This is a genomic window from Streptomyces sp. NPDC050121 (genome assembly GCF_044460385.1).
Classification (GTDB): domain Bacteria; phylum Actinomycetota; class Actinomycetes; order Streptomycetales; family Streptomycetaceae; genus Streptomyces; species Streptomyces soliscabiei.
The window spans coordinates 1-56,150 of sequence record NZ_JBITJV010000018.1; the positions used below are offsets into that span (position 1 = coordinate 1).

54 protein-coding genes and 1 pseudogene (1 of these 55 running past the window's edge) are annotated in these 56,150 nt (G+C 70.6%); 26 read left to right on the top strand and 29 right to left on the bottom strand.

What is annotated here, in order from left to right; all coding sequences use genetic code 11:
• Nucleotides 1-41 precede the first annotated feature (41 nt).
• Together ACIBTS_RS25850 and ACIBTS_RS25855 are read right to left on the bottom strand one after the other, a co-directional pair.
• Complete coding sequence (locus tag ACIBTS_RS25850) at nt 42-3,533, bottom strand: LamG domain-containing protein (RefSeq protein WP_399322484.1); 3,492 nt, start codon at nt 3,531-3,533, stop codon at nt 42-44.
• A 297-nt stretch (nt 3,534-3,830) separates the two neighbouring features.
• Complete coding sequence (locus ACIBTS_RS25855; protein ID WP_399322486.1) at nt 3,831-4,238, bottom strand: hypothetical protein; 408 nt, start codon at nt 4,236-4,238, stop codon at nt 3,831-3,833.
• A gap of 126 nt (nt 4,239-4,364) precedes the next feature.
• Here ACIBTS_RS25855 and ACIBTS_RS25860 point away from each other — a divergent pair, with 126 nt between their 5' ends.
• On the top strand, nt 4,365-5,003 hold the full coding sequence (locus ACIBTS_RS25860) for a uridine kinase (protein ID WP_399322487.1): 639 nt from the start codon (nt 4,365-4,367) through the stop codon (nt 5,001-5,003).
• Between the two features lie 279 nt (nt 5,004-5,282).
• Here the strand turns inward: ACIBTS_RS25860 and ACIBTS_RS25865 are convergent, their stop codons facing one another.
• A complete protein-coding gene (locus tag ACIBTS_RS25865; RefSeq protein ID WP_319677186.1) occupies nt 5,283-6,026 on the bottom strand; it encodes a SigE family RNA polymerase sigma factor in 744 nt (247 codons plus the stop codon).
• 529 nt (nt 6,027-6,555) lie between these two features.
• On the opposite strand from ACIBTS_RS25865, the gene ACIBTS_RS25870 reads away from it, so the two are divergent.
• The 6 genes from ACIBTS_RS25870 to ACIBTS_RS25895 all read left to right on the top strand — a co-directional run bounded on the left by ACIBTS_RS25870 (nt 6,556) and on the right by ACIBTS_RS25895 (nt 11,722).
• Nucleotides 6,556-7,647 (top strand): methyltransferase, encoded by a 1,092-nt coding sequence (locus ACIBTS_RS25870; protein ID WP_399322488.1) that lies wholly within the window; start codon nt 6,556-6,558, stop codon nt 7,645-7,647.
• Nucleotides 7,648-7,684: 37 nt separating this feature from the next.
• Nucleotides 7,685-8,362 carry a two-component system response regulator AfsQ1 gene (afsQ1, locus tag ACIBTS_RS25875; protein ID WP_028807033.1) on the top strand — a complete coding sequence of 226 codons (678 nt, stop codon included), beginning with the start codon at nt 7,685-7,687 and terminating at the stop codon, nt 8,360-8,362.
• A complete protein-coding gene (locus ACIBTS_RS25880; protein ID WP_399322490.1) occupies nt 8,359-9,945 on the top strand; it encodes an ATP-binding protein in 1,587 nt (528 codons plus the stop codon). The genes afsQ1 and ACIBTS_RS25880 overlap by 4 nt, the downstream gene beginning before the upstream one ends.
• A gap of 2 nt (nt 9,946-9,947) precedes the next feature.
• Nucleotides 9,948-10,580 carry a hypothetical protein gene (locus tag ACIBTS_RS25885; protein WP_319677189.1) on the top strand — a complete coding sequence of 211 codons (633 nt, stop codon included), beginning with the start codon at nt 9,948-9,950 and terminating at the stop codon, nt 10,578-10,580.
• A 293-nt stretch (nt 10,581-10,873) separates the two neighbouring features.
• The gene (locus ACIBTS_RS25890) at nt 10,874-11,425 is read left to right on the top strand and encodes a VanZ family protein (RefSeq protein ID WP_399322491.1); all 552 of its coding nucleotides are present in this window, start codon (nt 10,874-10,876) and stop codon (nt 11,423-11,425) included.
• A 96-nt stretch (nt 11,426-11,521) separates the two neighbouring features.
• Nucleotides 11,522-11,722 (top strand): PspC domain-containing protein, encoded by a 201-nt coding sequence (locus tag ACIBTS_RS25895; RefSeq protein WP_319677374.1) that lies wholly within the window; start codon nt 11,522-11,524, stop codon nt 11,720-11,722.
• Nucleotides 11,723-11,832: 110 nt separating this feature from the next.
• On the opposite strand, the gene ACIBTS_RS25900 is transcribed toward ACIBTS_RS25895, so the two are convergent.
• Together ACIBTS_RS25900 and ACIBTS_RS25905 are read right to left on the bottom strand one after the other, a co-directional pair.
• The gene (locus tag ACIBTS_RS25900; protein ID WP_399322492.1) at nt 11,833-12,186 is read right to left on the bottom strand and encodes an ATP-binding protein; all 354 of its coding nucleotides are present in this window, start codon (nt 12,184-12,186) and stop codon (nt 11,833-11,835) included.
• Nucleotides 12,187-12,325: 139 nt separating this feature from the next.
• The gene (locus ACIBTS_RS25905; RefSeq protein WP_399322494.1) at nt 12,326-13,489 is read right to left on the bottom strand and encodes an adenosine deaminase; all 1,164 of its coding nucleotides are present in this window, start codon (nt 13,487-13,489) and stop codon (nt 12,326-12,328) included.
• 127 nt (nt 13,490-13,616) lie between these two features.
• On the opposite strand from ACIBTS_RS25905, the gene ACIBTS_RS25910 reads away from it, so the two are divergent.
• Entirely contained in the window at nt 13,617-14,381 is a 765-nt protein-coding gene (locus ACIBTS_RS25910) for an alpha/beta hydrolase (protein WP_399322496.1), read from the top strand.
• A 28-nt stretch (nt 14,382-14,409) separates the two neighbouring features.
• Here ACIBTS_RS25910 and ACIBTS_RS25915 read toward each other — a convergent pair whose 3' ends face one another.
• Entirely contained in the window at nt 14,410-15,363 is a 954-nt protein-coding gene (locus ACIBTS_RS25915) for a LysR family transcriptional regulator (protein WP_079660192.1), read from the bottom strand.
• 63 nt (nt 15,364-15,426) lie between these two features.
• On the opposite strand from ACIBTS_RS25915, the gene ACIBTS_RS25920 reads away from it, so the two are divergent.
• The 3 genes from ACIBTS_RS25920 to ACIBTS_RS25930 all read left to right on the top strand — a co-directional run bounded on the left by ACIBTS_RS25920 (nt 15,427) and on the right by ACIBTS_RS25930 (nt 19,108).
• Nucleotides 15,427-16,737 carry an MFS transporter gene (locus ACIBTS_RS25920; protein WP_399322499.1) on the top strand — a complete coding sequence of 437 codons (1,311 nt, stop codon included), beginning with the start codon at nt 15,427-15,429 and terminating at the stop codon, nt 16,735-16,737.
• A gap of 100 nt (nt 16,738-16,837) precedes the next feature.
• Entirely contained in the window at nt 16,838-17,962 is a 1,125-nt protein-coding gene (gene dnaN / locus ACIBTS_RS25925) for a DNA polymerase III subunit beta (RefSeq protein WP_399322500.1), read from the top strand.
• Nucleotides 17,963-18,091: 129 nt separating this feature from the next.
• Nucleotides 18,092-19,108 (top strand): sigma-70 family RNA polymerase sigma factor, encoded by a 1,017-nt coding sequence (locus ACIBTS_RS25930; protein ID WP_334577620.1) that lies wholly within the window; start codon nt 18,092-18,094, stop codon nt 19,106-19,108.
• Here the strand turns inward: ACIBTS_RS25930 and ACIBTS_RS25935 are convergent.
• The 10 genes and pseudogenes from ACIBTS_RS25935 to ACIBTS_RS25980 form a co-directional block, all read right to left on the bottom strand.
• Nucleotides 18,992-19,378 (bottom strand): STAS domain-containing protein, encoded by a 387-nt coding sequence (locus ACIBTS_RS25935; RefSeq protein WP_399322501.1) that lies wholly within the window; start codon nt 19,376-19,378, stop codon nt 18,992-18,994. The genes ACIBTS_RS25930 and ACIBTS_RS25935 overlap by 117 nt on opposite strands.
• 20 nt (nt 19,379-19,398) lie before the next feature.
• Nucleotides 19,399-19,712 (bottom strand): annotated as a pseudogene (locus ACIBTS_RS25940) (Uma2 family endonuclease); the annotation flags it as partial.
• 84 nt (nt 19,713-19,796) lie between these two features.
• Nucleotides 19,797-21,080, bottom strand: coding sequence for a thymidine phosphorylase (locus tag ACIBTS_RS25945; RefSeq protein ID WP_319674313.1), 1,284 nt, complete (start codon nt 21,078-21,080; stop codon nt 19,797-19,799).
• Nucleotides 21,081-21,146: 66 nt separating this feature from the next.
• Nucleotides 21,147-21,560, bottom strand: a complete 414-nt coding sequence (locus tag ACIBTS_RS25950) for a cytidine deaminase (RefSeq protein WP_079660201.1) — start codon at nt 21,558-21,560, stop codon at nt 21,147-21,149.
• Nucleotides 21,557-22,819, bottom strand: a complete 1,263-nt coding sequence (locus ACIBTS_RS25955) for an ABC transporter permease (RefSeq protein ID WP_399322503.1) — start codon at nt 22,817-22,819, stop codon at nt 21,557-21,559. Before ACIBTS_RS25955 ends, ACIBTS_RS25950 begins: the two co-directional genes overlap by 4 nt.
• Nucleotides 22,819-23,937 (bottom strand): ABC transporter permease, encoded by a 1,119-nt coding sequence (locus ACIBTS_RS25960; protein WP_319674311.1) that lies wholly within the window; start codon nt 23,935-23,937, stop codon nt 22,819-22,821. Before ACIBTS_RS25960 ends, ACIBTS_RS25955 begins: the two co-directional genes overlap by 1 nt.
• Complete coding sequence (locus ACIBTS_RS25965) at nt 23,934-25,562, bottom strand: ABC transporter ATP-binding protein (protein WP_399322662.1); 1,629 nt, start codon at nt 25,560-25,562, stop codon at nt 23,934-23,936. Before ACIBTS_RS25965 ends, ACIBTS_RS25960 begins: the two co-directional genes overlap by 4 nt.
• A 300-nt stretch (nt 25,563-25,862) precedes the next feature.
• The gene (locus tag ACIBTS_RS25970; protein WP_399322505.1) at nt 25,863-26,915 is read right to left on the bottom strand and encodes a BMP family protein; all 1,053 of its coding nucleotides are present in this window, start codon (nt 26,913-26,915) and stop codon (nt 25,863-25,865) included.
• Nucleotides 26,916-27,158: 243 nt separating this feature from the next.
• A complete protein-coding gene (locus tag ACIBTS_RS25975) occupies nt 27,159-28,190 on the bottom strand; it encodes a BMP family protein (RefSeq protein WP_399322507.1) in 1,032 nt (343 codons plus the stop codon).
• A gap of 384 nt (nt 28,191-28,574) precedes the next feature.
• Nucleotides 28,575-29,837, bottom strand: a complete 1,263-nt coding sequence (locus ACIBTS_RS25980; RefSeq protein ID WP_319674308.1) for an amidohydrolase — start codon at nt 29,835-29,837, stop codon at nt 28,575-28,577.
• Nucleotides 29,838-30,182: 345 nt separating this feature from the next.
• Here ACIBTS_RS25980 and ACIBTS_RS25985 point away from each other — a divergent pair, with 345 nt between their 5' ends.
• Complete coding sequence (locus tag ACIBTS_RS25985) at nt 30,183-30,410, top strand: hypothetical protein (RefSeq protein ID WP_399322509.1); 228 nt, start codon at nt 30,183-30,185, stop codon at nt 30,408-30,410.
• Between the two features lie 164 nt (nt 30,411-30,574).
• Here ACIBTS_RS25985 and ACIBTS_RS25990 read toward each other — a convergent pair whose 3' ends face one another.
• Entirely contained in the window at nt 30,575-31,156 is a 582-nt protein-coding gene (locus ACIBTS_RS25990; RefSeq protein ID WP_399322510.1) for a Uma2 family endonuclease, read from the bottom strand.
• A 92-nt stretch (nt 31,157-31,248) separates the two neighbouring features.
• Nucleotides 31,249-32,829, bottom strand: a complete 1,581-nt coding sequence (locus tag ACIBTS_RS25995; protein WP_319674305.1) for a methylmalonyl-CoA mutase family protein — start codon at nt 32,827-32,829, stop codon at nt 31,249-31,251.
• A 185-nt stretch (nt 32,830-33,014) separates the two neighbouring features.
• On the opposite strand from ACIBTS_RS25995, the gene ACIBTS_RS26000 reads away from it, so the two are divergent.
• Complete coding sequence (locus tag ACIBTS_RS26000; RefSeq protein ID WP_399322512.1) at nt 33,015-33,902, top strand: L,D-transpeptidase family protein; 888 nt, start codon at nt 33,015-33,017, stop codon at nt 33,900-33,902.
• Between the two features lie 210 nt (nt 33,903-34,112).
• Here the strand turns inward: ACIBTS_RS26000 and ACIBTS_RS26005 are convergent, their stop codons facing one another.
• From ACIBTS_RS26005 to ACIBTS_RS26035, 7 genes are all read right to left on the bottom strand, one after another.
• Nucleotides 34,113-34,412, bottom strand: coding sequence for a hypothetical protein (locus tag ACIBTS_RS26005; protein ID WP_399322513.1), 300 nt, complete (start codon nt 34,410-34,412; stop codon nt 34,113-34,115).
• Nucleotides 34,413-34,566: 154 nt separating this feature from the next.
• Nucleotides 34,567-35,628, bottom strand: a complete 1,062-nt coding sequence (locus ACIBTS_RS26010; protein WP_399322515.1) for a hypothetical protein — start codon at nt 35,626-35,628, stop codon at nt 34,567-34,569.
• Nucleotides 35,628-36,287 (bottom strand): RNA polymerase sigma factor, encoded by a 660-nt coding sequence (locus ACIBTS_RS26015; RefSeq protein WP_399322517.1) that lies wholly within the window; start codon nt 36,285-36,287, stop codon nt 35,628-35,630. The genes ACIBTS_RS26010 and ACIBTS_RS26015 overlap by 1 nt, the downstream gene beginning before the upstream one ends.
• 291 nt (nt 36,288-36,578) lie before the next feature.
• Nucleotides 36,579-37,394, bottom strand: coding sequence for a hypothetical protein (locus tag ACIBTS_RS26020; RefSeq protein ID WP_399322519.1), 816 nt, complete (start codon nt 37,392-37,394; stop codon nt 36,579-36,581).
• A gap of 94 nt (nt 37,395-37,488) precedes the next feature.
• A complete protein-coding gene (locus ACIBTS_RS26025) occupies nt 37,489-38,133 on the bottom strand; it encodes an RNA polymerase sigma factor (RefSeq protein WP_399322520.1) in 645 nt (214 codons plus the stop codon).
• A 155-nt stretch (nt 38,134-38,288) separates the two neighbouring features.
• Entirely contained in the window at nt 38,289-38,723 is a 435-nt protein-coding gene (locus ACIBTS_RS26030; RefSeq protein WP_399322522.1) for a hypothetical protein, read from the bottom strand.
• A gap of 181 nt (nt 38,724-38,904) precedes the next feature.
• The gene (locus ACIBTS_RS26035) at nt 38,905-39,309 is read right to left on the bottom strand and encodes a hypothetical protein (RefSeq protein ID WP_319674298.1); all 405 of its coding nucleotides are present in this window, start codon (nt 39,307-39,309) and stop codon (nt 38,905-38,907) included.
• Between the two features lie 173 nt (nt 39,310-39,482).
• On the opposite strand from ACIBTS_RS26035, the gene ACIBTS_RS26040 reads away from it, so the two are divergent.
• Nucleotides 39,483-39,956, top strand: coding sequence for a DUF1877 family protein (locus ACIBTS_RS26040; RefSeq protein WP_399322524.1), 474 nt, complete (start codon nt 39,483-39,485; stop codon nt 39,954-39,956).
• On the opposite strand, the gene ACIBTS_RS26045 is transcribed toward ACIBTS_RS26040, so the two are convergent.
• Complete coding sequence (locus ACIBTS_RS26045) at nt 39,930-40,514, bottom strand: hypothetical protein (RefSeq protein ID WP_399322526.1); 585 nt, start codon at nt 40,512-40,514, stop codon at nt 39,930-39,932. The genes ACIBTS_RS26040 and ACIBTS_RS26045 overlap by 27 nt on opposite strands.
• Nucleotides 40,515-40,714: 200 nt before the next feature.
• Nucleotides 40,715-42,349, bottom strand: coding sequence for a glycoside hydrolase family 20 protein (locus ACIBTS_RS26050; RefSeq protein ID WP_399322664.1), 1,635 nt, complete (start codon nt 42,347-42,349; stop codon nt 40,715-40,717).
• 255 nt (nt 42,350-42,604) lie between these two features.
• On the opposite strand from ACIBTS_RS26050, the gene ACIBTS_RS26055 reads away from it, so the two are divergent.
• The 6 genes from ACIBTS_RS26055 (at nt 42,605) to ACIBTS_RS26080 (ending at nt 47,664) form a co-directional block, all read left to right on the top strand.
• Nucleotides 42,605-43,144: a 2-oxo-4-hydroxy-4-carboxy-5-ureidoimidazoline decarboxylase gene (locus ACIBTS_RS26055; RefSeq protein WP_399322528.1), complete on the top strand. Its 540-nt coding sequence runs from the start codon at nt 42,605-42,607 to the stop codon at nt 43,142-43,144.
• Between the two features lie 298 nt (nt 43,145-43,442).
• Nucleotides 43,443-43,823, top strand: coding sequence for a succinate dehydrogenase, cytochrome b556 subunit (sdhC, locus tag ACIBTS_RS26060; RefSeq protein WP_079660228.1), 381 nt, complete (start codon nt 43,443-43,445; stop codon nt 43,821-43,823).
• 5 nt (nt 43,824-43,828) lie between these two features.
• Nucleotides 43,829-44,311, top strand: a complete 483-nt coding sequence (locus tag ACIBTS_RS26065; protein ID WP_079660229.1) for a succinate dehydrogenase hydrophobic membrane anchor subunit — start codon at nt 43,829-43,831, stop codon at nt 44,309-44,311.
• A 33-nt stretch (nt 44,312-44,344) separates the two neighbouring features.
• On the top strand, nt 44,345-46,099 hold the full coding sequence (gene sdhA / locus ACIBTS_RS26070) for a succinate dehydrogenase flavoprotein subunit (protein WP_079660231.1): 1,755 nt from the start codon (nt 44,345-44,347) through the stop codon (nt 46,097-46,099).
• Nucleotides 46,099-46,878: a succinate dehydrogenase iron-sulfur subunit gene (locus tag ACIBTS_RS26075; RefSeq protein ID WP_079660232.1), complete on the top strand. Its 780-nt coding sequence runs from the start codon at nt 46,099-46,101 to the stop codon at nt 46,876-46,878. Before sdhA ends, ACIBTS_RS26075 begins: the two co-directional genes overlap by 1 nt.
• A gap of 168 nt (nt 46,879-47,046) precedes the next feature.
• Nucleotides 47,047-47,664 carry a Uma2 family endonuclease gene (locus ACIBTS_RS26080; RefSeq protein ID WP_399322531.1) on the top strand — a complete coding sequence of 206 codons (618 nt, stop codon included), beginning with the start codon at nt 47,047-47,049 and terminating at the stop codon, nt 47,662-47,664.
• Between the two features lie 7 nt (nt 47,665-47,671).
• Here ACIBTS_RS26080 and ACIBTS_RS26085 read toward each other — a convergent pair whose 3' ends face one another.
• Nucleotides 47,672-48,112 (bottom strand): SMI1/KNR4 family protein, encoded by a 441-nt coding sequence (locus ACIBTS_RS26085; RefSeq protein WP_399322532.1) that lies wholly within the window; start codon nt 48,110-48,112, stop codon nt 47,672-47,674.
• A 271-nt stretch (nt 48,113-48,383) separates the two neighbouring features.
• Here ACIBTS_RS26085 and ACIBTS_RS26090 point away from each other — a divergent pair, with 271 nt between their 5' ends.
• The 4 genes from ACIBTS_RS26090 (at nt 48,384) to ACIBTS_RS26105 (ending at nt 51,770) form a co-directional block, all read left to right on the top strand.
• Complete coding sequence (locus ACIBTS_RS26090) at nt 48,384-48,800, top strand: hypothetical protein (RefSeq protein WP_399322534.1); 417 nt, start codon at nt 48,384-48,386, stop codon at nt 48,798-48,800.
• 5 nt (nt 48,801-48,805) lie between these two features.
• Nucleotides 48,806-49,360 carry a thiol-disulfide oxidoreductase DCC family protein gene (locus ACIBTS_RS26095; RefSeq protein ID WP_399322536.1) on the top strand — a complete coding sequence of 185 codons (555 nt, stop codon included), beginning with the start codon at nt 48,806-48,808 and terminating at the stop codon, nt 49,358-49,360.
• Nucleotides 49,361-49,580: 220 nt separating this feature from the next.
• On the top strand, nt 49,581-50,885 hold the full coding sequence (locus ACIBTS_RS26100) for an RNA-guided endonuclease InsQ/TnpB family protein (RefSeq protein ID WP_399322537.1): 1,305 nt from the start codon (nt 49,581-49,583) through the stop codon (nt 50,883-50,885).
• A gap of 33 nt (nt 50,886-50,918) precedes the next feature.
• Nucleotides 50,919-51,770 (top strand): TetR family transcriptional regulator, encoded by an 852-nt coding sequence (locus ACIBTS_RS26105; protein ID WP_399322538.1) that lies wholly within the window; start codon nt 50,919-50,921, stop codon nt 51,768-51,770.
• A gap of 27 nt (nt 51,771-51,797) precedes the next feature.
• Here ACIBTS_RS26105 and ACIBTS_RS26110 read toward each other — a convergent pair whose 3' ends face one another.
• Complete coding sequence (locus ACIBTS_RS26110) at nt 51,798-54,224, bottom strand: MMPL family transporter (RefSeq protein ID WP_399322539.1); 2,427 nt, start codon at nt 54,222-54,224, stop codon at nt 51,798-51,800.
• Between the two features lie 157 nt (nt 54,225-54,381).
• Between ACIBTS_RS26110 and ACIBTS_RS26115 the strand changes: the two genes are divergently transcribed.
• Nucleotides 54,382-55,071: a response regulator transcription factor gene (locus tag ACIBTS_RS26115; RefSeq protein ID WP_319673557.1), complete on the top strand. Its 690-nt coding sequence runs from the start codon at nt 54,382-54,384 to the stop codon at nt 55,069-55,071.
• A protein-coding gene (locus tag ACIBTS_RS26120) for a sensor histidine kinase (protein WP_399322540.1) crosses the window boundary here: on the top strand, nt 55,068-56,150 show its 5' portion. Its footprint extends 360 nt past the window's final position; 1,083 of the gene's 1,443 nt are visible here — the first part of the coding sequence; its start codon is at nt 55,068-55,070; the stop codon falls past the right edge of the window. The genes ACIBTS_RS26115 and ACIBTS_RS26120 overlap by 4 nt, the downstream gene beginning before the upstream one ends.

Sequence of the window (56,150 nt, forward strand, 5' to 3'; positions counted from 1 at the left end):
CAGCCCCAACGAATACGAACACCGACACCACACCGCTAAACTCACGCTCGCCGCGTGATCAATAACCGCGTGCCCACCTTCACGGGGGAAGGCCCCAGCACGCCGTAGGTCTCGTTGAGCTGCGGATCCGTCTCCTGGGAATCGAACACACCGGTCACATCGACCGGCTGGCCAGAGGTGTCAGCGATGTCGTCGAGCTGGGCGACCTGCGAACTCTGCACCACCTGTCCCGCGCCGTCCACGGCGGTGCGGGTGAACTTCCACTGGTAGACGCCATCGGCAGGCTTGACCACCCACAAGGCCCACGAGGATTCTCCGCCGGTGCGCTGTCCGGCGACCTGCGCCTGGTAACCGACCGGCTTCGTACCGAGATTTATCTCGTCCAGGCTGACCCGGGCTGACACGGTGAAGGAACCAGTCTCATCGACCACAGGGCCCGTGGTGGCAGCATAAGCGGTGGTGCCGTTCAGCACGATGCCCTGCTCGCCCTGAAGGGTCGCGCCGCCGGCCGGGGTCAGGGACGCCTTGCCGTAGAGCGAGGTGTCCGCGATTGCGGTGCCGGTGGCAGCAGTCGCATCCCACGAGGCGGTGAGTGTTGTGGCCTGCTCGCTGTTCTCCGTCAGCTTGGCCTCGTCCGAGATCAGCGGGCGGGACTGGGCCCGCTGCCACACCGCCAGTTCGTCGACGCGGCCCATGAAGTACTCGCCGGCCTTCGATGCCCCGACCCGCATGTCCTGCGTCGAGGTCCATGGCGCGTATGCAGCATTCACGCTCGACAGAACCACGCCGGTCGCGGGTCCTTGGGGGCGGCCGTTGACGAACAGCTGAATCGTGTCGTTCGTCTTGTCCTGGTCGCCCTTGGTGTCGAACACGCCGGCAAGGTGCGTCCACACTCCGCTCGGCGGGTTCGCCGCATCGGCGACAGCACTGACATAGGCAGGAGTGGAGGAGTCTGAAACCGCCTTGTTGAACGCCCACTTCTTGGCAGAGGCCGAGTAGAAGAGGTTGAACGCGGCCGCTGAGTAGGTGCCTGGAGCCGAAGCAACCACCCTGGTCTTGGTGACGTCGGTCAGCATCACCCATGCCGAAATGGTGAACGACTTGGCGGTGTCGACAGGCGCGCCGCCCTGGGTGGAGGCGTAACCGATCTGCTGGGCGGGGTCGGTGACGTCGTCGTTGAGCCGCAGGGAATGATCGTCGGGTCCGCGGCGTCCCTGGCCCAGCCAGGTTGCGGCCTTGCCTGCCTGCTGATGCAGCTCCGTCGCGTGGCGGGTGGTTCCTTCGGTCGCACTGTCCGTGCCGTCGTTGAAGTGCCAGCGCCCGACCGGCCCGTCCGGCTGGTTCACCTTGAACGTGAAGGTCGACGCGGGGCCGTACCGTTCGCGCACGTCCTTGGCCTCCACGCTGAGCACTGTGGTGCCCGCCACGGGCGGTATCAGGTTGTTGATGGTGACGACATCGCCGTTGGCGTCGGAAGAACCGACCACAGTGGCGCCTGCCTGGGTGGACAGGCTCCAGCGGTAGCCAGTGATGTCCGGGTCGGTGGTGTCACTGGCGTCTTCGGGGTTGGGCTTGAAGGTGAACGTGCCTGCCGTGCCGGGCTCCCCGCAGCCCGTATCCGCACAGGATGCGTTGTAAGGGGCGCCCGGCTCGATCACGGGAGCCTTGGGCGCGTCAAGGTCGATCTTGAAATAGCACCAGTGGGAGTAGCCGGAGGAGATCGCAGTGGTGACGCCCTCGTACGTCCAAAAGGACTGTGTGAGCACCTTGAAGCGATACACCATGCCGTCGGCTCCCCCGGACAGGCTCACTTTCTCTAGGTCGCCGTTGATGTCGTATCCAGCAGTTGGTTCGTTGACCTGCCAGTGTTCAACGAAGCCTGTGGATGTCTTCTTTTCCACATAGAAGTGGGACCGCAGTGACCCCTTCTCCGCGTCTGTCTCCGGCGTGTTCAGGGTTCGGACCCTGCCCTGCAGCGTGGGGTTGACACGGGTGGCGACATCAGGGTTGTTGCCGTCCACCGAGCAGTGTGCCTCGGTACCGTCTCCCGGTATCGCACCGACGTTGATCGGATATCCGGGCTTGAGGACGTAGACGACCTGAAGGTCGGCGTTCTCCTTGAACCGCTTCCAGGCGTCCGGGGCGTTCTCATCCTTGGCCCGCAGCATTAGAGTCAGGCGGGAGAAGTTGCCGTCGGCGAACGAGCGGACCGTCTTGGTCAGATTCTCGTCCGTCTCGTCGGGGTTGTCGTTGAACTCCACCCACGAGTCCGGCTGGGAAGGCGAGCAGAGATCACTCCGTCCCGCGGAGACCTGCCGGTCACCCATCAGATCCAGCTGCGCTGGCCCCGGCCAATCGGTGGCGCTGGAGATGTTGTTGGTGCGCCACAGGTCCACCCACTGCGGGGAGCAGGAGAACGACCAGGTCTCATAGGCGCGGAAAGTTGCGTCGATGACGTACTTGCCCGCCAGCTTGGTCGGCGAGAACTCGAAGTACATGCGGTTGGTGTAGTCCGAGCCGCAGTACCAGGGGCCCAGATGGCTGCAGTTGCCGACACCGTAGTCGCCACTGAAGTTCCAGAACGTGTCCCCGTCCGAGGACAGCACCGTACGCTCAGAGACGGTCAGCCCCATGGAAGGGTCGATGTAGACGGGGTAGACCGTGTCCGCGCCCCTCAGCACCTCCACATCCGGCTTCACGGTTATCTCGCCGTCGGCGACCTGCACGGGCAGAACCGCGGTGGCGTCCCCCTTGTCCGGCGACTGCGACTCCGACGCTTCGCCTTCGGCAGGCTCACCGGCGGCGCTCGCGGCAGAACCAGTGAGCAGCTGCGTCTGGGCACCAGCGTCGCCGGCAGAATCCCACATCAGGCCGGCCGGGCCGGTGAAGACGGTGTTACCGTCCCCGTCGAACGCGCGCAGCCCTCCGCCAGCGCTCGGGGCGAGCGTCAGACCTGCACTGGATGCGGTCAGGTCCACCTCGTTCAACTCCGGATTCGCCGCCGCCTCTGCGGTCTTGACGACCAGCACCTCACGGTAGCCCTCGGATGTGGCCGTGAGCTGCAGGTCCACACCCTTGAAAACCTCCGGGTAGGTGGCCGTCGGCCCCTCCAGCATGGGCACCGGCAACTGACCGGGCCACCCCAACGTCACCGAACCCTCAGGCGCGGTCATGCGAATCATGCCCGTGCCGCTGCCACCCTCGGAGAACGACAGAGCCACCACGGAGGCCTTCGGCCCAACCGTCCCGTCCGCCCGGCGTTCCAGCGTCAGATCCACATCGCGCCAGGAGCCGTCCTTGGCCTTGACCCGCTGAGGCGTCGTCGACTGCGTCAGCGTGAACGTTCCGTCAGGGTTGGCCTCAGTCCTGGAGTATGCGGTGCGCTCCGAGACGACCTCGACCGGCTCTCCTGTCTCAGCCGCCAACGCCGACGCGTCCTGGGCCGAAACCGGCGGAGTGGCCTGCGGCCGTGCCGAGGCCTGGCCCGCCATTGGAGGAAGTAACGACGCCACTATCGCCGCGGCCGCCGACATGATCGTTCTCCGGCGCCTACGACGCCAGGCTAAGCCCTCCACGACAGCCCCCCAGACTTACATGATCTTTACACAGATTCCCCACATCATGATCGGCCGACATGACCCGGTCAAGAGATTTGCATGATCGCGATTGAACTGTTGGTAGTGCTCCAGTAGCTCGCGGTGTCCGCCGCCGCTGCCATCCTCGAAGGTCCTCCGACCGGAGGCCCCTCAGTCGCCCGACTGCCCGTCAGTCACGCACGAGGGCCGCGACTCCTCTCCGCCCGGAGGAGTCGCGGCCCTCCTTTCGTGCCTTCAGCCGCCCAGCACCTTCGTCGCGTCCCCCGCCACGGGGATGGACCCGATCGACTGCGCCTGGGCCACCGGCCGGGTCAGCATCTGCGAGGTCAGCGGCTGGAAGTCGGCGAACTGGGTGCCGACGCCGTTGTCGAGGGGGTCGGCGCCGGTGCCGGCGAGCGGGTTGGGCTTGAGACCGGAGACGGTGCCGGTGACGTACGACAGGGAGCCGAGCGCCCCCTGCAGGCCCGCCTGCGGGTCGACCTGCCCGACCGAGGTGGGGTGCGCGCGCATCACGTCGAGGACGGGCTCGCCGGTGGCCGCGGCGGCGGTGCCGGCGCCCGCGCCCAGCGCCACTCCGGCGGTCGCGAGGGCGGCGAGGGCACGCCGTCCGGTGGAGGTGTGGGATGTGTCGTGTCGGGCCATCGCGTTGCCGCCTTCTGGTGCGCAAGGTAATCGGTTCGACACGAAGGGTAGTTGAGGTGTGACGCGCGCTTCAAAGCCGACCCGCGGGGCCGCCACGGGCCCGGGAATGCCTCACACTGGTGTCCCGTGACCTCCCCTTTGCCCATACCGACGCGAGTCGTGCTGCTCTGCGGCCCTTCCGGCTCCGGCAAGTCCCTGCTCGCCGCCCGCTCCGGCCTCCCGGTCCTGCGGCTCGACGACTTCTACAAGGAGGGCGACGACCCGACGCTGCCGCTCGTCGCCGGGAGTTCCGACATCGACTGGGACCACCCCGACTCGTGGGACGCGGACACGGCGGTCGCCTCGATCGTGGAACTGTGCGGCACGGGCCGTACGAACGTTCCCGTGTACGACATCTCGCTGAGCGCCCGCACCGGCGAGGACGCGATCGAGATCGGGCGGACCCCGCTGTTCATCGCGGAGGGCATCTTCGCCGCCGAGATCGTCAACCGCTGCCGGGAGCTGGGCGTCCTGGCCGACGCGCTGTGCCTGAGCCGCGGCCCGGTGAAGACGTTCCGCCGCCGGTTCCTGCGGGACCTGAGGGAGGGCCGCAAGTCGGTGCCGTTCCTGCTGCGCCGCGGCTGGCGTCTGATGCGCGCCGAACGTTCCATCGTGGCCCGCCAGACCGGGCTCGGCGCGTACGCCTGCGACCGCGACGAGGCGATGGGCCGCCTGGCCGCCGCGGCAGCGGGTCGCCTCGCGCCGACGGCCCGCACAGCCGCCTAGGCCGTCGGGGTCGTCGGGGTCGGGACGTCCGGGCCGCCCCGGCGCGCGAGCGCCGCTTCGACGCGCACACGCGAAAGCGGGACTGGACGGACCCCCCGGCCCTCCAGTCCCGCTCCCTTGCGCTCCCCCGTGTTTCCCCGATCCCCCGATTCCCCCCAGGTGGTGCTTCCCCCGTGGCGGCGCGGTACCGCTCCCCCGGACGTCCCCCGTCGGTTCCCCCGGTACCGCTCCCCCGTCACCGGCTTCCCTGAGCGAAGCCGGGCCCTTCCCCCGTCACCTTCAGGCGACCAGCTCCCCGAAGGCGTCCTCCTCGTCACGGCCGAAGCTGAGGACCTCGTCCTCGCGCAGCCGACGGAGCGACCGCCAGATGCTGGACTTCACCGTGCCGACACTGATGTCGAGGATCTCCGCGATCTCCGGGTCGGTGCGGCCCTCGTAGTAGCGCAGGACCAGCATCGTCCGCTGGAGTTCGGGCAGCCGGGCCAGCGCCTGCCACAGGACCGCGCGCAGTTCGGTGCCGCGCATCGCGTCCGTGTCGCCGGGCGTCTCCGGCAGTTCCTCGGTCGGGTACTCGTTCAGCTTGCGGCGGCGCCACGCGCTGATGTGCAGGTTCGTCATGGTGCGGCGGAGGTAGCCCCCGACCGCGGCCTTGTCGCTGATCCGGTCCCACGCCCGGTACGTCGAGAACAGCGCGCTCTGCAGCAGGTCCTCGGCCTCGAAGCGGTCGCCGGTGAGGTGGTAGGCGGTGGCGTACAGGGAGGCGCGGCGCTCCTGGACGTAGGCGGTGAACTCCGCCTCGGTCAGCGAGCGACGCTCCCCCGTGTCCTCCCTGTACGCGGCTCCCCCGTGAGCCGCCTGTTCCCCCGTGTCAACCACCGTCATGTACGCGGTGTGCTGACGCCCGGCGCCGCGAGAGCACCCCCGCCCTCCCACGGCGCCGGACTTCTCGGAACCCCGGTTCACGTCGTGCAGGCGGGTGACGACTGCGACTGCGTTGGTGCTCCTACCGTGCAGCGTGTTCATCTCGCGCCCCCCGTCGTGGACTTACCGGTGTTCGGTCTCTTGCGACTTGCGTGTTGCCGTCTTGCGACTTGCCGTCTTGCCGTCTTCCCGGGGTCCGGCTTCGCTGGTGTTCTCGGCGCCGCCTTGCCCGTGTCGAAAAGATTGCCCGGGCCACTTCATCGCCGTGTCCGCCGACTGTCACAGACCTGTCACAGGGCCCTGCCAGGGGAACACCACAGACCGTTCACAGCCGTCCGCGGTACGGCAGTTGACTTGGTCCGCGCAGGTCGCCGTGGCACCCTTCGGGGGTGACTCTCGGCATGGTGCTGTTCGACTCCCGCCTCCGCGCCTCGACGCGGACGCGGTAGCGGCCACCCCTCCCCGACCTCGCGCGTCCCGCCCGCACCGGGCCGGGCGCAGGTCGTGCCTGCTCACTCCGGGCTTACGGCTCCGGGCTTACGGCTCCGGGCTTACGGCTTCCGACTCCCGCTCCTCGTTCCGTCGAAGTGCCCTTCGTGTCCCGGCATTCACGACCACGAGGAGTACGCACGTGGAGTCCCACGACCACACCCAGGCCCGCCACCGCATCGTCGGCCCCGCCGTCATCGCCGACGACCGTATGCGCGCCGCCACCGCCCACCGGCTGGCCCGCGGGGGAACGTCCCTGCTCTGGCGGGGCGACTTCCAGGGCGCCCGCCGGCTGCTGCGGGCGATGGACCGCCGTATCGGCGCCGGACCCGCTTCCCCCGACCCCGCGGAGGCCTTCCGCCTCCACCGCCGGGCCCGCGCCCACCGCGCCCGCATCCTGAACCGGCTGCTGGTCGAGCTGGCCGACGACCACACCGTGGCCCTGCGCCGGGCCCCCGACGTCCGCGAGGCCTGCCACGCCGTCTACGGACCGCCCACCGGCCCCGCCCTGGTACCGCTGCGGGAGCTGCTCGGGGTGATCGGCGCCCACCAGTGGCGACTGAAGGGCGTCGAGGTCCCGGCCCTGGGCGCACGCGTCCACCCCCACTACGGCGTCTTCGCGCCCACGCGGAGCGAGTACGTCGACCTGGTGGCGGACGCCCCGCTGCCGGCTACGGTCCGGCGCGCCCCCGCCGCGGCCACCGCGTTCGACCTGGGCACCGGCACCGGCGTCCTCGCGGCGGTCCTGGCCCGGCGAGGCGTCGGGCGGATCGTCGGAACGGACCTCAACCCCCGCGCCCTGGCCTGCGCCGAGGACAACGCCCACCGGCTCGGTCTCGGCGGACGCCTCACGGTGACCCCGGGCCTGTATCCGCCCGGCCGAGCCGATCTCGTCGTCTGCAATCCGCCGTGGCTGCCCGGCCGGCCGACCGCCGCCCTGGAGCTGGGCGTCTACGACGAGGACAGCGGGATGCTGCGGGGATTCCTGGGAGGTCTCTTGGAGCACCTACACCCCGGCGGCGAGGGCTGGCTGATCCTCTCCGATCTGGCCGAACACCTCGGTCTGCGGACCCGCGACGAGCTCCTCGAACTCATCGAAACCGCAGGTCTACGGGTTGTGGACCGGATTGATGTACGACCCAGGCACAGGCGTGCGAGTGACGTCTGCGACCCCCTGCACGCGGCCCGTGCCGCCGAAACCACCACCCTCTGGCGTCTCAGGCCCGCCCCATAGGTCGAACGACAGCCCCCTCATGGGCCAGAATGAGCCCGTGCCTTCCCTGTTGCTGATCGAGGACGACGACGCCATCCGTACGGCCCTGGAGCTCTCACTGACGCGCCAGGGACACCGGGTGGCCACCGCTGCCAGCGGTGAGGACGGTCTGAAGCTGCTGCGCGAGCAGCGGCCGGATCTCATCGTGCTGGACGTCATGCTGCCCGGCATCGACGGTTTCGAGGTGTGCCGGCGCATCCGGCGCACCGACCAGCTGCCGATCATTCTGCTCACCGCGCGCAGCGACGACATCGACGTCGTGGTCGGGCTGGAGTCCGGCGCCGACGACTACGTCGTCAAGCCCGTGCAGGGGCGGGTGCTGGACGCCCGCATCCGGGCGGTGCTGCGGCGCGGCGAGCGGGAGTCGAGCGACTCGGCGACGTTCGGCAGCCTCGTCATCGACCGGGCGGCGATGACGGTGACGAAGAACGGCGAGGACCTGCAGCTGACGCCGACCGAGCTGCGGCTGCTGCTCGAACTGTCCCGGCGGCCGGGGCAGGCCTTGTCACGGCAGCAGTTGCTGCGCCTCGTCTGGGAGCACGACTACCTCGGTGACTCGCGGCTGGTGGACGCCTGCGTCCAGCGGCTGCGGGCCAAGGTGGAGGACGTGCCGTCGTCCCCGGTCCTGATCCGTACCGTCCGTGGCGTCGGCTACCGCCTGGACGCCCCTCAGTGACACAGCCGCAAGGGGGGCTCCGCGGCTGGTCCGCGGCGCGCAAGGGAAGACTTTCACGGCTGCGTTTCACCAGCCTGCGGCTGCGGCTCGTCGTCGTCTTCGGGGCGGTGGCGCTGACCGCCGCCGTCTCCGCGTCCGGCATCGCCTACTGGCTCAACCGCGAGGCCGTGCTGACCCGTACCCAGGGGGCGGTGCTGCGGGACTTCGAGCAGGAGATGCAGAACCGGGCGGGTTCGCTGCCCGAGCATCCCTCGCAGGACGAACTCCAGCACACCGCCGGGCAGATGGCCAACAGCAGCCAGCGTTTCAGCGTGCTGCTGGTGGGCGCGGACGCGAGCGGCAAGACCGTCTACGGCAACTCGGGCGGGCTGAACGGGTTCTCGCTGGACGACGTGCCCGAGTCGCTGCGCACGGCCGTGAACAAGCGGCAGGACCTCACCGGCGGCAACAAGTCGCAGTACCACCTGTACTGGCAGCGGGTCGTCGACCACGGGACGCCGTATCTGGTGGCCGGGACGCGGGTCATCGGGGGCGGCCCGACCGGGTACATGCGCAAGTCGTTGGAGCCGGAGGCGAAGGACCTCAACTCGCTGGCCTGGTCGCTGGGGATCGCCACCGGCCTCGCGCTGGTCGGGGCCGCGCTGCTCGCGCAGGCCGCCGCCACGACCGTCCTGAAGCCGGTGCACCGGCTGGGCGTCGCGGCCCGGCGGCTCGGCGAGGGCCGCCTCGACACGCGGCTGCGGGTGTCGGGGACGGACGAACTCGCCGATCTGTCACGGACGTTCAATCGGACGGCCGAGGCGCTGGAGAAGCGGGTCGACGACATGGCGGCCCGCGACGAGGCCTCGCGCCGGTTCGTCGCCGACATGTCGCACGAGCTGCGGACGCCGCTGACCGCCATCACCACCGTCGCGGAGGTGCTGGAGGAGGAACTGGACGCCGAGTCGGGCAGCATCGACCCGATGATCGAGCCCGCGGTACGGCTGGTGGTCAGTGAGACGCGGCGGCTGAACAACCTGGTCGAGAACCTGATGGAGGTCACCCGCTTCGACGCGGGCACCGCGCGGCTGGTCCTGGACGACGTCGACGTCGCCGACCAGATCACGGCCTGCATCGACGCCCGCGCCTGGCTGGACGCCGTCGATCTGGACGCCGAGCGCGGCATCCACGCCCGGCTCGACCCGCGCCGGCTGGACGTCATCCTCGCCAACCTCATCGGCAACGCGCTCAAGCACGGCGGTTCGCCGGTGCGGGTGTCGGTGTCGACGGCGGACGACGCGGTCGTCATCGCGGTGCGCGACCACGGGCCGGGCATCCCCGAGGAGGTGCTGCCGCACGTCTTCGACCGGTTCTACAAGGCGAGCGCCTCCCGGCCGCGCTCCGAGGGCAGCGGGCTCGGCCTGTCCATCGCCCTGGAGAACGCCCACATCCACGGCGGCGAGATCACCGCCGCCAACTCCCCCGAGGGCGGCGCGGTGTTCACGCTGCGGCTGCCCCGGGACGTGTCCGAACTGACGGAACAGGGCGGCGTCGGCGGCGGGCAGGGCGAGCAACCGGCGCAGGCGAAGGGGGACGCATCGTGACCATGGGGCGCGCGACGACCGTACGACGACGGCTGCTCGCCGTCCCCGTGCTGGCCGGTCTGGCCGGGCTGCTCGCCGGCTGCGGCATCCGGGCGACCGAGGTGCCGACCGACTTCGGGGCCGCGCCCTCCCGGGCACGCTGCTCGCTCACCGAACCGGACGTGGCGGCGCAGTCCGGGCGCGCGGGCGTGCCGGTGCAGGTGTTCCTGCTGTGCGGTTCGTCGCTGGTGGCCGTGGACCGGTACGTGCGGGTGCCGGACGGCGCGGCGGATTCCAAGCGGCGCGCGCTGGTGGCGCAGGGCCTGCTCGACCAGCTCGCCGAGTCGCCGTCGGCGGCCGAGAAGGAGGCCGGGTACACGACGGACGTGCGCGGCGGTATGTCGGCCGGCGGTCCGCGCGCCAAGGACCCGGACGACGCGCTGCGCCTGAGCACCTCACCGGGCAGCCTCACCTCCTACGCCCTCGCACAAATCGTCTGCACGTTCTCCGACTCGGCGGCGGCCGAGGGCGACGGCTCGGTGATCCTGGGCGGCCCCGGCTCCGACCCCCTGCGCCGCTACGAGTGCACCAACGAGGTCCGCTCCCGCCCCGGCAGCGCAGAACCCCCGTCCTCAGCAGTCCGGGAAGGCAGCTGAACGACTTTCCCGGCCCCGGCAACAGCGAAAACCACCGACATCGCGAACCGGCATGACGGACCGGAGCCGCGGCCCGGAGCCGGGTCCGAGCCGCGGGTCCGAGCCGCGGGTCGAAGTCGCGGGTCGAAGTCGCGGGCCAGTGTGGCGGACGCCTCATGGGGTGGGTGGGGGGCTTTGTCGTCGCAGGTCATGTGGGGCCGGGCAGGGGTGGCGGGGAGGTGGGGAGGGGGGTCCGGGCCGGTGGCGGGAGGCGGGCCGGAACCGATCGTGCCGGGGGGCGCGTCTTGGGGGGCGTGCAGCGTCAAGGCTCCATCGGCGGCAGCGCCGCGATCCGCATCCGCGCGACCGGGATTGTTCTCCTGGCCGCCCACCTCGTGTTCGTCGCCTGGGTCACGCTGCGCCCACTGAACGTCCCCTGGGTGATGCCCGCCAATCTGCACCCTTTCGACGGGATCCGCGCCGATCTGCGGCTGGGCTGGCCCGAGGCGGCCCGGCGGATCGGCGAGGGGCTGGGGCTGCTCGCCCCGCTGGGCGTCCTGCTGCCGCTGGCGCACGGCAGGCTCCGGGTCTCGCCGCTCGCCTCCCTGGTCCGTACGGTCACGGCGGGCGCCCTGCTGTCGCTGGGCATCGAGCTGTTGCAGACCGGGGTGCCGGGACAGGTCGTGGACGTCGACTCGATGCTGCTGAACACCGTGGGCGTGGCACTCGCCCATGTCGCCGTGGTGCCGGCGGTACGTGCGTGGCTGCGCCGCAGGGTGGAGCACCGGGGGCGGGCCGCGGTCCGCCAGGAGGAGACGACTCAGGGTCGGACCCCGAGGATTCCCAGGGTCGGGATCGCACCGTAGAGCGACGCTTCGTCCCCCTTCGTCACCGTAGCGTTGTCGTCAGATGGAGCAGCCGCCAGGGCCGGCTCCGAACAGACGCTCGCGAAGGAGCCGCAGATGTCCAGCCTCGCCCGCCCCACCCACGGCCGCATGATCGGCGGAGTGTGCGCCGCGCTGGCCGGCCGCTTCCGCACCTCCCCGACCACGATGCGCGTGCTCTTCGTGCTCTCCTGCCTGCTGCCCGGCCCGCAGTTCCTGCTCTACATAGCGCTGTGGATCCTCCTTCCCTCTCAGGACAAGGCCCGCACCGCCTGGTGACGGCCCGCCCGGGGGCGGCCGGGACGCAGCAACGCCGTTGGGGCGCGCCCGGTGGTTCCGGGTGCGCCCCAACGACGTGCTGTGTGACGGGACGGGGCGGGCGGCGCCGCTCAGCCCAGCGGGAAACCGTTCACCGGCAGGCCGTGCGTGGGCAGGCCCTGCAGCGGCAGACCGCCGAGGAGACCGGCGACGGGCGCGGTCGGGCCCTCGGCGAGCGGCTTCTCGGCGACCGGCTGGGCGGCGGCCAGGCCCGCGCCGAGCACCGGCTGCGCCTGCGACAGGGCCTCACCGGCGCCGGGCAGCGCGGGGGTCACGTTCTCCGCCGGCAGCGTCTTGGTGACGCCGTCCAGGGCCTGCGTGGCGTCCGGAAGGGCCGGGGCGGCGTTCGCGGCGCCCGCACCGACGGCGGCGAAGGCGGCACCGAGAGCGGCGACACCGAGGGTCTTGGCAGCAGACTGCTTCATGATAAATGCGTCCTCGAATGGAATAACAGGGAACCGAGCGGTTCTCGACCGTAAACACGGGGAGGGGTCGGCGGCAAACATCGAAATGCGGACGGATTGTGAACACCCGCCCGCATTCCGTACTCCGAAAACCCGGCGCTCAGTCCTCCCTGACCACGGAACCGCTGGTGGAAGCGGTCTGCTGGAACAGCCATTCGGACTTCAGTTCTGCATAGCCGGGCTTGATCACGTCATTGATCATGGCGAGTCGTTCATCGAAAGGAATGAATGCTGACTTCATAGCATTGACCGAGAACCACTGCAGATCGTCGAGCGTATAGCCGAACGCGTCGACAAGGTGCTCGAATTCCCGGCTCATACTGGTGCCGGACATCAGCCGGTTGTCGGTGTTCACGGTGGCCCGGAAGTGCAGCCTGCGCAGCAGCCCGATGGGGTGCTCGGCATAGGAGGCGGCGGCGCCGGTCTGGAGGTTGGAGCTCGGGCACATCTCCAACGGGATGCGCTTGTCGCGGACGTAGGAGGCGAGCCGGCCGAGCTTGACACTGCCGTCGGCGCCGACCTCGATGTCGTCGATGATGCGCACCCCGTGCCCGAGCCGGTCGGCGCCGCACCACTGCAGGGCCTGCCAGATGGACGGCAGCCCGAAGGCCTCACCGGCGTGAATGGTGAAGTGGTTGTTTTCCCGCTTCAGGTACTCGAAGGCGTCGAGGTGCCGGGTGGGCGGGTAACCGGCCTCCGCGCCCGCGATGTCGAAGCCGACGACACCCAAGTCCCGGTAGCGGTTGGCGAGTTCGGCGATCTCCAGGGCCCGGGCGGCGTGCCGCATGGCGGTGAGCAGGGCGCCGACGCGGATGCGGTGCCCGTTCGCACGGGCCGTCCGCTCCCCTTCCCGGAAGCCCTCGTTGACGGCCTCGACGACCTCTTCGAGGCTCAGCCCGCCGTCGAGGTGCTGCTCGGGGGCGTAGCGCACCTCGGCGTAGACGACGCCGTCCTCGGCGAGGTCCTCGGCGCACTCGCGGGCGACCCGGACGAGCGCCTCGCGGGTCTGCATCACGCCGACGGTGTGCGAGAAGGTCTCCAGATACCGTTCCAGGGAACCGGAGTCGGCGGCTTCCCGGAACCAGATGCCGAGCTTGTCGGCGTCGGCCTCGGGGAGCCCGGCGTACCCGGAGTCCCGGGCGAGGTCGACGATCGTGCCGGGGCGCAGCCCGCCGTCGAGATGGTCGTGCAGCAGAACCTTGGGCGCCCGCCGGATCTGGTCCGAGTTCGGGGTGATGCCCGCCTGGATGCTCTGGCTCGTCATGCCCGCACTCTAAGTCCTACGCGCGTAGATCACGCGTTGTCCCACGCCGCCGATACGCAACGGTGACCGCACGGACGGGTGGACTACACGCATGCTTCTGACACTGTTCTGCCATGGGACAGGAAGTATGGGGCAGGAAGTGACGCCGGTTCGGACTCCCCGGCTGGGAAGGGCGCTCGGCCCGGAGCCGACGGCGGTGAGCGGGGCGGTGGTGCTGCTCCCGGGGGGCGAGGAGGTCTCCAGCCGCAGGCCGGCCCCCGTGTGGCCGGCCGCCTCCGTCCGGGGCCTCGGCCGAAGACTCGCGCGCGCCGGTCGCGCGCATGGCGGTCTGGCCATCCACGCCGTGCACTACCGCTACCGGGGCTGGAACGGCAGCGAGGCGCACCTCGCGGCCGACGCGGCCTGGGCGGCCGACGAGGTCGTACGGCGTTACGGAGACGTTCCCGTGTGCCTGGCCGGCGTCGACATGGGTGCGCGGGCCGCGCTGCGCGCCGGGGGTCACGAGGCCGTCAACTCCGTGCTGGCGGTGGCTCCCTGGCTGCCGGAGGAGGACATGGCCGCGCCACCCGAACCGGTGAAGCAGCTCGCGGGGCGGCGGGTGCTGATCGTGCACGGCACGAACGACGAACGCTGCGACCCAGAGCTGTCGTTCCGGCTCGCAGCGCGGGCGAAGAAGGCGAACCGGGACGTGTGCCGGTTCGAGGTGCACTCCGACGGGCATCGGCTGCACCAGTACCGGGGTGAAGTCCTCGCGTTGGCCGAGGACTTCGTGATGGGCGCGTTGTTCGGGCGGGCGCTTTCCCGGCCGGTGGAGGACGCGTTGGCGGCTCCGCCGCCGTTGGGGCTGCGGATGCCGTTGGCCGCGGGGTTCGGCAAGTCGTTACGCCGGTGAGGCGGGGACCTGGGGGCCTGGGGCCCCTTCAGTCCGGCAGCAGGTTCCCGCGTCTCGACAGCAGGAACTTCTTGAAGGCGGCCACCGGCGGGGTGTCCGGGTGGCCGTCCAACCAGGCGACACCGATCTCGCGGGCGGCGCGTGGGGCGGTGACGGTCAGTTCCACGACCCCCGGGCGGGCCACGGCGGGCGGTGGCAGCAGCGCCACTCCCAGGCCCGCCGCCACCAGCCCCCTCAGCGTCTCCGCCTCCTCCCCCTCGAAGGCGATCCGGGGGCGGAAACCCGCTTCCTTGCAGAGGTCGTCGGTGATGCGGCGCAGTCCGTAGCCGGGTTCCAGGGTCACGAAGGTCTCGTCGGCGGCCTCGGCGAGACGGACCCGTCTGCGGGCGGCGAGGCGGTGGTCGGCGGGGACGACCAGCCGCAGCTTCTGTTCGTCGAGGCGGCGGGCGACGAGGTCGGGGGCGTCCGGGACCGGGGAGGTCAGACAGAGGTCCAGTTCGCCCGCCCGCAGCCGCTCGATCATCGCCTCGCCGTAGTTCTGGACGAGGCTGAACCGGACGCGCGGATGGTCGGCGCGGAACGCGTGGATCAGGCCGGGGACGGTCTCGGCGCCCATCGTGTGCAGGAAGCCGAAGGCGACCTTGCCGGTGGCGGCGTCGGCGTCCGCCCGGACCTCGTCGGCGGCCCGCTCGATCTCGGCGAGGGCGCGTTCGACCGAGGTGAGGAAGGTGCGACCGGCCGGGGTGAGGGAGACCGTGCGGCCGCGCCGGGCGAACAGGTCGACCCCCAGGTCCTGTTCGAGGCGGACCATCGCCCGGGAGAGCGTGGACTGGGGGACGTTCATCTCCTGCGCGGCCCGCGTGACGTGCTCGGTACGGGCGACTCCGGCGAAGTACGCGAGCCGTGGGGCCAACGACATCGCCATGTCTTCTGTGTCACTGGACGGTGACAGGTGAGCCTGTGACCTCTGCTGATGCACCATGGGAACGATTATGGCGATTCCATGCATTGGACGGATGAGCGGTGCCGTACGTAGGTTCGAGGCATGTCTCCCGCCAGTACCGGGGCGTCCACGATCGTGGGCGCCGCGTCCTCCGTTCCCGCCTCCGCCTCCGCCTCCTCCCCCTCCCCCTCCTCTTTCTCGGCCTCTTCCGATTCCCGTATGGCCCCCGGTGGTCCCGGTTACCGCCGGATGAGCTTCGCGCTCTTCCTCGCCGGGGTGGCGACCTTCGCCCTGCTGTACTCCACGCAGGCGCTCCTGCCGCTGATCTCCGGTGACTTCGGGGTGGCGGCGAGCCAGGCGAGCTGGACGGTGGCGGCGGCGACCGGCGGACTGGCGCTGTTCGTCCTGCCGATGAGCGCCCTCTCCGAGCGCTACGGACGACGTACGGTGATGACGGCCTCGCTGGCGGTCGCGGTGGGTGTGGGCCTGCTGGTCCCCTTCGCCCCCTCGCTGGGCACGCTGGTCGTGCTGCGGGCGGTGCAGGGCGCGGCGCTGGCCGGGCTTCCGGCGTCGGCGACGGCGTATCTCGCGGAGGAGGTGCGGCCGAAGGCGCTGGTCACGGCGATCGGTCTGTTCGTGGCGGGCAACAGCGTCGGCGGGATGAGCGGCCGGGTCATCACCGGCTGGGTCGCGCAGGAGTGGGGCTGGCGGGTCGCGGTCGGCGTGATCGGCGCGCTGGCGGTGGCCTGCGCGATCGCCTTCCGGCTGCTGCTCCCGGCGCCGAAGCACTTCAGGACGGGTTCGCTGGCGCCCCGCGTCCTGGCCGGCACCGTCCGCGACCACCTCGCGAACCCGCTGCTGCGCCGGCTGTACGCGATCGGCGCGCTGTTCATGACCGTCTTCGGCGGCGTGTACACGGTCATCGGCTACCGGCTGACGGAGGCGCCGTTCTCCCTCCCCCAGGGCATCGTCGGCTCGATCTTCCTGGTGTACCTCGTGGGCACGGTGTCGGCGTCGACGGCGGGCCGACTGGTCGGCCGGCTGGGACGGCGCGGGGCGCTGTACCTGGCGGGCGGCACGACGGCCGCGGGCCTGCTGCTGTCGCTCGCGGACTCGCTGGGGCTGGTGCTCCTGGGGCTGGTGCTGATCACGGCGGGCTTCTTCGCGGGGCACGCGGTGGCGTCCTCGGCGGTCAGCAAGACGGCGACGACCGGCCGCGCCCAGGCCTCCGCCCTCTACCAGTCCGCCTACTACATCGGCTCCAGCACCGGCTCCACGGTCGGCGCGATGGCCTTCCACTCGGGCGGCTGGGCGGGCACGGTCGGCGTGGGCGTCCTGGCGGTGCTCGGCGTCGTGACGATCACGGTGCTCGGGACGCGGGCGGCCCGCCGGGAGACGCTGGTCGCCGCCTGATCCCTTCCGGCGCCTTCCCCCCCTGCTCAGGGCCCGTTGTCAGTGGTCGCGGATAGCCTTCGCGACCACTGACCGGTAGTGACGCAGGGGGTTTTCGCACATGGAGTTCCGGATCGACCGCGGTGACCTCGTCGAGGCCGTGGGCTGGGCGGCCCGCGCGCTTCCCGCCCGTACGCCGGTGCCCGTGCTGGGCGGGCTGCTGCTGGACGCGGCGGCGGGGCGGCTGAGCGTGTCGGGGTTCGACTTCGAGACGGCGGCGCGGATCGAGACGGACGCGGAGGTCGGCGGCGACGGGCAGGTCCTCGTCCTCGGGCGCAGGCTCCTCGACATCTGCAAGGTGCTGCCGGACGGGCCGGTGAGCTGTTCCCTGGAGGGCACGCGGTTCACGGTCGAGGCGGGCGGCACCAGCTTCGGCCTGTCGACCCTCCCGCGCGAGGAGTACCCCACCCCGCCCGCACCGCCCGAGGCGTACGGCACCGTGGACGCGGCCGCGTTCGCCACCGCCGTCGCCCAGGTCGCGGTGGCGGCCGGCCGCGACGACACGCTGCCGGTGCTGACCGGGGTCCAACTGCGGCTGGACGGCGGGGAGATGACGCTGTCGGCGTCGGACCGTTACCGGTACGCGGTACGACGGCTGGAGTGGAAACCGGAGGCGGCCGCGGGGGATGCGACTCAGGCGCTCGTGCCGGCGCGGCGGCTGCTGGACGTGGCCCGGTCGCTGGCGCGCTGCGGGGTCGTGAGGATCGGGCTCGACGGGGCGCCGGGGGCCTCGGGGGGCGGGCCGATCGGGTTCGAGGGCGGGCGGATGCGGTCGGTCGTACGGCCGCTGGACGGGCGGCTGCCGTCGTACGGGAAGCTGTTCGACATGGCGGGGGCCGCGGTCGCCGAGGTGGAGTGCGGGGCGCTGACGGAGGCCGTGCGCAGGGTCGCGGTGGTGGCGGAGGCGAACAGCGCGGTGCGGCTGGACTTCTCGGCCGGGTCCGTCCTGCTGCGCGCCGGGTACGGCGACGACGTGGCCACGCAGCGGCTGCCCGCCGGGCTGACCGGCGCCGAGGAGGTGAGCGTGGCGTTCAACCCGGCGTACCTGCTGGACGCGGTGGCCTCCTTCGAGGCGCCGAGGCTGCGGATGGAACTGCTGGGGACGGGGCAGCGGGCGCTGCTGGGCGCGGCGGACGTCCCAAAGGCGCACCGGCATCTGCTGATGTCCGTGAAGCAGCTGGTCTGAGAAGTGCCTGCGCAGGCGTTTGACCTGCGCGTTCACTGACTCGGCGAGCCATTGTCAGTGGGCTGCGGTAGCTTCCGAAGTGCTGGGCGCAAAGGCGCGTGGCAGGACGGCCACAGGGGTGGGTGGACGATGGGCAACAGCACGGCGACGACGACGGACCTCGACGTCGCACTGGAGAAACACCGGACAGAGCTGACCGGCTACTGCTACCGCATGCTGGGCTCCTCCTTCGAGGCGGAGGACGCGGTGCAGGACACCCTGGTGCGCGCCTGGCGGAGCTACGACAAGTTCGAGGGCCGCTCCAGCCTGCGCTCGTGGCTGTACCGGATCGCGACGAACGTGTGTCTGGACATGCTGACGGCCGGCAACAAGCGGGCCAGGCCCATGGACCTGTCCGAGTCCACCCCCCTCGCCCAGGCGGCGCTCTCCCCCCGCCCCGACCACACCTGGCTGGAGCCGATGCCGGACGCCCGCGTGCTGCCGACGGTGGAGGACCCGGCGGAGGCGGCCGTCGCGAAGGAGTCGGTGCGCCTGGCCTTCATGGCCGCGCTGCAGCAGCTCCCGCCGAAGCAGCGGGCGGTGCTGATCCTGCGGGAGGTGCTGGCGTGGAAGGCGAGCGAGGTCGCCGAGTTGCTCGGCACGACGGTCGCCTCGGTCAACAGCGCGCTGCAGCGGGCGCGGGCGACGCTCTCCGAGCGGGAGGCGTCCGGGGCGGACGCGGCGGTGTCCGACCCGCTGGACGAGGAGCAGAAGAAACTCCTCGAACGCTATGTGGCGGCCTTCGAGGGCTACGACATGACGGCGCTGACGGCCCTCCTCCACGAGGACGCCATCATGACGATGCCGCCGTTCGACCTGTGGCTGACGGGGCACGACGACATCACCGGTTTCATGACCACGCTCGGCTCCGCCTGCGAGGGCTCGCGCCTGCTGCCGGTCCAGGTCAACGGTCTGCCGGGATTCGCCCAGTACAAGCCGGACCCGGAGAACGGCGGCTACACGCCCTGGTCGATCCAGATCCTGGAGATCTCAGACGGCCGTCTCACCGGATTCCACTTCTACCTCGACACCCAGCGCTGGTTCCCCCTGTTCGACCTCCCCCTCCACCTCGACGGGCACGCCGACAAGGTCGAGCAGGGCGCGTAGGGCGGGGTCGGGGGCGCGCAGCCGTATCCGTCCCCCGGCCCGCCGTGCGGCCAGCTGGAGCCGCGCCAGCAGTTCGACGGCGGCCAGCCCCGGCGGCCCGATCCCGGCGACATCGCAGACGACGATCCCGGCATGGCCGGCCTCCAGCAGACCCCGCACATCGTCGGCCAGCCCTGCCACCTGCTCCCGGGTGACGGGGCCGGTCAGGGTGAGTACGGGGGGTGTCGTCGCTTCCACGATCGGTAGACCGTGCGGACGCACACAACTCATCGGGACGGCGAGGCAGGTGTCTACTCGGCCGGGAACTCGCTGGTGTCGATGACGAGGTCGAAGGGCGCAGGGAGCTTGAGGGCCTCGCCGAACTTCGCGGTACTGAGCGGACGGTGGACATCGCCCTTCGGCTCTCCGTAGAGCGTCGCGGTGGGGCCTACGGGGGCCCACCTGTCGACGAGGAGGTAGAGCGGGATGCCCGCTGTGCGTGGGCGGCGGGTTTGCTGACGCGGTCGTGCCGAGCGTTGGACTTCGAGGTGCCCTCGACGACGAGTTCGGCCAGTGCGGCCGGAATGCAGGCATCCGCCTCCGTGTGTTCTCGCACGGGGGCCACATCGGTGCGTCGCCGGTCCAAGCATGCCGAACGGGACCGGCGGCGGTCCACCGATCCCGTTCACCCGAAAGGGGAAAGTGCAGGTCAGGCGATACGTTCCAGCACCACCGGCGACGCCGTGAACGTCGTGCCCGGCGCGCCGATGTCGTACGAGCCCTCCACCGCCTGCAGGGCGTAGTCGAAGCGCTCCGGGGTGTCCGTGTGGAGGGTGAGGAGGGGCTGGCCCGCAGTCACCGTGTCGCCGGGCTTGGCGTGCAGTTCGACGCCCGCGCCCGCCTGCACCGGGTCCTCCTTGCGGGCGCGGCCCGCGCCCAGGCGCCAGGCGGCGATGCCGATGTCGTAGGCGTCGAGGCGGGTCAGGACGCCGGAGGCGCCCGCCTTCACCACATGCTGTTCCTTCGCCGTCGGCAGCACCGCGTCCGGGTCGCCGCCCTGGGCCGTGATCATGCGGCGCCAGACGTCCATGGCGGAGCCGTCGGCCAGGGCCTTCGCCGGGTCGGCGTCCTGCACGCCCGCCGCGTCCAGCATTTCGCGGGCCAGGGCGAGGGTCAGTTCCACCACGTCGGAGGGGCCTCCGCCCGCCAGGACCTCCACCGACTCACGGACCTCCAGGGCGTTGCCCGCCGTCAGACCCAGCGGGGTCGACATGTCCGTCAGGAGCGCGACCGTCTTCACGCCGTGGTCGGTGCCGAGGCCCACCATCGTGGACGCCAACTCGCGCGCGTCCTCGATCGTCTTCATGAAGGCGCCCGTGCCCACCTTCACGTCCAGGACGAGCGAGCCGGTGCCCTCCGCGATCTTCTTCGACATGATCGAGGACGCGATCAGCGGGATCGCCTCGACCGTGCCGGTCACGTCCCGGAGCGCGTACAGCTTCTTGTCGGCGGGAGCCAGGCCGTCGCCCGCCGCGCAGATCACCGCACCGGTGCCGTCCAGCACCGACAGCATCTCCTCGTTGGACAACAGCGCGCGCCAGCCCGGGATCGACTCCAGCTTGTCCAGGGTGCCGCCGGTGTGGCCGAGGCCGCGGCCCGACAGCTGCGGGACGGCCGCGCCGCAGGCCGCCACCAGCGGGGCCAGCGGCAGGGTGATCTTGTCGCCGACGCCGCCCGTGGAGTGCTTGTCGGCCGTCGGGCGGGACAGCGACGAGAAGTCCATGCGCTCGCCCGAGGCGATCATCGCGGCCGTCCAGCGGGCGATCTCGCGGCGGTTCATGCCGTTGAGCAGGACGGCCATGTTGAGGGCGGCCATCTGATAGTCGGCGACCTCGCCTCGGGTGTACGCGTCGATGACCCAGTCGATCTGCTCGTCGCTGAGCTCACCGCGGTCCCGCTTGGTGCGGATGACGGAGACGGCGTCCATGGCCATGGCTTTCCTTCCGACGTTCATAAAGTGCGCGGCCCCTCTGCGCCAGTCAGAGGGGCCGCGCGGGAGTCACTTGTTCAGATGGTCCGGGCCGAAGGCCTGCGGGAGCATCTCCGACAGGGGGAGGATCCCCGCCGGGGTCTCCAGCAGCAGCTCCGGGCCGCCGAACTCGTACAGCAGCTGGCGGCAGCGGCCGCACGGGACGAGGATCTCGCCCCGGCCGTCCACACAGGTGAAGTGGGTGAGCCGACCGCCGCCGGTCCGCTGCAGCTCCGAGACCAGCCCGCACTCGGCGCACAGGCCGAGCCCGTAGGAGGCGTTCTCGACGTTGCAGCCGGAGATCGTGCGGCCGTCGTCCACCAGGGCCGCGACGCCGACCGGGTAGCCCGAGTAGGGGGCGTACGCGTGGGACATGGCCTCGCGGGCCAGCTCGCGCAGCGCGTCCCAGTCGACCGTGGCGGCCGACGCCGCGGCCGGGGTCACTTGCCCTGTCCCTTCCGGTACGGCATGCCGTCCGCCTTCGGCATCCGCAGGGACTGCGCGGACAGCGACAGCACCAACAGGGTGACGACGTACGGCGCGGCCGTCACGACCTGGCGCGGGACCTCGTCCGTGCCGACGTACCAGATGAACATCAGGGCCGAGACGAGCGCGGTGACGACGGCGGGGACGTACTTCTTCTGCCACGCCAGGTAGGCCGCGCCGAACACCAGCAGGATCGCGAGCAGCAGGATCAGCGCGTGGACGTTGGTCGTGCCGCCGCGCAGGTTGAGGCTGTCGGTGTAGCCGAACAGGCCCGCGCCGAGGGCGAGGCCGCCCGGCATCCAGTTGCCGAAGATCATCGCGGCGAGGCCGATGTAGCCGCGTCCGGCGGTCTGGCCGTCCAGGTACACGTTGGACGCCACGATGGACAGGAACGCGCCGCCGAGGCCGGCGAAGCCACCGCTGATGATCACGGCGATGTACTTGTACTTGTAGACGTTGACGCCGAGGGACTCGGCGGCGATCGGGTTCTCGCCGCAGGAGCGCAGCCGCAGACCGAACGCGGTGCGCCACAGCACCCACCAGGTGCCCGGCACGAGGGCGACCGCGATGACGGTCAGCGGCGACAGGTCGGTGATCAGACCGCCGACCAGGCCGGCGATGTCGGAGATCAGGAACCAGTGCTTCTCGTTGAGCGTGTCCAGCCAGCTGGAGAGCCCGGGGATGTCGAAGGTGCCGAGCGAGTCGATCGGCGGGGACTGCTTGGAGGAGCCGCCCTGGACGCCCTCGAAGGTGAACTTCGACAGATAGCGGGTGGTGCCCAGGGCGAGGATGTTGATGGCCACACCGGAGACGATGTGGTTCACGTTGAAGGTGACGGTCGCGATGGCGTGCAGGACGGCGCCGAGCGCGCCGCCGATGATGCCGAAGACGACGCCCGTCCACGGGCCCCACTGGTAGCCGGCCCAGGCGCCGAACCAGGTGCCGAGGATCATCATGCCTTCGAGGCCGATGTTGACGACGCCCGCGCGCTCGGCCCACAGACCGCCGAGGCCGGCCAGGCCGATCGGGACGGCGAGGCGCAGTGCCGTGGACATCTGGCCGGTGGAGGTGATGCCGTCCGCGCCGGTGATCAGCCGGACGGCCGAGGTCAGCACCAGGACGCCCGCGATGATCAGCAGGAGGACCGGGAGCGAGAAACGGCGGCCGCCCTTGCCGGGCTGCTTCGCCTTCGGCTTGGCGATGGTCGTGGTGCTCATCAGACCGTCACCTCCTTGTCGGTGTTCTGGGCGGCTGCGGCGAGCTCGGCGCCGACGCGCTTCTGCTGGCGGCGCAGACCCCACTGGCGTACGGCCTCGTACGAGATGACGACCGCGAAGACGATCAGGCCCTGCATGATCGTGGCGATCTCCTTCTCGTACGCCACCGGGGTCGCGTAGTCGAGGGCGGGAGAGGCCTTGTCGAGGAAGGCGATCAGGAGCGCGGCGAAGGCGATGCCGACCGGGTTGTTGCGGCCGAGCAGGGCGATGGTGATGCCGGTGAAGCCGAGACCGGTGGGGAAGCTCAGGCTGTAGGTGTGGGCGTCGCCGAGCAGCAGCGGCAGGCCGGAGAGGCCCGCGATGCCGCCGGAGATCAGCATGGCGGTGAGGACCATCTTCTTCGCGTCGACGCCGGAGGCCGCGGCGGCCGTCTCGGACTCGCCGGTGGCGCGCAGGTCGAAGCCGAAGCGGGTGCGGTTGAGGACGACCCAGTAGACGACGCCGAGGGCGACGGCGAGGAAGACCAGGCCGTAGATCTCGCCGACGTCGGCGCCCAGGTTGATGCCGGGGATCCAGCCGGAGTCCTTCATGATGCCGGTCGTGTTGTTGTTGCCGACCTGCACGCCCCAGATGTTGTCGAGGGTGAGGTAGCCGATGACGCTGGTGGCGATCGCGTTCAGCATGATCGTCGCGACGACCTCGCTGACACCTCGGGTGACCTTGAGGATGCCCGCGATGCCGGCCCAGAACGCGCCGGTGAGGACGCCGACGAGGAGCAGCAGCGGGATCTGCAGGAAGGACGGCAGCGCGATGTTCGCGCCGACGACGGCGGTCATCATGGCGGCGAGGCGGTACTGGCCGTCGACGCCGATGTTGAACAGGTTCATGCGGAAGCCGATGGCGACCGCGAGGGCGGCGATGTAGTACATCGAGGCCTGGTTGAGGATCAGGACCTGGACGTCGGAGTAGCCGGCCTGCTCCAGCATGAGCGTGTACGGCTCGATCGGGCTCTTGCCGGAGGCGATCAGCACGACCGAGGTCAGCAGGATCGCCGCGACGAGCGCGATGACCGGGCCGGCCACCGCGAGGAGCACGCGCTCCTTGTCGAACTTCTTCATCGGGCCTCGTCCTCCGGACCGGCGGCTGCGTCGTTGTCGGCAGGCGTCTCTACGTGTTCCAGGTGACCGGTCGTGGCGCCGGTCATGGCGGAGCCCAGCTCCTCCGGGGTGACGGTGGCGGGGTCGGCGTCCGCGACCAGCCTGCCGTTGTAGATCACGCGCAGGGTGTCCGACAGGCCGATGAGCTCGTCGAGGTCGGCGGAGATCAGCAGCACGGCCAGGCCCTCGCGGCGGGCCTCGCGGATGCGGTCCCAGATCTGGGCCTGCGCGCCGACGTCCACACCGCGGGTGGGGTGGGCGGCGATCAGGAACTTCGGGTTGTGGCTCATCTCGCGGCCGACGATCAGCTTCTGCTGGTTGCCGCCGGAGAGGGAGGCGGCAGTGACGTCGATGCCGGGGGTGCGGACGTCGAACTCCTCGACGATCCGGCGGGTGTCGGCCTGCGCGCCCTTGGGGTTGAGCCAGAAGCCCTTGGCGTTGGGGGCCTCGGTGACATGGCCGAGGATGCGGTTCTCCCAGAGGGGAGCCTCCAGGAGCAGTCCCTGGCGGTGCCGGTCCTCGGGGATGTAGCCGATGCCGGACTCGCGCCGCCTGCGGGTGGGCCAGGGGGTGATGTCCTCGCCGAGGAAGGCGATGGTGCCGGAGTCGGCGTGCTTGGTGCCGATCAGCGCGTCGATGAGCTCGGTCTGGCCGTTGCCCTCGACGCCGGCGATGCCCATGACCTCACCGGCGTGGATGGTGAAGCTGACGTCGTCCAGGACCTTCTTGACCTCGCCGCTCTCCGGGGCGAGCGTGATGCCGCCGGTGGGCTCGGCGTCGGCGCCCAGGGACGCGCCGCCGGTGGCGTAGACGGTGAGGTTCGCGACCCGGAGGACGGGCTTGTCGGTGACCGTGGACTCGGCGGTCTCGGGGGTGGGCAGCTCGCTGCCGACCATCATCTCGGCGAGCTGACGGGGGGTGGTCTCGGCCGGGACGGCCGTGCCGACGGTCGTGCCGCGCCGGATGACGGTGATCTCGTCGGCGACGGAGAGGACCTCGCCCAGCTTGTGGGAGATGAAGATGACCGACAGGCCCTCGGACTTCAGCTCGCGCAGGTTGTCGAAGAGCGCGTCGACCTCCTGCGGGACCAGGACGGCGGTCGGCTCGTCGAGGATGAGGGTGCGGGCGCCGCGGAAGAGGACCTTGAGGATCTCCACGCGCTGCCGTTCGGCGACACCGAGGTCCTCGACCAGGGCGTCCGGGCGGACGTTCAGGCCGTACCGGTCGGAGATCTCCTTGATCTTCCTACGGGCGTTGCCGCCGATGCCGTACAGCTTCTCGCTGCCCAGCACCACGTTCTCCAGGACGGTCAGGTTGTCGGCCAGCATGAAGTGCTGGTGGACCATGCCGATGCCGCGGGCGATCGCGTCGGCGGGGCTGGAGAAGCTCACCTGTTCGCCGTCGATCGCGATGGTGCCCTCGTCCGGCTTCTGCATGCCGTAGAGGATCTTCATCAGGGTCGACTTGCCGGCGCCGTTCTCGCCGACCAGGGCGTGCACGGTGCCCTTGCGGACAGCGAGGTGGATGTCGTGGTTGGCGACGACACCGGGGAAGCGCTTGGTGATCCCCGCCAGCTCTACCGCGATCGTCGACTGTGCGGTGAGCGGAGGGCTGCTGGACGCGTCGATGGCGCACTCTCCTTGGGAAAGGGGCCGCTCTACGCGCGTAGCGCCCCTGCTTTAAATAGTGCCCGGATCGAATCGACCTTTATGATCTTGATCGCCGTCGGGTGAGCGATCCCGATCACGGCCCGATCCGTTCCGAGCATTCTGCCGCGCGAACGGGGCGCGGGGAGGACATCCTTCCCGCGCCCGGTTCCGTGGCCGTAACGCTGCCATTACAGCGGTTCCTCGGCCAAGGCCTCTGACCGGTTCAGCACCGTGGGGTCAGGAGGTCTTCACCTTGATGGTGCCGCTCTTGATGCCCTCTTCGGCCTTCTTGATCGCGGCCTGGATGTCGGCGTTGCCCGCGAAGGCCGGGTTGGAGTTCGACACGCTCACGCCGCCGTTGGCGAGGGAGCCGCGCACGACACCCGTCTCCGGCTTGCCGTCGTGGACGGACTTGGCCAGCGTGTAGACGGCGCCCTCGACGTTCTTCATGGCCGAGGTGAGGATCGACGCCTTGTACGCCTTCAGCGCGTCCTGCTTGTACTGGTCGGAGTCGACGCCGATGGCCCAGATCTTGTGGGCGTTGGCGGCCTTGATGACGCCCTGGCCGGACAGGCCGGCGGCGGCGTAGACGACGTCCGCACCGGCGTCGATCTGGCCCTCGGCGGCGCTCTCGCCCTTGTCGGGGCTGGAGAAGCCGCCCTCGGCGGCGGTCTCGGTCAGGTACTGCGACTTGACCGTGACGCCCTTCTTGGTGTCCGTGACGCCCTGCTTGAAGCCGGCCTCGAACTTGTGGATCAGCGGCACGTCCACGCCGCCGACGAAGCCGACGGTGTTGGACTTGGTGGCCTTGGCGGCGGCGACGCCGGCGAGGTAGGAGGCCTCCTCCTCGTGGAAGACGAGGTCGGCGACGTTGGCGGCCTTGATCTGCTCGTCGTCCACGATGCCGAAGGTGGTCTTCGGGTACTTGGCCGCGACCTCCTTGACGGCCGGCGCGTAGGCGAAGCCGACGCCGATCACGGGGTTGTAGCCCTGCTTGGCCAGGCTCTCCAGGCGCTGCACCTTGTCCGCGTCCGACTCGCCGTCCTGCGGCTCGACGGCGGTCGACTTGTAGCCGAACTCCTTGTCGGCCTTGGTCAGGCCGGCGGTCGCGGCGTCGTTGAAGGACTGGTCGCCCTTGCCGCCGACGTCGTACGCGAGCGCGAGGCCCAGGTTCTTGTCGCTGCTGTTGGAGGAGGAGGACGACGTGGACGAGCTTCCACAAGCGGAAACGGTCACGGCGAGAGCTGCGGTGGCTACACCCGCAGCCGCGATTCGGGACACCCGGCGCATGGAACTTGACTCCTTTGTGCAAGCGCCCAAACCAGGCGCTGGTTCCGCCGCAGCGTAACGCGCGTAGACCTGACGGAAAAACCCTTCTGTCCGGTCCGTTACCGAGCTGTGGCCACAGATGGATCCCAGGTTACGGACAGCAGAACGCCCCTTGCGGAAGGCAAGGGGCGCATGGGCTGCAAGGACGCTCGTAAGGGCGCAGTCGGAGGCCGCCGCGGGCCCGGGAGGGGCGTTACTCGGCGGTTACTTGGTGTTGACCGTGACCGTGCCGGCGATGATGTCCTTCTTGGCCTTGTCGACGGCCGCGACGACATCGGTCATCGCCTTGTACTTCGGGTTGGTGTCGGCGAAGCCGACGCCGTCGTTGGAGAGGCTGCCGCGGACCACGCCGGACAGGGGCTTGCCCTCGTACACGGACTTCACGAGGTCGTAGACGGCGCCGCCGACGTTCTTCAGGGCCGAGCCGAGGATGTAGTCCTTGTACGCCTTCAGCGCGCTCTGGTTGTACTGGTCGGAGTCGACGCCGATGGCCCACACCTTCTTGGCGGCGGCCTCGGTGATCACGCCCTGGCCGGAGAGGCCGGCCGCGTGGTAGATGACGTCGGCGCCGGCCTCGATCTGGCCGCTGGCCGCGTCCTTGCCCTTGTCGGGGCTGGAGAAGCCGCCCTCCTGGGGCGTCTCCGTCAGGTACTGCGACTCGATCTTGATGTTCGGGTTGATCGACTTGGCGCCCTGGACGTACCCGGCCTCGAACTTGTGGATCAGCGGGATGTCCACGCCGCCGATGAAGCCGATGTGTGCCTTCTTGGAGGTCTTGGCGGCGGCGACGCCTGCCAGGTACGAGGCCTGCTCCTCGTGGAAGACCAGGTCGGCGACGTTCTTGGCCTGGACCTGCTCGTCGTCGATGATCCCGAAGGTGATCTTCGGGAACTTGGCGGCGACCTCCTTGACGGCCGGCGCGTAGACGAAGCCGACGCCTATCACCGGGTTGTAGCCGGCCTGGGCGAGCTGGGTCAGGCGCTGCACCTTGTCCGCGTCGGACTCGCCGTCCTGCGGCTCGATGTCCTGGCCGCCGAGCTTGAACTCCTTCTCGGCCTTCTGGAAACCGGCGTAGGCGGCGTCGTTGAAGGACTGGTCGCCCTTGCCGCCGATGTCGTACGCGAGGCCGATGCCCTTGCCCGAGTAGCTGCCGGACTCCGTGTCGCCGGAGGACTTGGAGTCGCTGCTGGACTTGCCGCAGCCGGCGGCGGCGAGTGCGACGACCGCGACGGTCACCGCTGCCCGGGAGAATCTCGTCCTTCGAGAGATAAGACGCATTGCAAGCACCCTTCGTCCCCACGGCGCCGTGACCGGCCCGCTTTCCCCTTGGTGGCGCCGTTCCGCAAGGGCTTCCCCGACGAGCCGTTCCGGTGGCGATTCCGGCGCACAGTAACGCGCGTAGAAGGGGAGGGGAACGGGGTTTCTCGTGGCCGTTATCGATTCGTGCCGGGCTTGGGTTACAAGCGCGGCCCAGGCGTTACGCATGGGTGACACAAGGGAACGAAGGGGCGCTTTTCGGGCGCCCCTCGTCCCCTTGTCCGGGCCTTCTTCAAGGCCTTCTTCAAGGCCTTCTCCGGGGGCTTCTCCGGGGGCTTCTCCGGGGGCTTCTCCGGGGGCTTCTCAGCCGACGCGGGTCTCCGCGTCGAGCAGGGCGGCCGCCGTGAAGAGCTCCACGCCGACCGTGATCGCCGACTCGTCGGCGTCGAAGTCGCCCTGGTGCAGATCGCGTACGGTGCGCTCGCCGGGCGTGCGGACGCCGAGCCTTGCCATGGCGCCCGGTACCCGCTCCAGGTACCAGGAGAAGTCCTCGCCGCCGAGGCTCTGCTCGGTGCCCTCCACGGCCGCCTCGCCGCGCCGGGCGACCATGGCGTCCCGCAGCAGTCCAGTGACGTCTGCGTCGTTGACGACGGGCGGGACTCCCCGCACGTAGTTGATCTCCGACTTGGCCCGGTGCAGGTTGGCGACCTCGTCGATCGCCGCGACGACGATGTCCGGAGCCTGCCGCCACGCGTCGATGTCCAGGCAGCGGACGGTGCCGGAGAGCTCGGCGTGCTGCGGGATGACATTGGGCGCGTGGCCGCTCTCGATCCGGCCCCAGGTGACGGCGAGCCCGGCGCGCGTGTCCACCCGCCGGCCGACCAGCGCGGGCACGTCGGTGACGACCCGGGCGGCGGCGGTGACGAGGTCGGTGGTCAGGTGGGGGCGGGCGGTGTGGCCGCCGGGCCCGTCCAGCGCGATCTCCAGCCGGTCGCAGGCGGAGGTGATGGCGCCTTCGCGCAGTCCGACCCGGCCCGCGTCCACGCGGGGGTCGCAGTGCACGGCGATGATCCGGCCGACGCCGTCCAGCGCGCCGCACTCGATGGCGTCGGCGGCGCCGCCGGGCAGCACCTCCTCGGCGGGCTGGAAGATCAGCCGCACGGGCCGCGGAAGGCGCCCCTGCCGGTGCAGTTCCGCGAGGACGAGGCCGGCGCCGAGGACGACGGTGGTGTGCACGTCGTGACCGCAGGCGTGCGCGCGGTCGGGCACGGTCGAGCGGTAGGCGCACTCGGTCTTCATGTCGGGGATGGGCAGCGCGTCGATGTCGGCGCGCATCGCGAGGACGGGAACACCGTCGCCCTCTCCGTCCACCGCCCCGATGTCGCAGATGAGGCCGGTCCCGATGGCGAGCACGCGGGGCCTCAGCCCCGCCTTCTCGAGGCGGGCCTTGATCGCGGCCGTCGTACGGAACTCCTGGTTGCCGAGCTCGGGGTGCATGTGCAGGTCGCGGCGGAAGGCCACGAGCTCCGCGCGCAGCGCCTCCGGCAGGGTTCCGGGAAGGACTCCCGGCTCGGCAGCGGGGAGCACGTCTTCCCCGGAAGGATCGGCCTCGGACTCTCGGGACATCAGTTGCTTCACCCTCTGAAGGGTAGGACGCCGGAGCGGTCAACCGACCTACGATCAACAAAACTTCAACCCGTCAGGCGAAGAAAAGTTGGTCGCGCGGCGCATGGCTGCTGTGGGGGGTGGGTAAACTCCGCCGATTTTGCGGTCGGCACCCACATTTCTTCCTTCCTTTCACGGATACCACGGACCACTCATGGCACGCCGTGCCTGTCCACGGAGCGGACCGATCCCGACCGCCCCCGGACCGACCCGGATCGACCCGGACCGATCCCGGAATCATCACCGCCACGCGGCGATTCCGCCACGCAGCGCGAGGAACGGGTGTACGGCGGGCACGGTGCCCCCATGGAGACCTTGACGTGCGGCTGTGGCGAGGAGCACATCCCGGGGCTTCTCGCGAAGGGCATGGTGGCACTGGTGCTGACCGGGCTGGCGGTGATGGCCGTCACGGCGTGTGTGCTCACGGGTGTGATCTGGGCGTTCCTCCGGTGGCGGGACCGGGGGCGCGGGGAGAGTGAGCAGAGCTTCTTCGACGGTTTCGGCCGTTGGGAGGAGGAAGAGGGCGAGCGGTAGCCGTGGGGGGTGGGGCGTGAGGGGGCGTGAGGGGTCGACCGCCTCAGAGGCCCGGAGAGGACGGGCTGTTCCTGGTCCGCCCGGACGGTTATGTGGGCTGGGCGGGCCAGTCGGCGGAAGGGCTGGAGCGCTACCGGGCGCGGGTGGGCGCCCGACCCACGCGATCAGTCGCCGCCGTCGAGGAGCGTGTCCACGGAGAGCTCCAGGGTGACACCGACGGACTCGGGGACGGGGACGTCCTGGCCTCGCTTGTAGCGGACGGGGTCGGGGTACTTGCCGTCGGCCGGGTCCTGGTAGAGGAGTACCTCGTCGTGCTTGCGGTCGGCGATGAGGTAGGCGGGGATGCCGGCCTCGGCATAGCACTCGACCTTGGGACCGAGGTCGTCGGACCAGTTCGACGACGTCACTTCGACGACCAGGCGGAAGACGTTCGGAGCGAAGCAGTTCTTCGTCACGTGGGCGTCGCGGAAGTCCGCGTCGACTACGGAGAAGTCAGGGATCGCGAAGTCGTCGGACAACGTGGGCAGCCAAAGACCGATCCCCTGGACATACCGGAGCCCAGCCTTCCGAGCTCCTGCTCCGGCAAATGCTTCGATGAGCCAAGTCAGTGACAGGGCGTGCGAGCCGTCCGGCGGCGGTGTCACAGTGAGCCTCCCCTGGAGAATCTCCACGCGGTGCCCAGGCAGTGCACGAGAAAGCTGGTCGGCGGCTTCGCTCAACGTCAGCTCGTGTTGCAGTACGGCCACGGCATCCTCCTTTTCGGGGAACACTCTCCACGAGCGTATCCGGGGGCGGACAGAATCCGCCCTCGATCACCCATTCGAGGGAATCGCCCAGCTCAGAACGCATCCGACGGCACGTAAGTCCCCCAGACCTCCCGGAGGGCGTTGCACACCTCGCCCACCGTCGCCCGGGCGCGCAGCGCGTCCTTCATCGGGTAGAGGACGTTGTCCTCGCCCTCCGCCGCCTTCTTCAGGGCGTCCAGGGCCGAGTCCACCGCCGCCTGGTCGCGTTCGGCGCGCAGCTTCGCGAGCCGGTCCGCCTGCTGGGCCTCGATGGCCGGGTCGACGCGGAGCGGCTCGTAGGGCTCCTCGGCGTCGAGCTGGTAGCGGTTGACGCCGACGACGACCCGCTCGCCGGAGTCGGTCTCCTGGGCGATCCGGTAGGCGGAGCGCTCGATCTCGGACTTCTGGAAGCCGTGCTCGATGGCGGTGACCGCGCCGCCGAGGTCCTCGACCTTCCGCATGAGTTCGACGGCCGCCGTCTCGACGTCGTCGGTCATCTTCTCCACGACGTACGACCCGGCGAAGGGGTCGACGGTCGCCGTCACGTCCGTCTCGTAGGCGAGCACCTGCTGGGTGCGCAGGGCGAGGCGCGCGCTCTTGTCCGTGGGCAGCGCGATCGCCTCGTCGAAGGAGTTCGTGTGCAGGGACTGGGTGCCGCCGAGGACCGCCGCGAGGCCCTGGACGGCGACCCGCACCAGGTTCACCTCCGGCTGCTGGGCCGTCAGCTGGACGCCCGCCGTCTGCGTGTGGAACCGCAGCATCAGCGACTTGGGGTTCTTCGCGCCGAACTCGTCCTTCATCACCCGCGCCCAGATCCGGCGCGCGGCACGGAACTTCGCGACCTCTTCGAGGATCGTCGTACGCGCCACGAAGAAGAAGGACAGCCGCGGGGCGAAGTCGTCGACGTCCATCCCCGCGGCCACCGCCGTACGGACGTACTCGATGCCGTCCGCCAGCGTGAAGGCGATCTCCTGCGCCGGGGACGCGCCCGCCTCCGCCATGTGATAGCCGGAGATCGAGATCGTGTTCCACTTCGGGATCTCGGCCTTGCAGTACTTGAAGATGTCGGCGATGAGGCGCAGCGAGGGCTTCGGCGGGAAGATGTACGTCCCGCGCGCGATGTACTCCTTCAGGACGTCGTTCTGGATCGTGCCCGTGAGCCGGTCGGCCGGGACGCCCTGCTCCTCGCCGACCAGCTGGTACATGAGCAGCAGCAGGGCCGCGGGGGCGTTGATCGTCATCGACGTCGACACCTTGTCCAGCGGGATCCCGCCGAACAGCACCCGCATGTCGTCGATCGAGTCGATCGCCACGCCGACCTTGCCGACCTCGCCGGAGGCGATCGGCGCGTCGGAGTCGTGGCCCATCTGGGTGGGCAGGTCGAAGGCGACCGACAGGCCCATCGTGCCGTTGGCGATCAGCTGCTTGTAGCGGGCGTTGGACTCCACCGCCGTGCCGAAGCCCGCGTACTGGCGCATCGTCCAGGGGCGGCCGGTGTACATCGACGGGTAGACGCCCCGGGTGAAGGGGTACGCGCCGGGCTCGCCCAGCTTCTCGGCCGGGTCCCAGCCCGCCAGGTCCTCGGGCCCGTAGACCGGTTCGATGGGGAGTCCGGACTCCGACTCACGCGCCATTGGTGTGATGCCTCCCGCTGAGCAATTACCCGTCAGTACAGTCCGACCCTTCGACGGACTGTATCGGCGTGCGTGCACCCGGTGGAGGGGAGCACGCTGGGAGCTTCCTCACAGACTGATTGCGGTCCCGGTCACAACCTTGCCGGTCCGTTCGTGAGACGTCATCCGGGGGGAAGATTCCAGGCATGCGGATGCGGAGATCGATCGCCGTCCTGGCCGCCGCGGCGGCCCTGGTGACGGTGTGCGGCGGCTGTAGCGTGCAGACCCCGAAGACGGACACCGGCACGGGCAGGGGCGCGGACGGGGGTGCGGACGGGGGCGCGCGCTCGCCCGTCCCCGCCGACGCCGGCCGGACGACACCCCGCTCGCCCCGGGCCTCGACCCCGGCCGGGACGACCGCCGACGACAAGCCGAGCGCCCCGGCCACCGACGCCCCACCCCCCGCCGTGCTGTGGTCGCCCGGCGACACCGGGCGCGCGGTGCGCGAGCTCCAGGCCCGGCTGCGGCAGGTCGCCTGGCTCTACGACGGCCCCACGGGCACGTACGACGACCGTACCGAGGAGGCGGTGAAGGGCTTCCAGGGCAAGCGCGGGCTGCCGAGGACCGGGACGACGGACACCGTCACCTGGCAGCGGCTGCTGGGCATGACGCGGGAGCCGGGCCAGTGGGAGCTGTATCTGATGGGCGGTCAGCCGGCCGCCGCGCCCGATCCCCGCTGTCTGACCGGGCGGGTGCTGTGCATCGACAAGACGACCCGCACCCTGCGCTGGATGATCGACGGCCGGACCGAGTCGACGGTGTCGGTCCGCTTCGGCTCGCAGTACACGCCCACCCGCGAGGGTGTGTTCCACGTCTACTGGAAGTCCCGCGACCATGTGTCCACGCTCTACCACTCGCCGATGCCGTACGCGATGTTCTTCAGCGGCGGGCAGGCGGTGCACTACTCGGCCGACTTCGCGGCCCGCGGTTACGCCGGCGCCTCGCACGGCTGCGTCAATGTGCGGGACGAGGCGGCCATCGCGAAGCTCTTCGCGCAGGTGAGGAACGGCGACAAGGTCGTCGTGTCCTGGTAGGCGTTGGGGGCGCGAGCGGGACCGGGGGAACGTGTCCCGCCCGCGCCGAGCGCACGAGCCGAAGGTACGGGGGGAACCCCGGCTCGGTGCAAGGGCCGATGACCAGTCGGCTCACTTGTTACTGCGCCCCGGCCGCCAAAAACGTCACACCCCACGCGAAAAAACTTCTGCGATCTACGAAGTCGCAGGTCAGCGGGGCGTGGCGGGGGCTCACTCGTCGGGGCAGCTGCCGCTCGTGGAGGAGAACAGCGCCGGGAATCCCTTCCGTGAGGCCTCCCGGTTGGCGATGCTCACGAGCTGGTTGACGGTGATGACGGCGCCGTTGAGGTCGGGAGCGTGGATGATCCTGGACTCCTGCGGGCGACCGTTGTAGCGGATGCAGAAGGGGAACGGGAACATCTGGACGTCACCGGTGGACGATGCCCCGTCGGACGACAGGATCTCCGCCAACTCGGTTGATTCCGTTGCGAGTTCATCGATCGTGGGCGTCACTTCGGTCTCTTCTCCCATGACGGCTCTCCTTGGTGCGATGGGATAGGACCTTGCACTTCCCGATGGTTCCCGAGGTCCCGGCGGCCTGCAAACCGGCACCGGGTCGCGGGCGGCGCGGCGTCATGGATCGGCTGATCGGCGTGCCGGAGCCGCCGTCCTGACGATGGTCGTTTCAGCCGTGACCGTGGCCGCCGCCGTGGCCGCCGTGGCTGCCGCCTCCCTGGCCGTGACCGCGGCGGCCGCCTCTGTGGCCGCCGTCATCGTCGTCGTCGGAAGTGCCGCCGCCCCGGCCGGACTTGTCGTCCGTACCGCTCCCGCGGGTCGATCCGCTCTGGCCGTCGCGGTCCCCCTGGCCCATTCCGGTGTCCCGGCCGGCGGTGCCGTTTCCCGTGCGGGCGTCGCCGCGTGGGTTTGCGCCGGCGGCGTGGTCGAGGACGCCCGCGCAGAACGTCGGCACGCGCTTCGAGCCGCCCGCCAGGTTCTCCAGGGTCCGCCGGCGGCCGGCGTCCAGGGTCTTGCCGGCGCTCAGGTCGCGGCAGGACGAGCTCACGCCGCCCGGCCAGACGCCGCGCAGGTCCGGGCCGGCGGTGGCGTCGTCGTCCGCGGTGCCGTTCCCGGCGCCCTTGCCGGCCTCGCCGCCGGCGCCTCCGGGGCCGCCCGTGCCGCCCTCCGGGGGCGTCGACGGCGCGGTGCCGCCCGAGGCGTCCGGGGAGGGGGAGACGAGCGGGCGCTCGGGGAGCGCGGGCGCCGAGACGGAGGGACGCGCCGGTTCCGCGCCGTCGAACGGGGACGGCAGGACGCCGGTCCCGACCGCGACCCCGCCGAGCACCCCTACGGCCAGCGCCGCGGCCAGTCCCAGCCGCGCGGGCCGGATCCGGCGGGGACGGCGAGCGGCCTCGCGGACACCGCCGACGATGCGCACCAGCCCGACGTCGACCGCGTGCGCCTCACCGGCCCCACCGGCCTCACCGGCGAGTCCGGCGGTGGCGCCCCGGGCGAGGTCGGCGCGGTCCGCGTGGGTCTTACGGAAGGCGGCCAGGGCCGCGGCCTCGCCGGGGAGCTCCTCGTCGGCGGGCAGGGACGCGGCGGCCGGTGCGGACAACGCGGCCAGCGTCCTCGCGAGGCGTTCGGCCTGCTCCTCGGCCGGGCCGTCGAGAGCGTGGCCGGGTGACTCACCGCGCAGCAGACGCTCCGCGGTTTCGCGGTCGAGCCACCTGTCCTGCTTGTCGGCCATCACATGTCCTTCTGCGTCCGCGCGCGCACTTGCGTCACACTGGCGGACGTCACCGCGCGCGAGCGCGTTCCACGCTGCGGCGGCAGTGCGTCCAGCGCGCCCGCCGTCTCCGCATCGTCGCCGAGCAGTTCGGCGAGCTTCTTCAGACCGCGGTGCGCGGCCGTGCGTATCGCGCCGGGCCGTTTGCCGAGCGTCTCGGCGGCCGTCTTGGCGTCCAGGCCCATGACGACCCGCAGGACGACGGCCTCGGCCTGGTCCTGCGGCAGCCGGGCGATGAGGCCGAGGGTGCGGCCGGTGGCGAGCGCCTCGATGGCCTCGCCCGCGGTGTCGGACTCGCCGGCCCGGCCGGTCAACTCGGTCTCGTCGCCGCCGATCGCGGGACGCCTCCCCCGCATGCGTATGTGGTCCAGGGCGCGGTTGCGGGCGATCCGGGCGGCCCAGCCGCGGAAGCGGTCCGCGTCGCCGCTGAACCGCTCCAGGTCACGCGCGATCTGCAGCCAGGCCTCGGAGGTGACGTCCTCGGCGTCGAGGTCGCCGACGAGTGTGCGCACGTACCCGAGCAGCCGCGGGTGCACCGTGCGGTACACAGTCCGGAACGCGCTCTCGTCCCCGTTCTGTGCCGCGAGCACCGCGGCTGTCAACTCCGCGTCGTCCCCCACGTCGTGGTTCCTCGGTCGATGGTTCGCGGTCCGTGGACCGCAGGTCGTTGCGGTGGTCTGCCGCTTGGCCGTCCGGCGCGAAAGGCACGTTACGACCTGAAACCGCCGCACGTCCACGACCGTAGAACATGCAACTGACTCGTGACTCGAGGGGGTGTGCCCGGGGTGTGACAGAAAACGCACTCTCGGCGCTGTAGGGAGTACGGGCCGCCGCGCGGCCCGTGCCGCGCGACGGCCGGGGCCTCTCCTGTGGGGGGTGGCGGCTCCGGCCGTTGCCTCGGCGGCAACGGGTCATCCGCCGTTCGCGGCCCTGGTCTTCCCCGAGTTCGCGGACCTCTCGGGCGTCACGGTCTTCTCCGCCTTGGGGCTCGTCTCGGCCCTGGGGCCCGTCTCCGCCCTGGGGCTCGTCTCGGCCTTCGGCGTCTTCTCCGCCCTGGGGCTCTTCTCCGCCTTCGGCGCCTTCTCGGCCTTCTGCTGACCGTGGGCCGCGCAGTACGCGGCGACGTTCTGCTCGCCGCCCGCCGCCGTCACGAGCCGCTGCCAGGCGGTGGAGTCCATCGCCTGGCCCCCTCCCTGGACCTTCTCGTAGGCACGGCAGTGGGCCTCGGTGTCCTTGGCGTTCGCGGGACGGTCCCGCTCGGCGCCGTCCGTGCCGGACGGGGCGCCGGACGGCGTGTCGGACCGACCGGACGGCGCGCTCGCCGACCGCTCCGGGTGCCCGGAGCCGTCGCCGCCGCCGTCGGTGACGGAGCCGATCGCGGCGTACGCGACCCCGCCCAGCGCGAGAGCGGCGATCAGCGCGGAGAGCGTGACCCGCAGCGAGCGGGCGGTGTGCCGCCGGGCGGGCCGGGACCGCCAGTCGTCGCGGCGCCGGGGACGCGCCCGGTGCGCGCCGGAGTCCCGGGCGGCCCGGAACGCGGCGACGGCCCGCAGCTCACCCTCGCTGCCCCCGGCCATGTCGGTGCCCGTGCCCGTGCTCGGACGGTCGCCGGGCCCGCGCAGGGCGTGGGCGAGCAGCGCCTCCAGCCCCGACAGGTCGGCGACGGCGTCGTCAGGGTGCGCGCGCCGACGGCCGAAGCCCGCGCCGTCGTTCAGCCGTTCACCCATGTTCGTTTCCGCCTCTGTCCCATCCGTCCGATCGGGCCGTGCCACCGGGTGGCCGCGCCCACCAGTGATCCATACGGTCCGCGGCCGTCGCCGTTCACGTCGACTCCCCCAGCGTCCGGGGCCCGCCATCCGTCACACCTGTGCCGCTCTCGCCGTTCGCGTCGGCGACGCCCAGCTGGCGGGCCAGCCGCTTCAGACCGCGGTGCGCGGCCGTACGCACCGCGCCGGGCCGCTTGCCGAGCACGCGGGCCGCGGCGGGTCCGTCCAGCCCTACGACGACCCGCAGCAGCACGGCCTCCGCCTGGTCCTGCGGCAGCCCGCGGACCAGCTCCAGGGCGTGCGCGGTGGAGAGTGCCTCCAGCGCCTGGTCGTGGGTGCTGTGCGGCCCGGGCAGGTCGAGGACGACGTCCTGGTCCAGCGCCGCCGACCGGGGCCTCACCCGCAGCCGGCGCAGGTGGTCGAGGGCCCGATGCCGGGCGATGGTCGCGGTCCAGCCCCGGAAGCCGGCGCCGTCGCCGCGGAACCTGCCCAGGTCGCGGGAGATCTCCAGCCAGGCGTCGGAGGCCACGTCCTCGGCGTCGTCGCCGACGATGCCGCGCAGGTAGCCGAGCAGTCCGGGCTGCACGATCCGGTACGCGACGGCGAACGCGGTCTCGTCGCCGTCCTGGGCCCGTGCCACGGCCGCGCCCAGTTCCCCGTCGTACGCGTGCGCGCGCCGGGATTCCCCTCCCTGGCCCAAGACTGTCCTCGTTCGTACGGAGTCCGTTGCGGGCGCACGACCGTCCCGCCGGACACCCGGTCCGGACGCGGCCACGCCCCCACGGTCATCAGCGTCCGGCCGCACAGAAGTGTCACAGCGAACGGAGATGACGGATGCGGCAGACGCCTCCACGGTCAGGCCGCCGCCCGCCGGGCGCGCCCATGGAGGGTCAGATAGAAGGTCCGCAGGGATTCCTCCGGACTCCCGGTCTCGAACCGGTTGACGACCTTCCCGAGCGGGTTCCACACCCGCCCGTCCGGCATCCGCACCCCGACCGCCTGTCCGAACCAGGCACGCTGGTCGCCGTCGAGATCCACCCACAGCCCGCCGGCCCGCCGCACCAGCACCTCGCCGACGTACGCCCCGAGCCCGACGAGCGTGTCGTGCGCCCGCTCCCGGTCGGCGCCGCCCTTGCGCACCCCGTCGACGAGGAAGTCGACGACCCGCAGACTGGCGACGGAGTAGTCGAGCGGCAGCCGCTGCCGGGCGGTGACCCGTGCGACGAACCCCGTGGCACACCCCCGCATCCCCCGCGCGTCCGGCGTGCCCGCATCCACCCCGCTGCTCATGGGTCCCCACCCCTCCACTCGGTCCTGGAAACCGGATCGGCTCCCCGCTGTCCCAGCGGACGGGCACCCCCGAACATCACGGGTCACAGAGGTGTCACTCGTCACACGGCCACTGACCAGCACAGGCACCCCGGGCAACCCGTGCACTCGGGGCAGTCCGCTGCACAGGCGCCGTCCGCGGCTAGCGCCGTCCCCGCATCGCGTCCCGGCACAGCAGCCGCAGGGAGCCGTGGCCGCCGAGGCAGCGGCGGGCCTCGTCGAGGGGCTCCCACAGGCGTCCGTCGGGGGTGCGGACCCAGTGGTCGCCGCCGGTCGCCCACCACTCGGCGCCGGTCTGCCGGACGATCACCTCACCGGCGTACGCCCCGAAGCCACGGAGCGTGTTCTCCGCGGCCGGGGGCTCCGTGCCCGCTCGGCGCAGCTCCTCGATCAGCCGGTCGACGCGCCACAGACTCTGCGCGGAGAAGTCGAGATGTTCGCGCACGCCCTCCCGCGCGGCGGCCACCGCCTCCGCCGCCCAGCGCACCGGTTTCACGGCGGCGGAGGGCCGGCCCGGCTGTCGTGCGTGCTGAGGTCCCTGCGCCACGTGCGCCGTCCGGGTCGCTTGAGTTGTCCACGTCACATAGAGAAGAGCGGCGCCCGGCCGTGATCCGTCACGCGAATCCGGCCCCTCCCCGAGACCGGCGCAGGACCACCCCGCCTCCACCCCAGCTCGGGCACAGAGGTGATGATTCCGCGCTCCCGCGCGCTCCTTTATTGATGAGCGCGTACCTCCGGCTCCGCGCCGTGCCCCCTTCGGCCCTGCGCAACAGCGCGACCTGGCTGCGGAAGCTGTTCGACGAAGACCATGACCGCCTGAACTGCGCATCGGCCCTGGACGGCCGTTACGGCGACCACCAGGTGCTCTACGCCGACACCCACGTGGTGCTCGGCGGGGAGCGCGTGTACCCGGCCCGTTCGAAGGAGCCGCCGTTCGTGCTGCTGACCGTCGCCCAGACGGCCCGGGTCGCCGCCTTCCTGACGGAGAGCGACTTCGACGACCTGTGGCGGCCCGCCCGTGCCGAACTCCTGCCCCGCTACGGCGGCACCGCAGAGGAGACCCGCACCCGGGCCGCGTTCGCCTCGGCGCACCGGGACCTGACGGACTTCTACGCCGCGACCGCGCGGCACCGGGACGCGGTCGTCAAATGGTTGGGGGACACCTGCTCACCTGCGTCCCCGGGCCCGCCGTGACACCACCGCGCGCAGCACCCGGCGACCCTCGATGGACACCTCCAGCGCGCGGCGCAGTCCGCCCGCGCCATGGCCGGCCAGGACTTCCAGGACGGTGACCTGGCGGCGCAGTTCGGCGGCCACGAGGGGCGACATGCCCTCCGTACGGCCCTCGCGGCGGGAGTCGACCGGGGCGGCGTCCTCGGCCGGGTCGAGGAGGCGGTGGATCTGGAGGGAGGCGACGGAGCAGGCGTCGGCCCAGCGCCGCACCTCGCCGGCGAAGCGGTCGGCCGGGGCCGCGGCCAGCATCCGGCGGACCAGGAGCACGGCCTCGTCGGCGCCGCCCTCCTCCACGCCGCCGTCGCCCACCGCCGCGTCGCCGGACTCCAGCTTGCCGCGCACCTGTTCCAGGAGCTCGCCCCAGTCGGCGCCGTCGGAGGCCTCGGTGAGGTTGCCCCACAGGGGGCGCAGGATGTCGTCGTCACCCCCGAGCAGGGGCACGCACCGATCCAAACAAGCCAACCCGCTGGCAGCCAGTCCGCGTTCGTCGGCCTGAGCGATCAGTTCCATCAGGCTCATCCACGCCTCCCTCGCCAGGGCGCCTACCTTACGGAGCCCGCACTTCCCCTTACTGCGTGCGACGGGGCAGGAGTGTCACAGGAGGGACCGGGGGGACAGGAGGGGAGACCCAGAGGAACGCATTTCAGCCAACTCCCCGACAGCACCGGCAGCACCGGCAGCACTGGCAGTGCCGACAGCGCCGTGGACCGGCGGCGGACTCAGCCCAGCCGGTTCGCCAGGGCCCTGAACTGCGTCCAGGTCAGCGCCGGCGTCCTCGCGTCCCACAGCTTCTGGGACGTCGCCCGCAACGGCATCCGTATGCCCGCGGCGACCTGGGCCTGCGTCTGCGAGTCGGCGAGGTCGCACCACACCGAGAAGGAACCGCCGAGTATCTGGGCGTCGTACCGCGCGGCCACCGGCGTGGTGCCGCGCAGGACGCGCGGGGTCCACTGCTCGTAGATGCGCCGCCCGGTCGGGTAGACGAAGGTCTGCGGCTGCCCGAGGACGTAGTACAGGTACTCGTCGTTGTAGTTGAGCACCTTGCGTCCCGCGCTCAGGTACTCCACCGGCTTGCGCGCCCCGATCTCCTTGCCGGTCCAGTACGCGACCACGAGATCGGAGGCCGGCTTGACCGACGTCCCCCGGAAGAACCCGTCGTTCCACACCCGCATGGTGCGGTCGTGGGCGCGGACGGTGTCGGCGCGGTCGTTCAGCCAGCCGGTGGTGAGGTCGGCGACGGTCGCGCCGGCGCCGTACCGAGCCGCCGCGGCGGAGGCGAGCTGCGGGTAGGAGGCCGCCGGGTTCGACTTCGTCAGGGCCTGGTACTCGTCGCCGCCGAGGTGCCAGTAGGCGCCGGGGAACAGACCGGCGTACTCGTTCAGCAGGTCGTCGAGGAGCTTCGCGGAGGCGTCCTTGGAGATGTCGATCGCCCCGCGGGTCGCCACCCCGTTCACATTGCGCAGTTGCAGCTCGGGGTGGGCGGCGAGGACGGCGCCCAGGTGCCCCGGCGAGTCGATCTCGGGCACGACGGTGATGTGCCGGCTCGCCGCGAGGCCGACGATCTTCCTCACCTCGGCCTTGGTGAGGTGCTGCCGGGCGACGATCTCCGGGTGGGTGTCGGACTCGATCCGGAAGGACTGGTCGTCGGAGAAGTGCAGCCCGAGCTGGTTGAACTTCAGATCGCCGAGCTCACGGATCCGGTCCTCGATCCAGGCGGGGCTGAAGTACTTGCGGGCGATGTCCAGCGTGAACCCGCGCTGCGGCTTGGCCGGCTGGTCGCGGACGACGCCCTCCGACGCCGTACCACCGCCGTGCACCTCCTGCTTGAGGGTGCGGGTGCCGTAGAAGACACCGTCGTCGGAGGGCCCGCTGATGGTGGCCCGCCCGCCGCGCACGGTCATGGTGTACGACTCCGGGTTCGCGCCCTCGTCGTCGTTCAGCGCCAGCCGCAGGTCCCCGGCGCGGACGTCGTTCTTCTCCCCGGCGTACGTCAGCCCCAGCTCACCGGCGACGAGCCGCCCCTCGTCGGCGAGACCGGCGTCGCTCACCACCACCCGGTGCCCGGCCACCGGACGCCAGCCAGGACCGCGCGCCGGGGTGTGGGAGCGGACGGCGGGGATGGTGCGGGGGGTCGTCGACAGGGGGTAGGAACGGGTGGGGGTCGGGCTCGCGGCCGGTGCGGCGGCATCGGCGCCGCCACCGATGGAGGTCCCCGCGGAGGTCCCGGCGGCGGCCTGCTGGGAAGTGGCCGACCCGGCGGGCGCCCCGCCACTGTTCCCCGACGAGGCCCACACCCCCACCCCGGCCCCGAGCGCGACGACCAACCCGCCCGCCGTCAGCGCCCGCAGCACCACCCGCTGCTGCGGCGTCCGCTGTGACGCGCGGCGTGGGTTCCTCTGCGGCGCACGGCGCCGATGACTGTGCCTGCTCACTCCGCCAACCGTACGACGCCCGTCCGCTCCCAGCGCGCCGAAAACCGCGCGATGGTGTCCACGACACCTTCCGAAACTCTCTCGTTCGAGTGAAATTCGGGCATCCGTCGGACACGAACTGACCGTGCTCGATAACGTGGCGACACATCCTTCACTGCATCCCCTGCCACACCACACGTGACGCGAGGATCCACGCTGCCTGCGCACCGTCTTTCCCACCTCTCCGGCCGCCTCGCCATACCGGCGCAGATCCGGAACGCACCCGCACCCGTGCTGGACGGCTTCAACACCGCGCCCGCCGAAGAGGCCCACCGCGCCCTCCTCACCTGCCTGCGCAGCCCCCGCTGGGCCCGCCGCCTCGCCGACCACCGCCCCTACCCGACCCTCGACGCCCTCCTGGCCGCGTCGGACGAGGCCGCGTACGACCTGACCGCGGGAGACCTGGCGGAGGCCCTGGCGGCAGAGTCCCTCCCCGCCCTCCCGGACGACGCGTACGGCGCGGCCCACATGGCACTGAGCGCGGCCCACGCGGCATACGAGGCGAGATTCGGACACGCCTTCGTCATCTGCCTGGACGGCGTGCCGGCGGACGAGGCCCTGGACTACGTCCTGGAAGCCATCCGGTCACGTTTGACGAACGATCCGGAGGACGAACGGGTGGTCGCGGCAGAAGAACTCCGCCGCCTGGCAAGACAACGACTGACGCAGCTCGTGTAGGGGCGCGGCCCGGAAAATGCGCGGCTCCGCCGGGGCGCGGGCCTGCGACATGTGCGGCTACCGCCGCGTGGCGCGACCAGCCGCCACGGCGCCGCACCCGGCATATAACAGGACACCCCACCCCGGAAGCCGCAAACGCTAACCCAAACGCGTGCCACTTTGATCACACCGGTAGGCCCGCTGTAAGCGCCAAGCCAGCGGCTGGCTACCATGCTGGGGGCCGGTGGACCGTACCCGGCCGGGCCCGTCCGACACCCAAGCCGGCAGGCTCCAATCCCCGCTCCCGGAGGGTTCTTCCGTGCCGGCTGGAACGCTGTACCGCGGCCGGGAAGGAATGTGGTCGTGGGTGGCTCACCGAGTCACCGGCGTCCTCATCTTCTTCTTCCTGTTCGTCCACGTGCTCGACACCGCGCTCGTGCGTGTCTCCCCCGAGGACTACGACAAGGTCGTAGCCACCTACAAGACCCCGATCGTCGGGCTGCTGGAGTACGGCCTCGTCGCCGCCATCCTCTTCCACGCCCTCAACGGTCTGCGCGTCATCGCCGTCGACTTCTGGTCGAAGGGCCCGCGGTACCAGAAGCAGATGCTCTGGAGCGTCGTGGGCCTGTGGGTCGTGCTGATGCTCGGGGCCATCTACCCCGTCCTCGGGCACGCCGCTCGTGAACTGTTCGGGAGCTGACACCGATGGCCACCACTGAAACCACCGCTGCCGGGATCGGCCCCGTAGAGGGCGGCTCGATCTACAACGTCGACAACCCGGCGCCCCTCATCGAGGCCCCGCGCAAGCGCACCAAGAAGACCCCGAAGTCCACCCGGGGCAACTTCGAGATGGCCGCGTGGCTGTTCATGCGGCTCTCCGGCGTCGTGCTGGTCGTGCTGGTCCTGGGCCACCTGCTCATCCAGCTGGTGCTGGACGGCGGCGTGTCCAAGATCGGCTTCGCCTTCGTGGCCGGCCGTTGGGCCTCCCCGTTCTGGCAGGTCTGGGATCTGCTGATGCTGTGGCTCGCGATGCTGCACGGGGCCAACGGCCTGCGTACGGTCATCAACGACTACGCGGAGCGCGCGAACACCCGGCTGTGGCTGAAGGGCCTGCTCTACACCGCCACGGTGTTCACCATCCTGCTGGGCACGCTGGTGATCTTCACCTTCGACCCGAACATCCGCTAGGCGCACGGGACCGAGGGACTGAGAGAACCACTCATGAAGATCCACAAGTACGACACAGTCATCGTCGGCGCCGGCGGCGCGGGCATGCGCGCGGCCATCGAGTCGACGAAGCGCAGCCGCACGGCGGTCCTGACCAAGCTCTACCCCACCCGCTCCCACACGGGCGCCGCGCAGGGCGGCATGGCCGCCGCGCTCGCCAACGTGGAGGAGGACAACTGGGAGTGGCACACCTTCGACACGGTCAAGGGCGGTGACTACCTGGTCGACCAGGACGCCGCCGAGATCCTGGCGAAGGAGGCCATCGACTCGGTCCTCGACCTGGAGAAGATGGGCCTGCCGTTCAACCGGACGCCCAACGGGACGATCGACCAGCGTCGCTTCGGCGGCCACAGCCGCAACCACGGCGAGGCCCCCGTCCGCCGCTCCTGCTACGCGGCCGACCGCACCGGCCACATGATCCTCCAGACGCTGTACCAGAACTGCGTGAAAGAGGGCGTGGAGTTCTTCAACGAGTTCTACGTCCTGGACCAGCTGATCACCGAGGTCGACGGCGTGAAGCGGTCGGCCGGCGTGGTCGCCTACGAACTCGCCACCGGTGAGATCCACGTCTTCCAGGCGAAGGCCGTGATCTACGCGTCCGGCGGCACCGGCAAGTTCTTCAAGGTGACGTCGAACGCGCACACGCTGACGGGCGACGGCCAGGCCGCCGTCTACCGCCGCGGGCTGCCGCTGGAGGACATGGAGTTCTTCCAGTTCCACCCGACCGGCATCTGGCGCATGGGCATCCTGCTGACGGAGGGCGCCCGCGGTGAGGGCGGCATCCTCCGCAACAAGGACGGCGAGCGCTTCATGGAGAAGTACGCGCCGGTCATGAAGGACCTCGCCTCCCGGGACGTGGTCTCGCGGTCGATCTACACGGAGATCCGGGAAGGCCGCGGCTGCGGACCCGAGGGCGACCACGTCTACCTCGACCTCACCCACCTCCCGCCGGAGCAGCTCGACGCGAAGCTCCCGGACATCACCGAGTTCGCGCGCACCTACCTCGGCATCGAGCCGTACACGGACCCGATCCCGATCCAGCCCACCGCGCACTACGCGATGGGCGGCATCCCGACGAACGTCGAGGGCGAGGTGCTGTCCGACAACACCACGGTGGTCCCGGGCCTGTACGCCGCCGGCGAGGTCGCCTGCGTCTCGGTGCACGGCGCGAACCGCCTGGGCACGAACAGCCTTCTGGACATCAACGTGTTCGGCAAGCGTGCGGGCATCGCCGCCGCCGAGTACTCCCAGAAGGCGGACTTCGTCGAGCTGCCGGAGAACCCGGCGGAGCTCGTCGTCTCCCAGGTGGAGCGGCTGCGGTCGTCCACGGGCACGGAGCGCGTGGCGGTCCTGCGCCGCGAGCTGCAGGAGACCATGGACGCGAACGTCATGGTGTTCCGCACGGAGCAGACGATCAAGACGGCGGTCGAGAAGATCGCGGAACTCCGCGAGCGCTACAAGAACGTCTCGATCCAGGACAAGGGCAAGCGGTTCAACACGGACCTGCTGGAGGCCATCGAGCTCGGCAACCTGCTCGACCTCGCCGAGGTCATGGCGGTCTCCGCCCTCGCCCGCAAGGAGTCCCGCGGCGGTCACTACCGCGAGGACTACCCCAACCGCGACGACGTCAACTTCATGCGCCACACCATGGCGTACCGCGAGGTGGGCGACGACGGCGCCGAGTCCATCCGTCTCGACTACAAGCCGGTCGTCCAGACCCGCTACCAGCCGATGGAGCGTAAGTACTGATGGCAACCCCGACCCTGGACAAGGCGGACGCGGCCGGCACGCCCGAGCCCGGCTTCGCCGACTCGCCGTACATCACGGCCACCTTCCGCATCCGCCGCTTCAACTCCGAGGTCTCGGCGGAAGCGGTGTGGGAAGACTTCCAGCTGGAGATCGACCCGAAGGAGCGCGTCCTCGACGCCCTCCACAAGATCAAGTGGGACCAGGACGGCACCCTGACGTTCCGCCGCTCCTGCGCACACGGGATCTGCGGTTCGGACGCGATGCGGATCAACGGCAAGAACCGCCTCGCGTGCAAGACGCTGATCAAGGACCTCAACCCCGCGAAGCCGATCACGGTCGAGCCCATCAAGGGCCTGACGGTCCTGAAGGACCTGGTCGTCGACATGGAGCCGTTCTTCCAGGCGTACCGCGACGTGATGCCGTTCCTGATCACCAAGGACACGAACGAGCCCACGCGCGAACGCCTCCAGACGGCGGAGGACCGCGAGCGCTTCGACGACACGACGAAGTGCATCCTGTGCGCGGCCTGCACCTCGTCCTGCCCGGTGTTCTGGAACGACGGCCAGTACTTCGGGCCGGCCGCCATCGTGAACGCCCACCGCTTCATCTTCGACAGCCGTGACGAAGCGGGCGAGCAGCGCCTCGAGATCCTGAACGACAAGGACGGCGTCTGGCGCTGCCGCACCACGTTCAACTGCACGGACGCCTGCCCGCGCGGCATCGAGGTCACCAAGGCGATCCAGGAGGTCAAGCGAGCGCTGATCACGCGCCGCTTCTGACTCCGTCTCCCGGCACGTCGTCGAGGGCCCCGTTTCCCGGTTTCGTCACCGGAGGCGGGGCCCTCGGGCGTTCAAACGCCACGATCGGGTGAACGTGATCAAGAGGGACACCGATAGGACTTCCGGCCTACGATGATGGTCTCGACACCAGCCCCAAGGAGGCACGCGATGTCCGCTGCAGCCGTCGAGCAGCCCTTCGACGACGAGCCGTTCTCGCTCACGGCCATCGCCGACGAGATCATGGAGCGCCATCCGGGCTACCGCGTCGAGATCATCGGAGGCTACCTCCTCGTGACACCGTCACCGGATGCCCCACACGCCCGCGCTCTGACGAAGCTCATGCGCCCCTTCATCGCAGCAGGGCTCGACGACGGGGAAACCGAGGTCCTGCAGAACGTCGGTCTGTGGCTACCGACCGGCGAGGACGACTACGTCATCCCCGACCTGGTGATCGTCGACTCCGACATCGACGACCACTTCGTGCGGAACAACGCATACGACCCGGCCTGCTTCCGCCTGGTCCTGGAGGTCACGTCCGGGAACTGGAAGGACGACGTGAAGACCAAGGTCCCCGCGTACGCCGAGGCCATGATCCCCGTCTACGTCGTCGTCGACCGCAAGCACCAGCGGGTCCACGTCCTCACCGGACCGAAGAAGGGCGGCTACGACAACCACCAGTTCTACGCCCCGGGCCAGTCTTTCCGCCTGCCCTACTCGATCGGTGCCGAGATCACCCTGAGCGCCGCGGAGATTCTCGCGGCAGGTCGGCCGAGGACGAGCGACTGACCCTCCGTCACCACGACGCGTACCACTGCGGATCACCGCTGCCGAGCCGCCGCCGCAGGTAGTCCTCCAGGTTGTTCGCCACCCAGCGGCGGCTGTCGCTCTCGTGGTCCCACACGAAGATGTCGGGCCGCTCGGGCTTGACGACGAAGGCATACAGATCACCGCCGCTGCTCTCCCCGAACAGCAGCAGCGGGTCGAACGGCATGTACAGGCCTCGGAAGTCGACCGAACTCCTGAACTCCAGGTTCCGGTCCACGACTTCACCGACCGAGCCCACGATCCCGGCGCCGTACTTGTCCCGGGCGCCGTCCGCGACCCGCCAGAGTTCCTTCAGCGCGGCCGGCAGAGGATGCCCCAACACCGCCTCGGCCGCCCGCATTTCCTGCTCACAACCGGGCCCGGCAAGGTCCACGTCTTCCGAGAGCGAGGAGATCAGTTCGATCCACATAGGGTCATCTTTCACAGATCCACCCCCTGCACAACCCTCGCGGCATCTGGACGTCCCACTCCACCGGTCGCCTCGCCCCGGCCGCCTCTCCCCCGCGGGTTCGACAACGTGTCGGGTTCACGGACTACTCCAAGCGGCCCGCTCCGGGGAGGTGTCAGGGGCCACACCTCGCGGACCGACCCCCTTGTTGAACGTGTTCAAAACTCGGGCTACAGTCATTCCCGACAGCGTTTTGAACGCGTTCAACTAGCTCAACATGAGGTGGGGAAACATGGATCGCACGGTCATCGCCTACGTCGTCTACCTGATCGTCAGCATCGGTCTGACCGTCTGGGTGGCCAGGACCCTGAGCAGCAACGGACGGGTCTTCCTCGCCGATGTGCTGCAGGGGAACGAGAAACTCGCCGACGCCGTCAACCACCTCCTGGTGGTCGGGTTCTACCTCGTCAACCTCGGCTTCGTCGCCCTCTACCTGAGCAGCGACGACACCGTCGAGGACACCCGCCAGATCTTCGAGGCCCTGTCGACCAAGCTGGGCGTGGTCCTGCTGGTGCTCGGCGCGATGCACCTGGCCAACGTGTACGTGCTCAACCGGATCCGGCGGCGCGGGATCATGGAGCGCGAGCAGCTCCCGCCGGTCGCCCCGCAGGGCTGGGCCGCCCCCGCGGCGCCCACCGCGGGAGCCTGAGCGCCATGGCCGCCCGAGGGACAGAACAGGCCGCCGTCGACCGGGACGCTCTTCGCGTCCCGGTTCGCCGGCTCACCGTCCTCTTCGACGCCGAGTGCTCCCTGTGCGGCTTCCTGCGCGACTGGCTGGGCCGGCAGCCGCAGCTGGTGCCGCTGGAGTTCGTCCCGGCGGGCTCCGCCGAGGCCCACGCCCGCTTTCCCGGCCTCGACCATCGCGCCACCCTCGACGAGATCACCGTCGTCGGCGACGCCGGTCAGGTCTACACGGGCGCCGCCGCCTGGATCGTCACCCTGTGGGCGCTGCGCGAGCACCGCCCGCTCGCGCACCGGCTGAGCACGCCCGCCGGGGCGAAGCTCGCGCGGGCGGCCGTGCTCGCCGCCGCCAAGTGGCGCGACGGGCACGGGCAGGGCGCGGGCTGGGGCGGAGGCGTCTACCGACGGGGCGACGGATGGTCCTACGACCCGGGTCAGGGCTGGAGCTACACCCCGCCCACCTGTGCCGACGGCGCCTGCTCCACCTGGATTTCGGGCAGGGTGCCCGGTCCTTCAAGGCCGGGGTGAATGCCCGTTTCCGCGGAGCGGGGCAGGGGCAGCCGGATCGCCGTCAGGGCGATCCGGCGTCGTCGTCCGGGATGGCGAGGGTGGCCACGGACGGGTGGTGGCGACGGGAGTCGAGGGACCTGGCGCCGGCGGCTGGTGGCCGGTGGGGTGTGGTCACTCGGACGGGTGATGGTGATCGATGGTGTGCGCGGGCGGGGAATGTGTGGTCTACGTTCACGGCATGGCACGGTTTCGGATGTACCCCACGAGCGAGCAGGAGCGGCAGATGCTGCTGCACTCCGCGCACGCCAGGTACGTGTGGAACCTCGCCGTGGAACAGCACGCGCACTGGAGGCCGGGGCGCAGGTCCGCGCCCTCCTTCGCCGAGCAGTGCCGTCAGCTCACCGCAGCCCGGCGTGACAACGAGTGGCTTGCTGCCGGGAATGCGGATGTCCAGCAGCAGGCCCTGAAGGACTTCGCCAAGGCCAAGCAGGCGCGTTTCACGTCCGGGTTCGGTGAGCCGACCTGGCGCAGGAAGTACCGGCATGAGGGTTTCCGGGTCATCGGCACCGACCGCGTGCCCGAGTATCACGAGGACGGCTCGGCGAAGCTGAACGCGAAGACCGGCAGGCAGGTCATGGCCCGTGCGGTCGTGGTGCGGAAGCTGAACCGGCGGTGGGGGCAGGTGAAGGTGCCCGGCTGCGGCTGGGTCCGCTTCCGCCTCAGCACCCATGGCAAGGGCGCGAAGCTGCCCGATGCGAAGACGTTCCGGGTCACATTGAAGAACGGCCAGTGGCATGCCGCGTTCGCCGTCGTCCCCAAGCCGGTGCCCGCGCCCGGCACGGACACAGTCATCGGTATCGACCGCGGCGTGACCATCACCGCGGCCCTGTCGGACGGGCAGAAACTGAACTGCCCGCAGCTCACCGTCCGGGAACGCGCCCAGATCCGCAAGTACCAGCGCCGCGCCGCCCGCGCCCCGAAGGGCAGCGAAGCCAAGGCTGCCGGGTACGCGAAGGTGGCGAAGCTCAAGGCACGGGAGGCGAACCGCCGCAAGGACTGGTGCGAGAAGACCAGCACCCTGCTCGCCCGTACCTACGACCTGATCCGCTTCGAGAAGCTGAACATCAAGAACATGACCCGCTCCGTGAAGGGAACCGTGGAGCAGCCCGGCCAGGGCGTGGCGCAGAAGGCAGGGCTGAACCGGGGCATCCTTGCGCAGGGCTGGGGCCTGCTGCGCCGGCGCACCGGGCACAAGGCCCCCGGCCGGGTCGAGGACGTGCCCGCCCCGTACACATCTCTGCGGTGCAGTGCCTGTGGGTGGATCGACAAGAACTCGCGCAAGAGCCAAGCCGAGTTCGTCTGTTCGTCCTGCGGCTTCACCTGCAACGCGGACACCAACGCAAGCCACAACGTCGCGGCAGGACAGGGCGGGATCCCCCGCCCCCGGCGAACAGCCGGTGCCGGAGGGACGACACCGCCCACGCGGTCGAAGAACGTCCGTGAACCTCAACCACCCAAACCGGTTGGAATCCCCCTCTTTTAAGAGGGGGAGGATGTCAATGGTTAGGCTCCTTCCGTGTCCGCGAACAACGACGGTCCCGCCGAGGCCGCCCCCCCGACCCAGCACCGGGAACCTCAGGAGTCCCCTGAAGGTGCTCCCGCGTCCAAGTCCGAGCAGACCCGTGCGCTGATCCTCGAGACGGCGATGCGGCTGTTCCAGGAGCGCGGTTACGACAAGACGACGATGCGGGCCATCGCCAAGGAGGCCGGGGTCTCGGTCGGCAACGCGTACTACTACTTCGCCGGCAAGGAGCACCTGATCCAGGGCTTCTACGACCGGCTCGCGGCCGAACACCGGGAGGCGGTCCGGGGCATCCTGGCGCGCGAGACCAGCCTGGAGGCGCGGCTCGCGGGCGTGCTGCGGACCTGGCTGGACGTGGCCACGCCGTACCACGAGTTCGCGGTGCAGTTCTTCAAGACGGCCGCCGATCCGGACAGCCCGCTCAGCCCCTTCTCCGCCGAGTCGGAGCACGCGCGCGTGGAGGCCATCGCCGTCCACAAGGAGGTGCTCGCGGGCTCGAAGGCGAAGGTGCCGGAGGAACTGCGGGAGGTGCTGCCCGAGTTGATGTGGCTCTCCCAGATGGGCCTGGTCATGTACTGGATCTACGACCGTACGGCGGGGCGCGAGCGCAGTTACCGGCTGGCCGGACGGGGGGCGCGGCTCACCGCGCGGGGTGTGGCGCTGGCCCGGTTCCGGGTGCTGCGCCCGCTCGTCCTGGAGGTGCACGACCTGTTCACGGACTTCCTGCCCGGCATGACCAACGCGGTGCCGGACCCGGCGAAGACGGGCCAGAAGAAGTCTTCACCGGGTCCGGCGGACCATCCCGCCGAACAGGTCGAGCACGGCGACCAGGCCGAGCACGGCTAGCAGGCCGGGCGGGCCGGGCAGGTCAGGTCACCTGGATGCGTCCACGTCCATCTCGCCCTCGGCCAACTCGACGTCGAACGCCAGCGGTTCGGCCGCGATCGTGACCTGGCGCGCACCGGAGGCATACGACGGGGCCGTCGCCGCCAGGAGGTACGTTCCCGGAACCGGGACCGAGAGGATGTAGGAGCCGTCGGCGAGGGACGTGACGCGGTCGAGTTGTTTTCCGCCCTTCGTCACAAGGGTCACCGTGGCGCCCTCGACCGGGTCGCCGGTCGTGTCCCGTACGAAGCCGTGGACGGCCGAGGCGGGACCCTTGCCGCGCGCGGCGGCCGCGGCCGGCTCGTCCTCCTTCGGTTCGACCGCCAGATGCGGCAGCCGCTTCTCCAGCCCCGCCGGCAGCCACCAGTTGGAGTTGCCGAGCAGATGCATCGCGGCCGGTACGAGAGCCGTGCGCAGGATGAACGCGTCCAGCGCCACCGCCGCCGCGAGACCCACGCCCGCCATCGCGCCGCCCGAGTCGCCGCTCAGGACGAACGCGAGGAACACGCACACCATGATCAGGGCCGCGGAGTTGATGACCCGGCTGGTCTCGGCCAGGCCGACGCGGACCGCGCGCGCGTTGTCCTTCGTGTGGACCCACTCCTCGTGCATCCGGCTGACCAGGAACACCTGGTAGTCCATCGACAGACCGAAGAGCAGCGACAGCATGATGACCGGCAGGAAGGCGTTGATCGGGCCCTCCTTGCCGAGGCCGAGCAGATCCAGGCCCCAGCCGTACTGGAAGACGGCGACGAGGACGCCGAACGAGGACGCCGCCGCGATCAGGTTCATCACGGCCGCCGTCAGCGGCACCACCAGGGAGCGGAAGGCGACCATCAGCAGCAGGAAGCCCAGGCCGATGATGGTGGCGACGAACAGCGACAGGCGGTCGCCGGTGACCGTGGCGAAGTCCTTGGAGATGGCCGTGACACCGCCCACGTGCCCCGTCGCGCCGGCCTGCGGGAGGACGTCGTCGCGCAGACGGTCGATCAGGGTGTCCGTCTGCTCCGACTGCGGCGAGGTCGTCGGGACCACCTGGATGACCGTGACGCCCCGGGCCGGCGGCAGCGCGGCCACCTGGGCGACGCCCGGCGTGTCCTTGATGCCCTTGACGACCGCATTGGTGTCGCCGCCCTCCATGACCACCTGGAGGGGGCCGTTGAAGCCCGGTCCGAAGCCCTCCGCGAGCAGGTCGTAGGCCTTGCGGGTGGTCGTCGACGCGTCGTCGTTGCCCTGGTCGCTGACGCCGAGGCGCAGCGACAGCACGGGGAGGGCGAGGACGGCCATGACGACGAGCGCGAGGGCGGCGATCCGACGGGGGCGGCGCTGCACGTTCGCCGACCAGCGGGCCGCGGGGCCGCTCGCCCCCTCCGGCTCCGGGCCGTTCGCGGCCAGCCGCTTGCGCTGCTTGCGGCTCAGCACGCGCGTGCCGAGGAAACCGAGCAGCGCGGGCAGCAGGGTCGTCGCGGCGAGGACGCTCAGGACCACCGTCAGGGAGGTGCCGATGACGACGCCGTCCAGGAAGCGCAGGTTCGTCACCAGCATGCCGGCGAGCGCGATGCACACCGTGCCGCCCGCGAACAGCACGGCCCGGCCGGAGGTGTTGAGGGCGATGACCGCCGACTCCTCCGGGTCCATTCCGCGCAGGATGCCCTTGCGGTGCCGGGTGACGATGAACAGGGCGTAGTCGATGCCGACGCCGAGGCCGATCAGGGAGGACAGCAGCGGCGCCAGTTCCGGGATGTCGGTGACGTGGCTGAGCAGCTGGGTCGAGAACATGCCCATGCCGACACCGAAGATCGCCACGGCGAGCGGCAGCAGCATCGACAGGAGCGATCCGAAGGCCAGGAACAGGACCACCGCGGCCGCCGCGAGGCCGACCATCTCGGCGAGGCCGGATGGCGGCTCCTCCACCCGCTGGATGGCCAGGCCGCCCAACTCGACCTCCAGGCCCTTCTGTTCAGCCTTCTGGGCGGTGTCGAGAACGTCCTGGACGAGTTCCTTGGGCAGCGCGTTCACCTGCTCGGTGAAGGTGATCTGCGCGTAGGCGATCCGGCCGTCGCGGCTGACCTGCCCCGCCTCCCCCGCAGCCGCATAGGGGCTCTTGACCTCGCCGACGCCCTTCATCTTCGCGATCTCGTCGAGCGTGGGCTGGATCCGGGAGCGTACGTCCTGGTCCCGTACCGAGCCGTCGTCGACCTTCCATACGACCGTGTCGGTGTCGCCCGCGGTCGCGGGGAACGCCTTCTCCATCAGGTCGTACGCCTTCATGGAGTCCGTGCCGGGGAGGGAGAAGGTGCTCGCATAGTCCGTGCCCGCCGTCGAGGCCGAGAATCCCAGGCCCAACAGCGCCCCCACCCACAGCAACAGGACCGCCAGCCGATGCCTGTAGCACCAGCGTGCTAATGCCGCCACGTTCGAGCTCCTCACTCAGAGTCGGTTCGTCCCCCAGGTCCTGGGCAACAGGATTGGCGGTTGCGCACGCGTGGGGACATGCAACGGCCATGACTCTCAAGGAACTCCAAAGCGCGAACCGGCCCGGATTGTCAGTGGGCGCGCCGATACTGAGGGCATGACGACGGCTTCCGGCACCGTGTTGGTCGTGGAGGACGAACCGAGTATCGCGGACGTCCTCGCCATCGCCCTGCGCTACCACCGCTTCGAGGTCATGACGGCGGGCACCGTCCGCGAGGCCCTCGCGCTCGCCGACCGCACCCGGCCGGACGTGGCCCTGCTGGACGTGATGCTGCCGGACGGCGACGGCCGGGCGCTCGGCCGTGAACTGCGCGCCCACAGGCCGGACCTGGCGCTGGTGTTCCTCACCGCGCGGGACGCGCCGGCGGAGATCGTCGGCGCCCTCGGCTTCGGCGACGACTACATCACCAAGCCGTTCGACCTCGACATAGTGGTCGCCCGCATCACGGCGGTCCTGCGGCGCACCCGGCCGGCCGACGTCCTGCCGCAGCGCCCGCCACTGCGCTACGGCGACCTGGAGCTGGACGAGACGACGTACAGCGTGCACCGCGCGGGCCGCTCGGTCGAGCTGACCCCCACCGAGTACGCCTTACTGCGCTTCCTGGTCCGCAACGGCGGCCGGGTCGTCCCCAAGGAGCAACTCCTGCGCCATGTCTGGCAGTACGAGCACACCCCGCCGGAGTCGACGGTCGTCGAGACCTACATCAGCTATCTGCGGCGCAAGCTGGACACCCTGGGACCGCCGGTGATCACCACCCGGCGGGGCGTGGGATACGGGCTGGCATGAGGCGATTCCACCACGGCTTGCGCTCCCTGTGGGGCAAGTTGACGGCGGCCAACGTGGGGCTGCTCGCCCTCGGCATCGTCGCCGCGACCGCGATCAGCCTCATGGCGATGCGGCACTACCTCCTGGACCAGGTCGACTCCGGGCTGGTCAAGACCCGTGCGTCCCTGGGTAGTTCGCAGCTCACCATGCGACAGATCGACTCGCTCAGCGTCCTCGGCTTCGTCCGCGACCGGCTGCTGCCCGAGTACGGGGACGACCGGCCGGCGCCGGAGTCCCTGTTCACCGCCCTGGACGGCAAGGGCGCGGCCATGCCCCTCTTCGGCATCCGGCCGACCGACGCGCAGCGCGGCCTCGCGGACGCCGTGGACGACCCGGGCGCGCTCATCCGGGACTCCGACCCGCACGACGTGACCGTGCACGGCGCCGCCTACCGGGTGACCGCGACGCGGCTCTCCGACGGCACGTACATCCTGCTGGCGACCTCGACGGACGCCCTGGACAAGGGCATAGCGCAGGCCCTGAAGCTCGACCTCGCCGTCGGCACCCTGCTGCTGGCCCTGCTCGCCTGTCTGACGATGTGGAGCGTCAGACGGCGGATGCGGCCGCTGGAGGACATGGTGGAGACGTCGACGGCGATAGCCGAGGGGGATCTGACCCGGCGGGTGCCCTGCAGCCACCATCCCACCCAGGAGGTGGAGCAGCTGCGGCTCGCGCTGAACTCCATGCTCCACCAGGTGGAGTCGGCGTACCGCACGCGCGAGCGCAGCGCGGCACAGCTGCGCCGGTTCGTCGCCGACGCCTCGCACGAGCTGCGCACCCCGCTCTCCGCGATCCGCGGCTATCTCCAGCTGTACGACCAGGGCATGCTGGTCGAGCCGGACGAGCGGCAGCGCGCCTGGGACCGGATGAACGGCGAGGTGGGCCGCATGGGCCGGCTCGTCGACGAACTGCTCACGCTGGCCCGGCTCGACCAGCGGCCCGAGCTGCGGCTGCGCAACGTGGACGTGAGCCGGCTGATGCGGGACGCGGCGCAGGACCTGCGGGCGCAGCAGCCCGAGCGGCCGGTCACCGTCGATGCC

Coding starts and splice junctions, on each gene's coding strand:
- ACIBTS_RS25955 (WP_399322503.1), bottom strand. CDS start 22,819: ATGAGCACCACGACCATCGCCAAGCCGAAGGCGAAGCAGCCCGGCAAG.
- ACIBTS_RS25885 (WP_319677189.1), top strand. CDS start 9,948: ATGGGGCGCGCGACGACCGTACGACGACGGCTGCTCGCCGTCCCCGTG.
- ACIBTS_RS25920 (WP_399322499.1), top strand. CDS start 15,427: ATGTCTCCCGCCAGTACCGGGGCGTCCACGATCGTGGGCGCCGCGTCC.
- ACIBTS_RS26005 (WP_399322513.1), bottom strand. CDS start 34,412: ATGGGAGAAGAGACCGAAGTGACGCCCACGATCGATGAACTCGCAACG.
- ACIBTS_RS25910 (WP_399322496.1), top strand. CDS start 13,617: ATGGGGCAGGAAGTGACGCCGGTTCGGACTCCCCGGCTGGGAAGGGCG.
- ACIBTS_RS25865 (WP_319677186.1), bottom strand. CDS start 6,026: ATGAACACGCTGCACGGTAGGAGCACCAACGCAGTCGCAGTCGTCACC.
- ACIBTS_RS26045 (WP_399322526.1), bottom strand. CDS start 40,514: ATGAGCCTGATGGAACTGATCGCTCAGGCCGACGAACGCGGACTGGCT.
- ACIBTS_RS26085 (WP_399322532.1), bottom strand. CDS start 48,112: ATGTGGATCGAACTGATCTCCTCGCTCTCGGAAGACGTGGACCTTGCC.
- ACIBTS_RS25850 (WP_399322484.1), bottom strand. CDS start 3,533: ATGTCGGCGGCCGCGGCGATAGTGGCGTCGTTACTTCCTCCAATGGCG.
- ACIBTS_RS25900 (WP_399322492.1), bottom strand. CDS start 12,186: ATGAAGCAGTCTGCTGCCAAGACCCTCGGTGTCGCCGCTCTCGGTGCC.
- ACIBTS_RS26080 (WP_399322531.1), top strand. CDS start 47,047: ATGTCCGCTGCAGCCGTCGAGCAGCCCTTCGACGACGAGCCGTTCTCG.
- ACIBTS_RS26115 (WP_319673557.1), top strand. CDS start 54,382: ATGACGACGGCTTCCGGCACCGTGTTGGTCGTGGAGGACGAACCGAGT.
- ACIBTS_RS25855 (WP_399322486.1), bottom strand. CDS start 4,238: ATGGCCCGACACGACACATCCCACACCTCCACCGGACGGCGTGCCCTC.
- ACIBTS_RS25985 (WP_399322509.1), top strand. CDS start 30,183: ATGGAGACCTTGACGTGCGGCTGTGGCGAGGAGCACATCCCGGGGCTT.
- ACIBTS_RS25995 (WP_319674305.1), bottom strand. CDS start 32,829: ATGGCGCGTGAGTCGGAGTCCGGACTCCCCATCGAACCGGTCTACGGG.
- ACIBTS_RS26090 (WP_399322534.1), top strand. CDS start 48,384: ATGGATCGCACGGTCATCGCCTACGTCGTCTACCTGATCGTCAGCATC.
- ACIBTS_RS26095 (WP_399322536.1), top strand. CDS start 48,806: ATGGCCGCCCGAGGGACAGAACAGGCCGCCGTCGACCGGGACGCTCTT.
- ACIBTS_RS26000 (WP_399322512.1), top strand. CDS start 33,015: ATGCGGATGCGGAGATCGATCGCCGTCCTGGCCGCCGCGGCGGCCCTG.
- dnaN (WP_399322500.1), top strand. CDS start 16,838: ATGGAGTTCCGGATCGACCGCGGTGACCTCGTCGAGGCCGTGGGCTGG.
- ACIBTS_RS26040 (WP_399322524.1), top strand. CDS start 39,483: ATGAGCGCGTACCTCCGGCTCCGCGCCGTGCCCCCTTCGGCCCTGCGC.
- ACIBTS_RS25960 (WP_319674311.1), bottom strand. CDS start 23,937: ATGAAGAAGTTCGACAAGGAGCGCGTGCTCCTCGCGGTGGCCGGCCCG.
- ACIBTS_RS26030 (WP_399322522.1), bottom strand. CDS start 38,723: ATGAGCAGCGGGGTGGATGCGGGCACGCCGGACGCGCGGGGGATGCGG.
- ACIBTS_RS25895 (WP_319677374.1), top strand. CDS start 11,522: ATGTCCAGCCTCGCCCGCCCCACCCACGGCCGCATGATCGGCGGAGTG.
- ACIBTS_RS26075 (WP_079660232.1), top strand. CDS start 46,099: ATGGCAACCCCGACCCTGGACAAGGCGGACGCGGCCGGCACGCCCGAG.
- ACIBTS_RS26020 (WP_399322519.1), bottom strand. CDS start 37,394: ATGGGTGAACGGCTGAACGACGGCGCGGGCTTCGGCCGTCGGCGCGCG.
- ACIBTS_RS26100 (WP_399322537.1), top strand. CDS start 49,581: ATGGCACGGTTTCGGATGTACCCCACGAGCGAGCAGGAGCGGCAGATG.
- ACIBTS_RS25905 (WP_399322494.1), bottom strand. CDS start 13,489: ATGACGAGCCAGAGCATCCAGGCGGGCATCACCCCGAACTCGGACCAG.
- ACIBTS_RS25945 (WP_319674313.1), bottom strand. CDS start 21,080: ATGGCCATGGACGCCGTCTCCGTCATCCGCACCAAGCGGGACCGCGGT.
- sdhA (WP_079660231.1), top strand. CDS start 44,345: ATGAAGATCCACAAGTACGACACAGTCATCGTCGGCGCCGGCGGCGCG.
- ACIBTS_RS25980 (WP_319674308.1), bottom strand. CDS start 29,837: ATGTCCCGAGAGTCCGAGGCCGATCCTTCCGGGGAAGACGTGCTCCCC.
- ACIBTS_RS25935 (WP_399322501.1), bottom strand. CDS start 19,378: ATGAGTTGTGTGCGTCCGCACGGTCTACCGATCGTGGAAGCGACGACA.
- ACIBTS_RS26010 (WP_399322515.1), bottom strand. CDS start 35,628: ATGGCCGACAAGCAGGACAGGTGGCTCGACCGCGAAACCGCGGAGCGT.
- ACIBTS_RS25970 (WP_399322505.1), bottom strand. CDS start 26,915: ATGCGCCGGGTGTCCCGAATCGCGGCTGCGGGTGTAGCCACCGCAGCT.
- ACIBTS_RS26065 (WP_079660229.1), top strand. CDS start 43,829: ATGGCCACCACTGAAACCACCGCTGCCGGGATCGGCCCCGTAGAGGGC.
- ACIBTS_RS25915 (WP_079660192.1), bottom strand. CDS start 15,363: ATGGTGCATCAGCAGAGGTCACAGGCTCACCTGTCACCGTCCAGTGAC.
- ACIBTS_RS25930 (WP_334577620.1), top strand. CDS start 18,092: ATGGGCAACAGCACGGCGACGACGACGGACCTCGACGTCGCACTGGAG.